Origin of the sequence: Deinococcus fonticola, assembly GCF_004634215.1 — a bacterium.
GTDB lineage: Bacteria > Deinococcota > Deinococci > Deinococcales > Deinococcaceae > Deinococcus > Deinococcus fonticola.
In genome coordinates this window covers 1-55,338 of sequence record NZ_SMMH01000017.1, presented here as the reverse complement: position 1 = coordinate 55,338, position 55,338 = coordinate 1, and the positions used below count along the sequence as shown (strand labels likewise).

Annotated in this window: 58 protein-coding genes and 1 tRNA gene (1 of these 59 only partly in view); 38 read left to right on the top strand and 21 right to left on the bottom strand. The window is 64.5% G+C overall.

Annotated features, from left to right (window positions below):
- The 4 genes from E5Z01_RS11450 to E5Z01_RS11435 all read right to left on the bottom strand — a co-directional run.
- Nucleotides 1-721, bottom strand: the 5' portion of a protein-coding gene (locus tag E5Z01_RS11450; protein WP_135229479.1) for a S9 family peptidase. Its footprint begins 1,340 nt before the window's first position; 721 of the gene's 2,061 nt are visible here — the first part of the coding sequence; the start codon lies at nt 719-721; its stop codon lies off the left edge, out of view.
- Nucleotides 722-820: 99 nt separating this feature from the next.
- Nucleotides 821-1,195, bottom strand: a complete 375-nt coding sequence (gene apaG, locus E5Z01_RS11445; protein ID WP_276321251.1) for a Co2+/Mg2+ efflux protein ApaG — start codon at nt 1,193-1,195, stop codon at nt 821-823.
- Nucleotides 1,192-1,722: an ArsR/SmtB family transcription factor gene (locus E5Z01_RS11440; protein WP_135229478.1), complete on the bottom strand. Its 531-nt coding sequence runs from the start codon at nt 1,720-1,722 to the stop codon at nt 1,192-1,194. The genes apaG and E5Z01_RS11440 overlap by 4 nt, the downstream gene beginning before the upstream one ends.
- A gap of 53 nt (nt 1,723-1,775) precedes the next feature.
- Nucleotides 1,776-2,894 carry a serine hydrolase gene (locus E5Z01_RS11435; RefSeq protein ID WP_135229477.1) on the bottom strand — a complete coding sequence of 373 codons (1,119 nt, stop codon included), beginning with the start codon at nt 2,892-2,894 and terminating at the stop codon, nt 1,776-1,778.
- Nucleotides 2,895-2,959: 65 nt separating this feature from the next.
- Between E5Z01_RS11435 and E5Z01_RS11430 the strand changes: the two genes are divergently transcribed.
- The 20 genes from E5Z01_RS11430 (at nt 2,960) to E5Z01_RS11335 (ending at nt 18,828) form a co-directional block, all read left to right on the top strand.
- Nucleotides 2,960-4,021 carry a M20/M25/M40 family metallo-hydrolase gene (locus E5Z01_RS11430; protein WP_135229476.1) on the top strand — a complete coding sequence of 354 codons (1,062 nt, stop codon included), beginning with the start codon at nt 2,960-2,962 and terminating at the stop codon, nt 4,019-4,021.
- Nucleotides 4,022-4,243: 222 nt separating this feature from the next.
- Complete coding sequence (gene ispF / locus E5Z01_RS11425; RefSeq protein ID WP_167757885.1) at nt 4,244-4,732, top strand: 2-C-methyl-D-erythritol 2,4-cyclodiphosphate synthase; 489 nt, start codon at nt 4,244-4,246, stop codon at nt 4,730-4,732.
- Complete coding sequence (locus tag E5Z01_RS11420) at nt 4,732-5,463, top strand: metallophosphoesterase (protein ID WP_135229475.1); 732 nt, start codon at nt 4,732-4,734, stop codon at nt 5,461-5,463. The genes ispF and E5Z01_RS11420 overlap by 1 nt, the downstream gene beginning before the upstream one ends.
- Nucleotides 5,460-5,936, top strand: coding sequence for a tRNA (cytidine(34)-2'-O)-methyltransferase (locus E5Z01_RS11415; RefSeq protein ID WP_135229474.1), 477 nt, complete (start codon nt 5,460-5,462; stop codon nt 5,934-5,936). The genes E5Z01_RS11420 and E5Z01_RS11415 overlap by 4 nt, the downstream gene beginning before the upstream one ends.
- Before the next feature lie 71 nt (nt 5,937-6,007).
- Nucleotides 6,008-7,249 carry an aminopeptidase gene (locus tag E5Z01_RS11410; RefSeq protein ID WP_135229473.1) on the top strand — a complete coding sequence of 414 codons (1,242 nt, stop codon included), beginning with the start codon at nt 6,008-6,010 and terminating at the stop codon, nt 7,247-7,249.
- 79 nt (nt 7,250-7,328) lie between these two features.
- The gene (locus tag E5Z01_RS11405; RefSeq protein ID WP_167757884.1) at nt 7,329-7,901 is read left to right on the top strand and encodes a peptidylprolyl isomerase; all 573 of its coding nucleotides are present in this window, start codon (nt 7,329-7,331) and stop codon (nt 7,899-7,901) included.
- Nucleotides 7,902-7,979: 78 nt separating this feature from the next.
- Complete coding sequence (locus E5Z01_RS11400) at nt 7,980-8,468, top strand: low molecular weight protein-tyrosine-phosphatase (protein ID WP_135229471.1); 489 nt, start codon at nt 7,980-7,982, stop codon at nt 8,466-8,468.
- A gap of 110 nt (nt 8,469-8,578) precedes the next feature.
- On the top strand, nt 8,579-9,163 hold the full coding sequence (locus E5Z01_RS11395; RefSeq protein WP_119765047.1) for a Jag family protein: 585 nt from the start codon (nt 8,579-8,581) through the stop codon (nt 9,161-9,163).
- A gap of 48 nt (nt 9,164-9,211) precedes the next feature.
- A complete protein-coding gene (gene prmC, locus E5Z01_RS11390; RefSeq protein ID WP_135229470.1) occupies nt 9,212-10,042 on the top strand; it encodes a peptide chain release factor N(5)-glutamine methyltransferase in 831 nt (276 codons plus the stop codon).
- 533 nt (nt 10,043-10,575) lie between these two features.
- Complete coding sequence (gene purC, locus E5Z01_RS11385; RefSeq protein WP_167757883.1) at nt 10,576-11,298, top strand: phosphoribosylaminoimidazolesuccinocarboxamide synthase; 723 nt, start codon at nt 10,576-10,578, stop codon at nt 11,296-11,298.
- Between the two features lie 68 nt (nt 11,299-11,366).
- Nucleotides 11,367-11,621, top strand: coding sequence for a phosphoribosylformylglycinamidine synthase subunit PurS (gene purS / locus E5Z01_RS11380; RefSeq protein ID WP_135229469.1), 255 nt, complete (start codon nt 11,367-11,369; stop codon nt 11,619-11,621).
- Complete coding sequence (locus E5Z01_RS11375) at nt 11,618-11,959, top strand: cupin domain-containing protein (protein ID WP_167757882.1); 342 nt, start codon at nt 11,618-11,620, stop codon at nt 11,957-11,959. The genes purS and E5Z01_RS11375 overlap by 4 nt, the downstream gene beginning before the upstream one ends.
- Nucleotides 11,956-12,615, top strand: a complete 660-nt coding sequence (purQ, locus tag E5Z01_RS11370) for a phosphoribosylformylglycinamidine synthase subunit PurQ (RefSeq protein WP_119765037.1) — start codon at nt 11,956-11,958, stop codon at nt 12,613-12,615. Before E5Z01_RS11375 ends, purQ begins: the two co-directional genes overlap by 4 nt.
- A complete protein-coding gene (locus E5Z01_RS11365) occupies nt 12,615-13,325 on the top strand; it encodes an MOSC domain-containing protein (protein WP_135229467.1) in 711 nt (236 codons plus the stop codon). Before purQ ends, E5Z01_RS11365 begins: the two co-directional genes overlap by 1 nt.
- Nucleotides 13,326-13,337: 12 nt before the next feature.
- Nucleotides 13,338-15,596 (top strand): phosphoribosylformylglycinamidine synthase subunit PurL, encoded by a 2,259-nt coding sequence (purL, locus tag E5Z01_RS11360; protein ID WP_135229466.1) that lies wholly within the window; start codon nt 13,338-13,340, stop codon nt 15,594-15,596.
- Complete coding sequence (gene purF / locus E5Z01_RS11355; protein WP_119765031.1) at nt 15,593-17,011, top strand: amidophosphoribosyltransferase; 1,419 nt, start codon at nt 15,593-15,595, stop codon at nt 17,009-17,011. Before purL ends, purF begins: the two co-directional genes overlap by 4 nt.
- A 1-nt stretch (nt 17,012) precedes the next feature.
- Nucleotides 17,013-17,498, top strand: coding sequence for a hypothetical protein (locus E5Z01_RS11350; protein ID WP_135229465.1), 486 nt, complete (start codon nt 17,013-17,015; stop codon nt 17,496-17,498).
- A 212-nt stretch (nt 17,499-17,710) separates the two neighbouring features.
- Entirely contained in the window at nt 17,711-18,004 is a 294-nt protein-coding gene (locus E5Z01_RS11345; RefSeq protein ID WP_135229464.1) for an addiction module toxin RelE, read from the top strand.
- On the top strand, nt 18,004-18,621 hold the full coding sequence (locus E5Z01_RS11340; protein WP_135229463.1) for a class I SAM-dependent methyltransferase: 618 nt from the start codon (nt 18,004-18,006) through the stop codon (nt 18,619-18,621). Before E5Z01_RS11345 ends, E5Z01_RS11340 begins: the two co-directional genes overlap by 1 nt.
- A gap of 9 nt (nt 18,622-18,630) precedes the next feature.
- Entirely contained in the window at nt 18,631-18,828 is a 198-nt protein-coding gene (locus E5Z01_RS11335; protein ID WP_135229462.1) for a YwbE family protein, read from the top strand.
- A 50-nt stretch (nt 18,829-18,878) separates the two neighbouring features.
- Here the strand turns inward: E5Z01_RS11335 and E5Z01_RS11330 are convergent, their stop codons facing one another.
- The 6 genes from E5Z01_RS11330 to E5Z01_RS11305 form a co-directional block, all read right to left on the bottom strand.
- Nucleotides 18,879-19,106 carry a hypothetical protein gene (locus E5Z01_RS11330; RefSeq protein WP_119765024.1) on the bottom strand — a complete coding sequence of 76 codons (228 nt, stop codon included), beginning with the start codon at nt 19,104-19,106 and terminating at the stop codon, nt 18,879-18,881.
- A gap of 71 nt (nt 19,107-19,177) precedes the next feature.
- On the bottom strand, nt 19,178-20,050 hold the full coding sequence (locus tag E5Z01_RS11325; protein ID WP_135229461.1) for an SMP-30/gluconolactonase/LRE family protein: 873 nt from the start codon (nt 20,048-20,050) through the stop codon (nt 19,178-19,180).
- Between the two features lie 100 nt (nt 20,051-20,150).
- Nucleotides 20,151-20,783 (bottom strand): histidine phosphatase family protein, encoded by a 633-nt coding sequence (locus E5Z01_RS11320; RefSeq protein ID WP_135229460.1) that lies wholly within the window; start codon nt 20,781-20,783, stop codon nt 20,151-20,153.
- On the bottom strand, nt 20,780-21,232 hold the full coding sequence (locus E5Z01_RS11315) for an acyl-CoA thioesterase (RefSeq protein WP_119765018.1): 453 nt from the start codon (nt 21,230-21,232) through the stop codon (nt 20,780-20,782). The genes E5Z01_RS11320 and E5Z01_RS11315 overlap by 4 nt, the downstream gene beginning before the upstream one ends.
- A 72-nt stretch (nt 21,233-21,304) precedes the next feature.
- Nucleotides 21,305-23,098: a M14 family zinc carboxypeptidase gene (locus tag E5Z01_RS11310; protein WP_135229459.1), complete on the bottom strand. Its 1,794-nt coding sequence runs from the start codon at nt 23,096-23,098 to the stop codon at nt 21,305-21,307.
- Nucleotides 23,099-23,101: 3 nt separating this feature from the next.
- Nucleotides 23,102-24,670: an ABC transporter substrate-binding protein gene (locus E5Z01_RS11305; RefSeq protein WP_135229458.1), complete on the bottom strand. Its 1,569-nt coding sequence runs from the start codon at nt 24,668-24,670 to the stop codon at nt 23,102-23,104.
- 237 nt (nt 24,671-24,907) lie between these two features.
- On the opposite strand from E5Z01_RS11305, the gene E5Z01_RS11300 reads away from it, so the two are divergent.
- The 4 genes from E5Z01_RS11300 (at nt 24,908) to E5Z01_RS11285 (ending at nt 27,630) form a co-directional block, all read left to right on the top strand.
- Nucleotides 24,908-25,453 carry a hypothetical protein gene (locus E5Z01_RS11300; RefSeq protein WP_135229457.1) on the top strand — a complete coding sequence of 182 codons (546 nt, stop codon included), beginning with the start codon at nt 24,908-24,910 and terminating at the stop codon, nt 25,451-25,453.
- Nucleotides 25,450-25,980, top strand: a complete 531-nt coding sequence (locus tag E5Z01_RS11295; protein WP_135229456.1) for a hypothetical protein — start codon at nt 25,450-25,452, stop codon at nt 25,978-25,980. Before E5Z01_RS11300 ends, E5Z01_RS11295 begins: the two co-directional genes overlap by 4 nt.
- A 69-nt stretch (nt 25,981-26,049) precedes the next feature.
- Complete coding sequence (locus E5Z01_RS11290) at nt 26,050-27,000, top strand: WD40 repeat domain-containing protein (protein ID WP_135229455.1); 951 nt, start codon at nt 26,050-26,052, stop codon at nt 26,998-27,000.
- Nucleotides 27,001-27,003: 3 nt separating this feature from the next.
- Nucleotides 27,004-27,630, top strand: coding sequence for a helix-turn-helix domain-containing protein (locus E5Z01_RS11285; RefSeq protein WP_135229454.1), 627 nt, complete (start codon nt 27,004-27,006; stop codon nt 27,628-27,630).
- Here the strand turns inward: E5Z01_RS11285 and E5Z01_RS11280 are convergent.
- Nucleotides 27,605-28,246, bottom strand: a complete 642-nt coding sequence (locus E5Z01_RS11280) for a CGNR zinc finger domain-containing protein (protein ID WP_135229453.1) — start codon at nt 28,244-28,246, stop codon at nt 27,605-27,607. The two genes, E5Z01_RS11285 and E5Z01_RS11280, sit on opposite strands and share 26 nt — an antisense overlap.
- Before the next feature lie 179 nt (nt 28,247-28,425).
- On the opposite strand from E5Z01_RS11280, the gene E5Z01_RS11275 reads away from it, so the two are divergent.
- Together E5Z01_RS11275 and E5Z01_RS11270 are read left to right on the top strand one after the other, a co-directional pair.
- Complete coding sequence (locus E5Z01_RS11275) at nt 28,426-29,283, top strand: alpha/beta hydrolase family protein (protein ID WP_135229452.1); 858 nt, start codon at nt 28,426-28,428, stop codon at nt 29,281-29,283.
- Nucleotides 29,284-29,408: 125 nt separating this feature from the next.
- Nucleotides 29,409-30,878, top strand: a complete 1,470-nt coding sequence (locus E5Z01_RS11270) for a serine hydrolase domain-containing protein (RefSeq protein WP_167757881.1) — start codon at nt 29,409-29,411, stop codon at nt 30,876-30,878.
- Here E5Z01_RS11270 and E5Z01_RS11265 read toward each other — a convergent pair.
- The 5 genes from E5Z01_RS11265 to E5Z01_RS11245 form a co-directional block, all read right to left on the bottom strand.
- On the bottom strand, nt 30,865-32,097 hold the full coding sequence (locus tag E5Z01_RS11265; protein WP_135229450.1) for a DUF790 family protein: 1,233 nt from the start codon (nt 32,095-32,097) through the stop codon (nt 30,865-30,867). The genes E5Z01_RS11270 and E5Z01_RS11265 overlap by 14 nt on opposite strands.
- Nucleotides 32,084-33,487, bottom strand: a complete 1,404-nt coding sequence (locus E5Z01_RS11260) for a DEAD/DEAH box helicase family protein (RefSeq protein ID WP_135229449.1) — start codon at nt 33,485-33,487, stop codon at nt 32,084-32,086. The genes E5Z01_RS11265 and E5Z01_RS11260 overlap by 14 nt, the downstream gene beginning before the upstream one ends.
- Before the next feature lie 126 nt (nt 33,488-33,613).
- Nucleotides 33,614-34,048 (bottom strand): SMI1/KNR4 family protein, encoded by a 435-nt coding sequence (locus E5Z01_RS11255; RefSeq protein ID WP_135229448.1) that lies wholly within the window; start codon nt 34,046-34,048, stop codon nt 33,614-33,616.
- Nucleotides 34,049-34,054: 6 nt separating this feature from the next.
- Nucleotides 34,055-36,583 (bottom strand): primosomal protein N' family DNA-binding protein, encoded by a 2,529-nt coding sequence (locus tag E5Z01_RS11250; RefSeq protein WP_135229447.1) that lies wholly within the window; start codon nt 36,581-36,583, stop codon nt 34,055-34,057.
- 144 nt (nt 36,584-36,727) lie between these two features.
- Nucleotides 36,728-37,315, bottom strand: a complete 588-nt coding sequence (locus E5Z01_RS11245) for a hypothetical protein (RefSeq protein WP_135229446.1) — start codon at nt 37,313-37,315, stop codon at nt 36,728-36,730.
- Nucleotides 37,316-37,691: 376 nt separating this feature from the next.
- Here E5Z01_RS11245 and E5Z01_RS11240 point away from each other — a divergent pair, with 376 nt between their 5' ends.
- The 6 genes from E5Z01_RS11240 (at nt 37,692) to E5Z01_RS11215 (ending at nt 43,257) form a co-directional block, all read left to right on the top strand.
- Nucleotides 37,692-39,449 carry a DUF294 nucleotidyltransferase-like domain-containing protein gene (locus E5Z01_RS11240; protein WP_135229445.1) on the top strand — a complete coding sequence of 586 codons (1,758 nt, stop codon included), beginning with the start codon at nt 37,692-37,694 and terminating at the stop codon, nt 39,447-39,449.
- 28 nt (nt 39,450-39,477) lie between these two features.
- Nucleotides 39,478-40,095 (top strand): 3'-5' exonuclease, encoded by a 618-nt coding sequence (locus tag E5Z01_RS11235; RefSeq protein WP_135229444.1) that lies wholly within the window; start codon nt 39,478-39,480, stop codon nt 40,093-40,095.
- Between the two features lie 81 nt (nt 40,096-40,176).
- Nucleotides 40,177-40,539 carry a c-type cytochrome gene (locus E5Z01_RS11230; RefSeq protein ID WP_135229443.1) on the top strand — a complete coding sequence of 121 codons (363 nt, stop codon included), beginning with the start codon at nt 40,177-40,179 and terminating at the stop codon, nt 40,537-40,539.
- Between the two features lie 145 nt (nt 40,540-40,684).
- Nucleotides 40,685-41,824, top strand: coding sequence for an HD domain-containing protein (locus E5Z01_RS20015; protein ID WP_240738325.1), 1,140 nt, complete (start codon nt 40,685-40,687; stop codon nt 41,822-41,824).
- A 145-nt stretch (nt 41,825-41,969) separates the two neighbouring features.
- Entirely contained in the window at nt 41,970-43,142 is a 1,173-nt protein-coding gene (locus E5Z01_RS11220) for an MFS transporter (RefSeq protein WP_240738324.1), read from the top strand.
- A 39-nt stretch (nt 43,143-43,181) separates the two neighbouring features.
- Nucleotides 43,182-43,257, top strand: a tRNA-Lys gene (locus E5Z01_RS11215).
- 675 nt (nt 43,258-43,932) lie between these two features.
- Here E5Z01_RS11215 and E5Z01_RS11210 read toward each other — a convergent pair.
- Nucleotides 43,933-44,562 carry a response regulator gene (locus E5Z01_RS11210; protein WP_135229442.1) on the bottom strand — a complete coding sequence of 210 codons (630 nt, stop codon included), beginning with the start codon at nt 44,560-44,562 and terminating at the stop codon, nt 43,933-43,935.
- A complete protein-coding gene (locus E5Z01_RS11205) occupies nt 44,559-46,109 on the bottom strand; it encodes a sensor histidine kinase (protein ID WP_240738323.1) in 1,551 nt (516 codons plus the stop codon). The genes E5Z01_RS11210 and E5Z01_RS11205 overlap by 4 nt, the downstream gene beginning before the upstream one ends.
- Nucleotides 46,110-46,248: 139 nt before the next feature.
- Here E5Z01_RS11205 and kdpB point away from each other — a divergent pair, with 139 nt between their 5' ends.
- The 6 genes from kdpB (at nt 46,249) to E5Z01_RS19525 (ending at nt 52,149) form a co-directional block, all read left to right on the top strand.
- A complete protein-coding gene (gene kdpB, locus E5Z01_RS11200; protein WP_135229441.1) occupies nt 46,249-48,279 on the top strand; it encodes a potassium-transporting ATPase subunit KdpB in 2,031 nt (676 codons plus the stop codon).
- Nucleotides 48,280-48,363: 84 nt separating this feature from the next.
- A complete protein-coding gene (gene kdpF, locus E5Z01_RS11195; protein ID WP_129117492.1) occupies nt 48,364-48,444 on the top strand; it encodes a K(+)-transporting ATPase subunit F in 81 nt (26 codons plus the stop codon).
- Nucleotides 48,445-50,151 carry a potassium-transporting ATPase subunit KdpA gene (gene kdpA, locus E5Z01_RS11190; RefSeq protein ID WP_135229440.1) on the top strand — a complete coding sequence of 569 codons (1,707 nt, stop codon included), beginning with the start codon at nt 48,445-48,447 and terminating at the stop codon, nt 50,149-50,151.
- Entirely contained in the window at nt 50,148-50,804 is a 657-nt protein-coding gene (gene kdpC, locus E5Z01_RS11185; RefSeq protein WP_135229439.1) for a potassium-transporting ATPase subunit KdpC, read from the top strand. Before kdpA ends, kdpC begins: the two co-directional genes overlap by 4 nt.
- A gap of 3 nt (nt 50,805-50,807) precedes the next feature.
- The gene (locus E5Z01_RS11180; RefSeq protein WP_135229438.1) at nt 50,808-51,899 is read left to right on the top strand and encodes a universal stress protein; all 1,092 of its coding nucleotides are present in this window, start codon (nt 50,808-50,810) and stop codon (nt 51,897-51,899) included.
- A 91-nt stretch (nt 51,900-51,990) separates the two neighbouring features.
- Nucleotides 51,991-52,149 carry a hypothetical protein gene (locus tag E5Z01_RS19525; RefSeq protein ID WP_167757879.1) on the top strand — a complete coding sequence of 53 codons (159 nt, stop codon included), beginning with the start codon at nt 51,991-51,993 and terminating at the stop codon, nt 52,147-52,149.
- A gap of 18 nt (nt 52,150-52,167) precedes the next feature.
- On the opposite strand, the gene E5Z01_RS11175 is transcribed toward E5Z01_RS19525, so the two are convergent.
- From E5Z01_RS11175 to E5Z01_RS11165, 3 genes are all read right to left on the bottom strand, one after another.
- Entirely contained in the window at nt 52,168-53,355 is a 1,188-nt protein-coding gene (locus E5Z01_RS11175) for a tyrosine-type recombinase/integrase (RefSeq protein WP_135229437.1), read from the bottom strand.
- 188 nt (nt 53,356-53,543) lie between these two features.
- On the bottom strand, nt 53,544-53,912 hold the full coding sequence (locus tag E5Z01_RS11170) for an Ig-like domain-containing protein (RefSeq protein ID WP_135229436.1): 369 nt from the start codon (nt 53,910-53,912) through the stop codon (nt 53,544-53,546).
- Nucleotides 53,913-53,941: 29 nt separating this feature from the next.
- Nucleotides 53,942-55,338, bottom strand: a 1,397-nt coding sequence (locus E5Z01_RS11165) for an NHL repeat-containing protein (protein ID WP_205750485.1), incomplete at its 5' end; no start/stop codon positions are given.

Sequence of the window (55,338 nt, the reverse complement as noted above, 5' to 3'; positions counted from 1 at the left end):
CCAGCAGTACGGTTTCCCCGTTCTCGGCCAGAAAGGCGACCGCCTGGAAGGTGGCGTCGTCCTCCTGGTACAGCAACTCGTCTTTGTCCTGCGGCTGGCCCAGGGTGTGGCGCCAGAGGCGGTTCGTGCGCTGTGTGGCGTCGTCGGTGGAGTAGAAGAGTTGCGTTCCAGTGGCATTCCACAACAGCGTCCAGGCCCCGGTTTCCTTCAGGGGCGTTTCAGCCAGCTTCCCGGTCTGGGTATCCAGCACGCGCAGCTCCATGATTTCCTGCCCGGTGGTGTCCAGCAGGTAGGCCCAGTAACGTCCGTCCGGGCTGGCACTGGTGGCGTAGACCCACACGTTGTCCAGCCCCTCGTCCACCTTCAGTGTGTTCAGGTCGAGCAGCACCTCTTCCTGCCCCGTTTCGCGCTGGCGGCGCAGGTAGATGGCGTGCGCCTGCCCCTCCTCGGTGCGCATGAAGTAGGCCCACTCGCCCTGCGGCACGGGCGGCTGGTCGTCCTGCTCCTGCACGTGTGAGAGCAGTTCCCGGTAAATCTCCTCCTGCAAAGCCCGGTGCGGCTCCATGACTGCCGCCAGGTGCGCGTTCTCGGCCGTGAGGTAGCCCAGCACCTCGGCGTCCTGCTTGCCCTGCGTCTTGAGCCAGTGGTAGTCGTCGGCGCGGTCATGCCCATGAATGGAGTGCGTGATGCCCCGGCGGGCCGCAGAAGGAATTTCAGTCATGGAGACAGGCTAGCGTCTCGGCTGGTGCCCGGCGCCCACACAACCGACTAGGCCAGAAAGCTTAAAGCGCAGAACATCCGTCCCGGCAACCACACACGCCTAATTCAGTACCCGTTCGCCCAGACTCAGGTGAAAGGGCGGAATGGGCACCTGCGCCCGCTCGCCCCAGGCGTCCTGCATGACGTAGTACCCGCGCATGTGGCCGGGCTGGATCTCGATGGTCACGAAGGAATCGTAGGTGTACTTCGCGCCGGGACGCAGCAGGGGCTGCTCACCGATGACCCCCTCGCCGTCCACGCTGAACAGCCGGCCGTTGCCGTCCTGAATATCCCAGTGCCGTGCCAGCAGTTGCCAGGTGTCGCCGCTGCGGTTTTCGATGGTGATCTGGTACTGAAAGACCTGTTGGCCGGCGCGGCTGTGTTCGGGCATGAAACCGACCGTGACGCCGACGTGAATGTCCGTGAGAACCTTCACGATTCGGTTCCCGTGACGCGCCCGGTGGCCCGCACCGCGATCAAAAGCGGAATGACGCGCTCGGCCGGCACGGTGTATTCCCCGCGTCCCTGCATCAGCAGCCAGCCGGCGGCCTGCAACTCGCGCAGGTGATGGTACAGTTTGCCGCCGGTGGCAAGTTCAGGTGCGGCCTGAAGCTGGGTGGTGGTGCGCTGCCCGTGCAGCACCGCGCGCAGGATCGCCAGCCGCAGCGGGTGGCCCAGCGCGGCCAGAACCGGCGCGGCTTCGTCCCAGCTGGCGGCCAGCATTTCGGGGCCGCCCTGCCTCTCTTTCCAGCCCCAGTGTTCCCCGGTGGGGAGGTGAACGTGTCCGGCATACAGCAGGGCGCCCTGCGGCGACTCGTCTTCCAGGCGGCTGAGCGCCCAGAACGGCTCTTCCCAGCGGCTGTCCGGGGCGCGCGCCGGGCCCGGGGCACAGCGCTCTTCCAGCGCGGCCAGACGGGCCTCCAGCGCGGTGACACGGGCAGCGAGGTCAGGCACTTCGGGCATCTGTTCAGTTTATAGCGGGCACCGCCCTGGCCCGCGCCTTCCGGCAAGGCGGCCTAGCGTCCGACACCCAGGGCCTGCAAGAGACGCTGCTGGGCGGCGGACTGAAACAGCGTATCCAGCATGAAGCCCTCCAGGGACTGCGTAATGGCCGCAGAGCTGTTTTCGGGGATATTCCGTAAAAAGATGCTGTACACCACCCTGGGGCCACCTTTGATGTCCAGGGCGAGGTTGTTGGTCAGGACGCCCGCCCCCAGGCTGCCGCCCTTGGCATACAGGGCGTTGTACACCTGCGCGTTTGCCAGATTCACGCGCATGGGCCAGCCCAGATGACGGCGCATGAGGGCCAGTTCCGCAGCATGAAAGCCCTCGCCGCTCAGGACACGGCCCATCAGCGCGGCGTAATCGGCCGTGCTGCCCCGGGGGGGCGTCTGGTTTTGCAACTGCACGGCCAGGGCGATGGCGGCGTCACTGGCGGGCGCCTCCGTGGCCGGCGGCTGACGCAGGGCCGGGTCACGGCGCACGGCCTCGCCGCGTTGCCAGTCCAGGGCGCGGCGCTGGGCAGGCGCGGCTTTCAGGTACGCTGCGCCGGCCTTGTCCCAGTTGCCGAACAGGCCGGACACCGGGCCGATGTCCTCCTGCTGCTTCAACCCGAGGGCCCGGATGGTGGCGGGAACGGCCTCCTTCCCCAGTCTGCTCAGGATCAGGTCGGTGGCGGCGTTGTCGCTGGTCTCGATCATGAAGCGCGCCAGCGTGTCGAGCGGCACGGTTTTCTCCGGCGTGGTGGCGCGGCCCTGTTGATCCGTCCCGATCCCCAGGGTTTTCAGGGATTCGGCGTGGGCGCCGCCGTCCGTGCCGGGCAGGTAATACGCTTCCCAGTCAGCCACTTTCACGGGTGTGTCGGGGTTCAGTTTCCCGGCGCTCACCGCGCGGGCGTAGGCGGCCAGCACCACCACCTTCATGGAACTGGCCAGCGGCATGGCCTGGGTGTCGTTCCAGCGCAGAGCGGGTTTCAGCGTGCCGTCCGGCAAGACCGTGGCCACCGAGATGGCCAGGTCACCAGGCTGGGTGCGGGCAAACGTCAGGATCGGCTCCAGCGGGTCGGGGGACTGGGCCAGCGTGCCGACCGTCAGCAGCGGGGTCAGGCTCAGCAGGAAGGTCAGCAGACGTTTCATGAATTTACAGTATTTCGTTTTTTTGTAAAAATCAAGCGAGTGTGAGTAAGCCCTAGACTGAGGCCATGACCACCCCAGCTGGCCCCATCAATCGCCCCTTTCTGTTCGATCTTCTGTCCGTGGCTGCCCCCAGCGGGGCCGAGCGCCGCGCCGCCGACGTGTGGCTAAAAGAAGCCGCCACTTTCGCCCGCACCCACGAAGACCACTACGGCAACGCCTACGCCGAGGTCGGCCCGGAGAATGCCCCCGTCATTGCCCTGATGGGTCACCTCGACGAGATCGGGCTCATCGTGTCACACGTCAACGACGACGGCCACATCAGCGTGCTGGGGGTCGGCGGCTGGGATCCGCAGGTGCTGGTGGGCCAGCGCATTCGCCTGCTCGCGCCCGGCGGGGACATGCTGGGCGTTATCGGCAAAAAAGCCATTCACGTCATGGAGCAGGAAGAGCGCAGCAAGGCCAGCAAACTGGAGGAACTGTGGATCGACGTGGGTCTGGAAGCAGGCGAGGTGAAAGACCAGATTCCGGTCGGAACTTACGGCGTGATTGAACAGGGCCCGCTGATGATCGGCACGAAGGTCGTGAGCCGCGCCCTGGACAACCGCGTGGGCGCTTTTATCGTGCTGGAAGCCCTGCGCGCCATTAAAGACCTGCCGCTCAAGCACCGCATCGTGGCCGTCGGCACTGCCCAGGAAGAAATCGGCGTGTTCGGGGCGCACACCAGCGGGTACGCCCTCGACCCGGTTGCGGGCATTGCCGTGGATGTCACGCACGAAACGGGACAACCCGGCGTGAAGAAGGAAAAGTACGGCGTGGCTCCCTTCGGCAGCGGCGCGAACCTCTCGGTCGGCCCCATGAACAACCCCACGCTGCTGCGCCAGCTCACCGAAGCCGCCCGGAAAAACGACATCCCCTACACGCTTTCCGCCAGTGGACGCTACACCGGCACCGACAGCGACGCCCTGACCCTGGTGCGGGGCGGCGTGCCCACCGCGGTGGTCAGCATTCCCAACCGCTACATGCACAGCCCCAGCGAAATGATCGACGAGCGCGACGCCAAAGCGTGCATCGACATTATCGCCGCGTGGATCAAAGACCTCGAAGAAACCCCGGAGTTCAAACGCTGAACAACTCAAGAAGACGCCTTCTTTCCTGGAGCTGGGAAAGGGGCGTCTTTCCGTTGGGGAGTCCTGTGGCCCTCAAAAGAATGCTTCTGCCTTCGAGTACCGGGGGGAGCAGAGGCTTCTGGAACACATGGACGCTCGGGAACAGCCGACAGGTTCTGGACAGCAGCCTGTTGTCAGTAAGCAGTTACACATTTGTGATTCCGCTCCTTTTACACTGAGTCCATGTTGGCTGCCGTGCCGTTTCGGGTTGGGTTTGGTGAGGATGCTCACCGTTTGGAGGCGGGCTTGCCGCTGGTGCTGGGGGGCGTGCCGGTGCCGGATGCAGAGCTGGGGGCCGTGGCCCACAGTGATGGAGACGCCGTGCTGCATGCGGTGGCGGACGCCCTGCTGTCGGGGCTGGCGCTGGGGGATATCGGGCAGTACTTCCCGGACACGGCGGCCGAGTGGAAGGATATGGATTCCAGGGTGATCCTGGCGAAGGCGCTGGAGCTGGTGCGCGGGCGGGGGTACGCGCCCGTGAACGTGGCGGTGGTGGTCACGCTGGACAGACCGAAACTGGGGCCGCTGCGGGCCGAGATCGCCGCTTCGGTGGCGCGGCTGCTGAACCTGCCCCCGTCGGAGGTGGGCCTCAGCTTCAAAACGTCCGAGGGGCTGGCCCCCAGGCACGTTCAGACGCGCGTGACGGTGCTGCTGGGCCGAACCGAGGAGTGATGCGGTACGACATCATCGGGGATGTTCACGGGTGTTTCGACGAACTGGTGGAGTTGCTGCGCCGCCTGGGGCACCGCGTGGACGGCAAGCGACTGGAGGTGCGGCCGGGTCGGCAGGTGGTATTCGTGGGCGACCTGGTCGACCGGGGGCCGAAGGTCGCGGAGGTGCTGGAACTGGTGATGGACGCCGCCGGGCGCGGGGCGGCGCTGGTGGTGCGTGGGAACCACGACGACCGCCTGGCGCTTTACCTGCGCGGCTGGCCGATTCGTTCGGCCGGGTCTATCGATTCGTCCCTGCGGCAACTGGCGCACCGCTCGGTGGAGTTTCAGCAGCAGGTGATGGACTTCCTGGGGTCGCTGCCGCCGCGCCTGCTGCTGGCAGACGGGGAACTGCTGGTCACGCACGCGGGGGACATCCTCACGGACGACGAGGCGGCGCGGGCGGAATTCAACGTGAACAGCGCCCGCACCGGGGTGGTGGATGAGTTCGGTGTGAAGGAGCTGGTGGACTGGGTGTCGGAGTACGCCGGGGAGCACTTCGTGGTCTACGGTCACGAGACGGTGCTGGAGCCGCTGCACCGCGCCCGCACGCTGAACCTGGACACCGGCTGCGTGTACGGCGGGCGGCTGACGGCCCTGCGCTTTCCGGAAATGCAGGTCGTGAGCGTGGCTGCGCACGCCCCCTACGCCACGGCGAAACGCTGGGTGGCCCTGCAGGCGGTGCGCTCGTGACCTCTTCCCTGCCGGCTTCCCCTTTGCTACACGTCGTGCTGTTCGAGCCGGAGAAAGCCGGGAACGTGGGAAACGTGGCGCGGACATGCGCGGTGCTGGGCGCGGAACTGCACCTGATTCGCCCGTTCGGGTTTCACCTGCAGGACCGCGAGTTCCGGCGGGCGGTCATGGATTACCTGCAGGGCGTGCAACTTCACGAGTACGCGAACTGGACGTCTTTTCAGGACAGCCTGCCTGCCCCGGCGCGGGTGTTTGCGTTCTCGACGCACGCCAGCGAGTTGCACACGCGGGCCGGGTTTCAGCGCGGCGACTACCTGCTGTTCGGCCCGGAATCGCGCGGCCTGCCGGTGTGGCTGCGGGACGCCCTGCCGAAACTGAAGTTGCCTCAGCCGGGTGGGGGCCGCAGCCTGAATCTGGCCGTGGCCGCGGGCGTCGCGGCCTTCGAGGCCGGGCGGCAGATCGAAGGCTGGTGACGCGCCGCCGGGAGAGCACACCCAGCCTCCCTGGGCACCCGCAGGCAGGCCGAACTCGTACAGTAAGAGGCGTGACTCAGACAACTACGGATTTTCAGTCGAAACTGGCGAACTACGCGGAACTCCTGGTGAAAACGGGCGTGAACCTCCCGGCGGGCGGGAAGTTGCAGGTGGGCGGCCCGCTGGACGCCGCGCCGCTGCTGCGCGAGATCGCGCGGGCGGCGTACCGGGCCGGCGCGCTGCACGTCAACGTGCGCATTGTCGACCCGCAGCAGGCGCTGGCGCTGTACGAGGACGGCAGTGACGAGGCGGTGGCGTACATTCCCGAGTGGGCCGCCGCAGAGGATCAGCGCCTGGTGGAGAAGGGATACGCTTTCCTGAACATCGCCGGGACTGACCCGAAACTGCTGGCGAACGTGAACCCGGAACGCGTGGCCCAGCGCAGCAAGTTGCAGGCGCAGGCCGGCAAGGCCGTGTCGGAGGCCATCGGGGGCTTTCAGGTGAACTGGTGCGTGGCGGCCATGAGCACGCCCGCCTGGGCCAGGGCCGTCTACCCCGATCTGCCCGAGGCGGAAGCCGTGGCGAAGCTCTGGGAGGACATCTTCACGGTCACGCGGGCCGACCAGCCCGACCCGGTGAGTGCATGGAAGGCCCACACCGACGAACTGGAACGCCTGACCGGACTGCTCACCGACAAGCAGTACGCCAGCCTGCACCTGAAATCCGACCTGGGCACCGACCTGACCGTGGGTCTCGCGGACGGCCACATCTGGCAGGGCGGCGCAGAAACTGCCAGGAACGGCATCCGGGGCGTGCCCAACCTGCCCACCGACGAGGTGTTCACCATGCCGCACCGCGAGCGGGTAGACGGCTGGGCGGTGGCCAGCAAACCCCTGAGCGTGCGCGGGCAACTCATCGAAGGCATTCGCGTGCGCTTCGAGAACGGCCGGGCTGTGGAAATCCACGCCGAGAAGGGGCAGGACGTGCTTCAGAAACTCATTGAGACTGATGAAGGCGCCGCGCACCTCGGTGAGGTGGCCCTGGTGAAAGCCAGTGCGCCCGTCGCGCAGACCGGCACGCTGTTCTACAACACCCTCTTCGACGAGAACGCCGCCTCGCACATCGCCTTCGGGCGCTGCTACCCCACCAACGTGCAGCACGGCGAGAACCCCGAGGCGCTGAAGGCCGCGGGCGGCAACGACAGTCTCATTCACGTGGACTGGATGATCGGCAACGCGCAGACCGACGTGGACGGCCTCACCGCCAGCGGCGAACGCGAAGCCCTGATGCGCGGCGGCGAGTGGGTGATTTGAGGGCCGTACGTCAGGGGTGGTGGGAAAAGCTTCAGGTTGTTCCCACCGACCACCCACCTCAACCCCTACAATGCAGCTCATGAGTGATCTCTACACCTCGGACGGCTTTCAGCAGACCTCTTTCCTGAGTGACGAGCGCAAGACGGCCTTCAGCGGCGCCCCGGAACTGGGCGCGGCTATTGAGCCCGGCAAGCAGTACCGCGCCGTGCTGGAAACCAGCAAGGGCCGCATCGTGGTCGAGCTGTACCCGGACGAAGCGCCCATGACGGTGAACAGCTTCGCTTACCTGCTGCGTCACCATTACTACGACGGCATCAAGTTTCACCGCGTGATCGACGGCTTCATGGCGCAGACGGGCGACCCCACCGGCACCGGCGCGGGCGGCCCCGGCTACGACTTCGAGGACGAGTTCGCCGGGAACCCCCACCGCCACAGCGGCAAGGGCGTGCTGAGCATGGCCAACCGTGGCCCGGCCACCAACGGCTCCCAGTTCTTCATCACCTTCGGCCCCACCCCGCACCTCGACGGACGCCACACCGTGTTCGGCAAGGTCGTGGAGGGCCTGGACGTGCTCGATCGCCTGACCCGCATTCAACCCGGCATGGGCGGCACCCCCGACGTGATCGAGAGCGCCTACCTGGTCGAGAAGTAAGCGCGAACGGGCAGAAAGCGCCGGGGGAAACCCCTCCGGCGCTTTTCGCTTTTTCTTTTTGCCCTCTACACTTTCTGCATGACCTCTGATCGTCCGCTGCGTGTGCTGGCCCTGTGCCTGGGGAATATCTGCCGTTCCCCGGTGGCCGAGGAGTTGCTCCGGCAGGAATTGCAGAAGGCTGGGGTGCGGGCCGTGGTGGACAGCGCGGGCACGGGCGACTGGCATGTGGGGCGTCCAGCCGACTCGCGTAGCCGGGAGGTGGCGCGGCGGCACGGCCTGCAGCTGGGGGGCCGGGCGCGGCAAATTTCGGCGGCAGATTTCTACGAGCAGGAAGTGATTCTGGCGATGGACGCGCAGAATTTGGCAGAGGCCAGGCGCCTGGCTCCCCCGAACGCCGAGGCGAAAGTGCAACTCATGCGCGACTATGATCCTGAAGCGCCGGGGGAGGATGTCCCGGATCCCTATTACGGCGGCCCGGACGGCTTCGAGAATATGTACGCCATGCTGGAGCGCAGCGCCAGGGAATTTGCCCGGCAGGCCCAGGGTGGGCAGTTGGCCGGCCATTGAGTGGGCCAGTAACCCGCGCTTCATTTCATGCGGGTCAGGCGGGATTGACTTTGGAACGGGCTGCGCGCTTATTGAGCGAACGGTGAGACCGAGGCGCTAGACTGCGGGGTATGGATAACCGCACGAACCTCGACGATTACCTCGCGGGACTGGGCATCAGTGACGCGGACGAGAACGCCCCGCCGCCCCCCACGCTGGAGATGTCGGCCGCGCCCCTGCCCACCCTGGAGGCCGCGCACGAGGAACCACGCGTGGTGCTTGACCGCTTCCTGAAAGGCCTGACCGCCCGTATCGACCCCAGCCTGACCTACGAGATTCACGAGGCGGAAGACGCGCTGGAAGCCGAGATCAACGGGGAGGCTGCCCAGAAGCTTGCCGGGCGCGACGGGCGCACCCTGCATGCTATTGAAGTTATCGCGTACACCGTGCTGGCCAAACAGGCGGGCCGCAGTGACCTGCGCGTGCGCGTGGACGTGGGGGGCTTTCGCCGGCGTCAGGCCGACACGCTGGCGAAACTGGCCGAGCGCCTGGCCGTGCAGGTCACCAAAAGTGGCGAGGCGCACGAGTTGCAACCCATGCCGGCCGCGGATCGCCGCATCATTCACATGACCCTCAAGGAACACCCCGATGTCATGAGCGAGTCGGTGGGCGAGGGCGCGGCGCGGCGACTGGTGATCAAACCCCGCCACGGGTAAGGGCCAGTGGCTCATAGTTTGAGGTTTCTGGAGCAGGTGGGCTAGGTTTTGCTCACCTTGCGTCAACTGGTGCTGGAAGCGGTGCGGGTGCTGGAGGCTGCGGAGGTTCCCTCGCCGGAGGTGGACGCCCGCGAACTCGTGCTGTTTGCCCTGGGGCTGGGACGCACCGCCCTGCTGACGCGCGCGCATGAGGAAATGACGCCCCCGGACACCGCGAAAGTCATGGCCCTGGTGCAGCGTCGGGCCGCGCGCATTCCCCTGCAGCACCTGCTGGGCGAGGTGGAGTGGGGCGGCGTGCGCCTGAAATCGGACGCCCGCGCCCTGGTGCCGCGTCCGGAAACGGAAGTCTTGCTGGAACTGGCCCTCACGGAGCTTGCGACCACACACAGCCCACCAGCCCGCGTGTTGGACATCGGCACCGGCACAGGGGCTATCGCTTTAGGGATCAAGCGCGCCCGACCGGACGCGGAAGTGTGGGCGACCGACCTCAGCGCAGCGGCGCTGGAGCTGGCGCGCGAGAACGCGGAATGGAACGGATTGACGGTGAATTTCGCGCAGGGCAGCCTGTTCGATGCGCTGGTGGGCCCGTTCGATCTGATCGTCAGCAACCCGCCCTACCTGCCGGAAAGCGACCGCCTCAGCGCGCAGCCCGAGGTACGGCACGACCCGGCGCTGGCGCTGTACAGCGGCCCAGACGGCCTTGACCTGCCACGCCAGCTGGTACGCCAGGCGGCGTCTTTTCTCTCTCCCGGCGGAACACTGCTGCTGGAACTCGACCCGCGCAACGTGACGATCCTGACCCGGGAAATGCCGGACTGGCACGCCGAGGTGCTGCCGGACCTGACGGGAAGACGCCGGTTTCTGCGGGCACGCCGCTGACCTTAGCCAATCGGGGAAGATCGCGCCCGCCGGGGGCTGGGGCGCAGCCTGGGGCACTGCCGCATCATCCGTTCGGAAAACAGATGGCTTCTCTCTTTCCAAACCAACCCACCAGCCTGTTTCTTTCGGTGTGGGAGTGCACGAGACCAGCGACGCATTTGTGCCGACAACGGTCAGCGGGCCGGTGCGTCTCCTGGTTGGAGTTCAGGAAAGACATGGTGTTCTCCGACTAAGGCCCAATGTGGCGACGGCCCGGACTTCCTGCTCCGGGCTGTCCCACCCTCATGAACAAGCGGCGAACCCGGAACTTCAGGAAATGTTAAGGTAAACAGCGCAGCCCTTCCCGGCTGACATTCCTGTTTTCTCTCTTCCATTCGCATCCCGCGAGATGCCCCGCGCCGACACCAGCCAGGCACAGCGCGGTAAGCCCGTCCGAGAGACGGCATTGGAGGTCACATGTCCACCAACGCGACAGTCCAGGCGTCGCCCCGTCAAGGCTCGGGGGACGCCTTTCCTACATTCAGGGAGACCACATGACCAAAGGCAGCATGTTGTACGAAGGCAAAGCAAAACGCGTGTACGCCACCGAGCACCCCCACGAATACATCGTGGAGTACAAGGACGACGCCACCGCCTTCAACGCCCAGAAACGCGGCAGCTGGCAGGGCAAGGGCGCCACCAACAACGCCATCAGCGCCCACCTTTATCCTCAGCTGGAAGCGGCCGGGATTCCCACGCACTTCATCGAGAAACTGGATGACCGCCAGCAGCGCGTGAAAGCCGTGACCATCGTGCCCGTGGAAGTCATCGTGCGCAACACGGCCGCCGGGTCGTTCAGCAAACGCCTGGGCGTCGAGGAAGGCACGAAACTGGCCCGGCCCGTCGTCGAGTACTGCTACAAGTCCGACGAGCTGGGCGACCCGCTGATCAACACCGACACGGCCATCTCGCTGGGCTGGGCCACCGAGGCCGACCTGACGCGCATCCGGGAACTCGCCCTGAACATCCGCGACTTCCTGGTGCCGTACTTCGAGAAACGCGGCGTGAATCTCATCGACTTCAAACTGGAGTTCGGCAAACTCGCGGACGGCACCATTGTCCTGGCCGACGAGATCAGCCCCGACACCTGCCGTTTCTGGGATATGGCCACCAACGAAAAAATGGACAAAGACCGCTTCCGCCGTGACCTGGGCGGCATCGAGGAAGCCTACGCGGAGATGCTCAGGCGCGTCACCTCACCTGCCGACGACCGCTAACCAGAAGTCCTGATCCCGCTTCCCGTCCGCCATAAGCGGCCCTGCCCCTGCACTCACGGAGTGAATCCATGCCCAAGTACAACGCGAAAATTTACGTCACCCTCAAGCCTTCCATCCTCGACCCGCAGGGCCGCACGGTGGAACGCGCCCTGTCGCACCTTGACCACAAGAATGTGGGCAGCGTTCGCATCGGCAAGTACATCGAACTCTCGCTCAGCGGCGAGAAAGCCGACGTGGAGGCGCAACTCAGGGACATCACCGAGAACGTCCTGAGCAACCCCATCATGGAAGACGCCCGCTGGGAGCTAGAGGAAGAAAAGTGACCCAGGCCGACTGGCACGACACGGTGCGCCGCGCTGCCGGTCAGGCTTACCTGAATGAGGAACTGGCCCAGACGAACAACCACGCGGTGAACGTCAGTGTCTTCCAGGGGCAGTACCCCTGGCACGTCCACCCGGACAGTGATGAAACGTTTGCTGTTCTGGAAGGGAAACTGGTGCTGGATGTCGACGGAAAAGGCGAAGTGACCCTGCGGCCCGGTCAGGTATACACCGTTCCCGCCGGAGTCAAGCACCGTTCGCGTGGTGAAGAGGACAGAACCGTCAACCTGAGTTTCGGCGTGAAGAACCGCGAAACGATCTTTCTAGAGGAACTGAAATGAAAACCGCAGTCATTCAATTTCCCGGCAGCAACTGCGACGCGGACGCCCTGCACGCCGCCCGTCTTCTGCTGGACAAAGACGCCACGTTCGTGTGGCACACCGAAACCGCTTTGCCCGAAGGCACCGAACTGGTGTTCCTCCCCGGCGGCTTCAGCTACGGCGACCACCTCCGCAGCGGCGCGATTGCGGCCCGCAGCCCGATCATGACTGCCGTGAAGGCCCACGCCGAGGCGGGTGGGTACGTACTGGGTGTGTGCAACGGCTTTCAGGTGCTGACCGAAAGTGGCCTGCTGCCCGGCGCCCTCTCGCGCAACAAAGACCTGCACTTCATGTGCAAACCCGTGCACCTGCGCGTCGAGAACAATAAAACCAACTTCAGCCGCGCCTACACCGAAGGGCAAACACTGGAAATTCCCATTGCCCACGGTGAGGGCAACTACTACGCCGACGCCGCCACCATTGCCGAACTCGAGGAACAGGGCCGCGTGGTGTTCCGCTACACCGACAACCCCAACGGCAGCCTCAACGACATCGCCGGAATCGTGAACGAGCGCGGCAACGTGCTGGGCATGATGCCTCACCCCGAACGCGCCGTGGAACTCCTGCTGGGCAGCGAAGACGGCCGTGGCGTGTTCCAGAGTTTAACTGGGAAATAATGCCTGAACCCGTTGGCCACCTCAAGGAACTGTTCCGCTACCCCATCAAGTCGCTTGGTGGGGAAATAATCACGCACTCTGAAGTGACAGGGCGTGGTCTGACGGGGGACCGTTTCTGGGCGGTGGAAGACGAGAATGGCAAATTTGGCTCGGGCAAAAGCACGCGCCGATTCAGGCAAATGAATGGCCTGCTGCATTTCCGCGCCTTCTCCCGTAGGGAGACGCCCGTACTGGTGCTTCCTGACAGAACGGAACTGGATGCCACTTCCGATGAGGCCGCCACCATCCTGAGCGAACATACGGGCAAAACCGTTTCGGTCACGCCTGAACGCGGCATCTCTCACTTCGACGAGGGGGCCATTCACTTCATCACGACTTCTGCGCTGTTGCTCCTGCGCGACAAGCACGGGTCAGACGTGGATGTGCGGCGCTTCCGTCCGAACATCGTGCTGGACACGGGAACGCAGCCCAGGCACCTGGAGGCCGACTGGCTGGGCCAACGCCTGAGCATCGGGGCTTCGCTGGTGCTGGAAGTCGCCTATCTGATGCCGCGCTGCGTCATGGTGAACATGGCCCAGCACGATCTGGGCGAGGATAACCACGTGCTGAAGACCATTTCAAAAATCAACCCGGAAGTCTGCTTTGGCGCCTTTGCCAGAGTGATTCGAACGGGCCAGATCAGGCTGGGCGACACCGCCCAACTTATTTAAGGAGCAACGCTTATGACCCAATCGACCCAATCCCTTCGTGACCGTGCCGGCACCTTCGGCCTGACCGTAGAAGAATTCGACCTGGCCGCGCAGCAGATGGGCCGCGAGCCCAACGCGCTGGAAGCCGCCATCATCGGCGCGATGTGGTCCGAGCACTGCGGCTACAAGAACAGCCGCCCGCTGTTCCGCCATTTCCCCACCACGGGCCCGCAGGTGCTGCAAGGCCCCGGCGAAAACGCTGGTGTGGTGGACATCGGCGACGGCTGGGGCGTGGCGTTCAAGATGGAAAGCCATAATCACCCGAGTGCCGTTGAACCGGTGCAGGGCGCGGCGACCGGCGTGGGCGGCATTCTGCGCGACATCTTCGCCATGGGGGCGCGGCCCTTCGCGGTGCTGGACAGCTTACGTTTCGGTAACCCGGACAGCCCACGCACGAAGTTTCTGGTGAACGGCGTGGTGGACGGTATCGCTCATTACGGCAACGCCATTGGCGTGCCCACGGTGGGCGGCGAGGTCACCTTCCACCCCAGCTATCAGGAAAACCCGCTGGTCAACGTGATGGCGCTGGGCATCATGCGCCACGAGGATCTGGCGAAAGGAACGATGGGCGCGGTGGGCAACCAGATCGTGTACGTGGGCAGCAAGACCGGGCGCGACGGTCTGGGCGGAGCGGTGTTCGCGTCCGCTGACCTGAGTGACGCCTCGCAGGCCGATCGTCCGGCGGTGCAGGTCGGTGACCCGTTCATGGAAAAGCTGCTGCTGGAAGCCACGCTGGAAGCCATTCAGGCGGGACTGGTGGCGGGCGTGCAGGACATGGGCGCCGCCGGGCTGGTCAGCAGCACCTGCGAGATGGCATACCGCGCCGAACTGGGCATCACCATGAACCTGGACAAGGTGCCGACCCGCGAGGAAGGCATGGTGCCCATGGAGCTCTGCCTGTCCGAGTCGCAGGAGCGCATGATTCTGGTGCCGGTGCCGGGCCTGGAGCAGGAACTGCACGACCTGCTGGCGAAGTGGGAACTGGACGTGGTCACGATTGGCCAGGTGGAGGAGCACAACAATTATCGCCTGACGTGGAAGGGCGAGGTGGTGTGTGACCTGCCGGTGGCCCTCTTGAACGAAGCACCCAAATACACCCGCGAGGGCGTGGAGTCCGAGGAAATCAGGGCCAAACGCGAGATGGACTTGAGTGGCGTGGCGGTTCCGGCTGACCTGGGGGCCGTGCTCGTTGATCTGCTGAGCCACCCGACCATTGCCAGCAAACGCCCGATTTTCGAGCGCTACGACCATCAGGTGATGACCAACACGGTGGTGGTGCCCGGCGCCGCCGACGCTGCCGTGATGCGCGTGAAAGGCTCCGAGATGGGCGTGGCCGCCACCAGCGACTGCAACCCGCGCTTCGTGTACCTCGACCCGTACACCGGGGCCGCCGCCGCCGTGGCCGAGGCGGCCCGCAACCTCGCCTGCGTGGGCGCGACCCCGCTGGCGATCACCGACAACCTGAACTTCGGCAACCCGCACCGCCTGGACGTGTACTACCAGCTGCAACAGGCCGTTCATGGCATCGCGGACGCCTGCAAGACGCTGAACACGCCCGTCACCGGGGGGAATGTCAGCCTTTACAACCAGTACGTCGAGGCTGCATCTGATGGGGGGCAGCGCACCGTCGCCATTCACCCCACCCCCACGATTGGCATGGTGGGCGTGTTGCCGAATGTGGAACGCCGCGCCAGCCTGGACCTGAAAGCCGGTAAGCACACCCTGATCCTGCTGGGAAACCACGCCGACAGCATCGGGGCCAGCCAGTACCTGGAAACCGTGCACCACCTCGAAGCCGGGCAGGTGCCTGCACTTGACCTGAACCTGGAGCAGCAGGTGCTGAGTGCCACGATTGCCCTGATCCAGGCGGGCGTGACCACCACCGCGCACGACTGCGCCGAAGGCGGGCTGGCTGTGGCCCTGGCCGAAATGGCCATCGCGGGCGGACGCGGCCTGAAAGTCACCCTTGAGGCCCCAGAGAGCACCCGCGCCGACGCCCTGCTGTTCGGTGAAGCGCACAGCCGAATTATCGTTGCCGTGCAGGACGCGCAAATCACGAAGGCCGCCGCCATTCTGAACGACCTGAACGTCCCCCACACCATCCTCGGCGAGAGCTTCGATGAGCCGCACAACGTCACTATTGCCCTGCCCGGTCAGCACGTACACTTGAGCGTGAACCTCGAAACGCTGAAAAAAGCCTGGGAAGAGCCGCTGAAAGGAATTCTGGAATGATTTTCGACCCGGCCACCGATAAGCCGCAGGACGAGTGCGGTGTCTTTGGCATGTACTCCGCGCCGCCCAACGATCTGGCGTGGCTCACATACATGGGGCTCTTTGCATTGCAGCACCGTGGGCAGGAAGCGGCGGGCATGTGCGTGTCGGACGGTGAGAAGTTCCACGTGGAGAAGGATCTGGGCCTGGTGACCCAGGTGTTCGACGAGCGCCGCCTGGACAGTGTGCGCCTGGCGAATGCGCGGGTCAGTATTGGGCACGTGCGCTACAGCACCACGGGTTCCAACCTGCGTTTCAACGCGCAGCCGCTGACGACGCGCACGAATAAGGGCATTCTGGGCCTGGCCCACAACGGCAATTTCGTGAACGCGCTGGAGGTTCGGGCAGAAATGCTGAACGAAGGTGCCCTGTTCGCCACCACGAACGACAGCGAAGTGATGCTGAACCTGATTGCGCGGGAAAGTCGCCTGGATCTGGTGGAGGCCACGGCCGCCGCCATGAAGCGGTTGAAAGGCGGGTACGCCTGCGTCCTCATGAGCCGCACGCAACTGATCGGGTTCCGTGACCCGCACGGTGTGCGTCCCCTGGTGATCGGTCAGCGCGGCGACGACGCGTGGGTACTGGCCTCCGAACCGTGTGCCCTGTATGCCGTGGGGGCGCGGCTGATTCGGGACGTGCAACCGGGGGAACTGGTGTGGTTCGACCGCACCGGCCTGCACAGCCTGATGGTGGACGCCCGCCAGCCCACCCCATGCAGTTTCGAATGGATTTACTTCGCCCGCAGCGACAGCCGCCTGGACGGCGTGGACACGCACGAGAGCCGCATTCGTATGGGCATGCAACTCGCCCGCGAGAAACCCGTGGACGCCGATGTCGTCGTTCCCGTGCCCGACAGTGGCATCGGCGCCGCCATCGGCTACGCCCGCGAAAGCGGCATTCCCTTCGATTACGGCCTGTACAAGAACCCCTACGCGGGCCGCACCTTCATTGCCCCCACGCAGGAAGCGCGCGAGCTGAAGGTCAAAATGAAGCTCTCCCCCACCAGCGCCGTGAAGGGAAAGCGGGTCGTGCTGATCGACGACAGCATCGTGCGCGGCACCACCAGCCGCCAGATCGTGAACCTGCTGCGCGAAGCCGGCGCCACCGAAGTTCACTTCCGCGTCAGCAGCCCGCCCATCACGCACCCGTGCTTCTACGGCATCGACACGGCCGCCCGCAAGGAACTGGTGGCCAGTACGCACAGCATCGAGGAAATCCGCGACCTCATCAATGCGGACACGCTGGCGTTCATCAGTGAGCAGGGCCTCCGGCAGGCCATCGGCGGCCCCGGCATCTGCTCCGCGTGTTTTACCGGGGATTACCCCGCCGGCACGCCACTCCTGAACGACGTGGATAAGCTGGCGTTAGAGGTCTGAAATGACGAAAGATTCGCCATTTACACTGGATGACTTGGCAAAAAAACCTGTTGAGCATTACCTGGGTTACCATACGAAAGACACGATGGAATATTCTTTCGATCAAGCTGAGTCTTTTACGCTCGTAACCTCTAATGCCAAAGAAGCGGATGATGTTTCTTGTTGGTCGGATTCTTCAAGAAATGGATTTATCTGGGTTATTGAAGGGCGGAAAGTGGGAAGTAGAAGAAAATATTATCTGCGTGAAGTTTTCCGCCCCACCAGTAAGGCCGAAAGACTCGAAGGGTATTTTGTTGGTAACAAGAAAAAATTTGACTACCTGCTTGAAGGTGAAGGTGTAGAATTTGGAGACGAATTCCTCCTTAACGACTTACCCTGGTTTGCCGACTTCAAAAAACAGAATGGGAGTTTCGGCTTTGGCCTCCGGCTTCTGAGAGATGAAAGGATCAAGACGGAATTTCTCCGTATGGCCAGTCAGTTTTTTTGACAACTAGCTCCGCTGCCTGTGACTTCGTAGTTGTAGCAGGTTCCTTGATCACACCAGAGCGTCAGCCCCAGTACCTTCACGGAGAAGTGTGTGGCGAGCGGGCGCGACCAGAGCTCCCTGAATTGACACGGTAGGGACAGGATTAACGTCGTGGGCGGTTCTCTCAGCGGCGTGGGCAGGCAGGCGCCTACGCTGGAGCGTGGAGGTACGTGATGCCCAGAACGTGGAGTAACAAGGATGAACGCCAGTACCAACATGTCAGGGAAAGTGAACTGGCCGCCGGGAAAAGCGCGGAGGAAGCCGGGGGAATTGCCTCCCGCACGGTGAACAAGCACCGCCGTGAGGAGGGCCGCACGCCGAACAAACGCAGCATGGGCACCGGCAACCCGGATAAACCCCTGGGCGAGTTGACGCGCGATGAACTGTACAACCGCGCCAGGGAGCGGGGAATGGCCGGGCGCAGCCACATGAGCAAGGCGGAACTGATGGCCGCCCTGAAGGACTGATGCCTGACCTGACGCCGGCACAACGCAGCAATTTTCTGCCGGTGACGGCCTGGGGGTACGCGTGGTGGCGTGCCCACTCCCTGTCGCTGCTGTCCGGTGAGCCGTTCAGTCTGACGCGCGAAGCCTGTCTTTTTCAGGCGATCTGCGCTCCACAGGCGGAGCAGCACTGGCTGGATGCCGGCACCAGTGCGGGCTTTTACGCGGGCGTGCTGGCACGGGCGGGGTGCCGGGTCACGGCGGCGGATCTGAGCACAACGATGTTGCGCGTGGCGGCGCAGCGCGAGAGGGCTCCCCTGATCGCGTGGGAGCGCGTGAATATAGAGCAAAACGGCTGGCCGGACGGCTCTTTCGATGGCGTGAAGGTGGGCGCGACCTTGAATGAAACGGCCCACCCGGACGTGTTTCTGCACCAGCTGGAACGGGTGCTGAAACCAGGCGGCCACCTGTGGTTGATGTTCGTGCCGGCAACGGGCGGGCTGGGCCAGCGGGGCCTTTCCCGGCTGGGTGGGCTGTTCTTCCCTGACCCCTCCTGGGTGGAGCGGCACCTGCCGCGCTGCACGCTTGTTCACGCCTTCCGGGTCGGCCGGGTACAGTTCATGGCGCTGGTCAGGTCGTAATCTGACGTCATGCCGCTCCTGCGTTCCGAGATTCGCCCTGGCCTAACCGTAGACATCGTGCAAAAGCAGGATCAGCCCAGCGGGAAACTGACGCGCGGCGTGGTGGCGCAGCTCCTCACGCGCTCGCCTTCGCACCCGCACGGCATCAAGGTGAAGTTGACCACTGGACAGGTAGGACGCGTGCAGGCGGTGCTTTCGCCGGCCTGAACGAAAAAACCCCTCACCAGGAGGGGCAGGCGGCAGCAGGAGGCCCTTTCTCAGCGTTTGGGCATGCTGAGGCCCAGGCCGGTCAGGAAAGCGCCGACCACCGACAGGGCGTAGGTGATCAGCACGTTGTTGAGGGGACTGGGAAAACTGCTGCTGCGGTTGGCGTTTGCCACGGCGTGGAGCTGGTTGATGTCGATGACATCCTTGCCCAGCAAAATGGCCGAGGCGATGACCACGATGATGCCCAGCAGCACGAGGATGCGGGAGAGAATCTTCATGCGTGCATCTTAACGGCCTAGTGTAACGAAAGGCGCATTTGCAGTAAGGAAAGTCTTGAGGTTCAGGCAACTCACAGGCCGCGCACGTTCGTCTGTATGCGCCAGAACCCCGTACTGACGGTCATGTACAGCATCTGGCCGGTGGGGCCGCCGAAGCACAGGTTGCTGCACGTCTGCGGCGTGGGAATACGCCCCAGTTCGGTTTTCCCGTCGGGCGTCAGGACGTGAACGCCGTCCCCGGCACTGCTCCAGATGCGGCCCGCCTCGTCGATCCGCAGGCCGTCCGTCTTGCCGGGCGTTACGCGGAAGTGAACGCCCTGGCACCCGGCGCGGCCGTCCGGTTCGACTGCGTAACGGTACACCTGGCCGTCGCCCGTATCGGCCAGCAGCAATGTCTGCGCGTCCTGAAAGGCCAGGCCGTTGGGCTTGCTGCGGTCACGGATGGGGGCGCTCAGGGTACCGTCCGGCGCAAGGCGAAACACCCAGCGGCCCGGCAGTTCCATGCGGCCGCCGTACCCTTCCTCGGGTTTGTCGATGCCGTAGGTGGGGTCCGAAAACCACAGGCTGCCGTCCGGGTGCCGGCAGACATCGTTGGGGCTGTTCAGTTTCTGGCCCTCGAAGCGGTCGGCCAGGGTCGTCCACGGGCCGCCGGGCTCGTCCTGGCGCACCAGGGCGCGTAACCCGTGCGAGCAGGCCACCAACCGGCCCGCCACGTCCAGGCAGTGGCCGTTCTGGTGGTCGCTGGGGTCGGCCTCCACCTCTAACTGCCCGGCGTCGGTGTAGCGCCAGGTCTTGTTGGTGCGCACGTCGCTGAAAATCACGGCCTGACGGTCTGGCAGGTACACCGGGCCTTCCGTCCAGGTGAACCCGTCCGCCAGTTGCTCGGGGGTGGCCCCCGGTGGGAACAGATCGAGGAATTCAGGCCGGGTGGCTTGCAGGGTCATGCGTTCATGCTGCCCTGGCGGGGCGGGGTGGGTGGTGAGCGGTGGGCGCAAACAGAGAGGCGAAAGCTTTAGGCGGGCGCTTCTGCAGCCTTTCCTGCGCCTACGAATCCCCCATGGCTTCTCGCGTCCACTCGCCCTTTTCGCGGTGCAGGGTCACCAGTTGCCCGTTCTTCAGGCGTTCCCGGTACGGTATGGGGTAATTTTCCTGCGTTTCCAGCGGCGTGGCGAACAGGTCGACCAGCAGGGTGCGAATGGCCACCGAGTGACTGAAGGCGATGACGCGCCCATCTGGGAGTTTGTCGGCCCAGGCGCGCATCCTGCGGGCTACGCCGCGCAGGCTTTCGCCTCCGGGAGCCGGGTGCAGCCAGGGGTCGGCCTGCCAGTGCACGAAGCCCGCGTGCCCCTGCATCTGCGGCACGGTGAAGCCCTCGAAGTCCCCGAAGTGGTACTCGCGTAGCCTCGGGTCGAGGCGCAGGGGCTGGCCGGGCAGGGCCAGCTCGGCGGTTTGCACGGCCCGTTGCAGGTCGCTGCTCCACACCGCGTCAAAGGTCTGCCCGGCCAGCCTTTCCCGCAGCGCCAGCGCCTGCGCTTCGCCCTGCGGCCCCAGCGGATTGTCGGTGAGGCCCTGCCAGCGTCCACCCTCGTTCCAGGCGGTGGTGCCGTGGCGCACCAGGGTCAGGTGCAGCGTCCCGTTAGCACTATCCCTGTGGTCAGCTACAGGGCCACCACTCATGGGCGGGCTTCCGGATCGGTGCTCACCTCACCGTCGCCTTCTTGCAGGGGTGGCACGGGGCGGGGCTGGCCCTGCTCGTCCACCGCCACGAACACGAACAGGCCGTTGGTGGCGAGTTGCTGCTCGCCGGACTTCATGTTCTCGCGGTACACGTCCACCTGCACGGTCATGCTGGTGCGCCCCACCTTGATTACGCGGGCGTCCAGCGCCACCGCTTCGCCCACGCGAATGGGCACGTGGAAGTCCACGGCGTCCATGCGGGCGGTCACGACATTGGCGCCGGAGTGCCGCACCGCCGCGACGCTGGCGGCCTTGTCCATCAGCGACAGCACCCAGCCGCCGAAGGCCGTGCCCAGGTAATTGGTGTCGCTGGGAAACACCAGTTCCAGCATGCGGGCGCGACTTCTGGGGGCAGGCGTGGTGGGGGCGGGGGCGCGTTTCTCGGTCATGTCGCCCCGCAGTATGCCGCGCCCCGGCCAGACAGGAGGGCCAGACGGGAGGGCCTGGCAGGAAGGGCCAGGCTAGCCGCTGGAGCGTTCAAGCCACGCCAGCGCCGCCTGAATCACCGCGAACTGCGCCCGCTGACCCAGCAGGAACGCCGGGCCAGTCACGGTTTCGTCCGGGTACTCGGTGAGCAGCACCAGTGGGCCATCGAGTGTGTCGTGCGCCGTGAACAGGCAGGGCGTGCTGTGAATCACGCGGTAGGGGCGCAGGCTGGTGTGCGCCTCGTACACGGCGAGTTGCCGGGCGTTCAGGGCCATCAGGTCGGGCTGCCGGGCCAGTTCCCCCGTGATGAAGCTCGCCAGCGCCCCGGCCCGCGCCTCCTCACCAGGTCGGTGACGGAAAATCAGGCAAAAGCCCTTGGGCAGCGTCCAGGCCTCGAAGCCGCGCGGCACGTACCCGGCCAGGGGTCGCGCCCACTCGTGTGCGGGGTAGCCGTGCAAATTGACGTGCAGACGCGGTTCCCCGGCCAGCGCTGCCGCCCGCCCCGCCCGTTCGTGGTGGGGATGTGGGCGGTACTCCAAGTCGTCACCCAGGGCGGTATACCGGGCGGCGTGGTGCATGTGCGCCGGGTGCTGCTCGCGGCAAAGCCAGTCGAAGAGGGCGTACCCGTCCGGGTTTTCCAGCGGAATGACCGTGAGCGGCACGGCATCTGGCGACACCGCCCGTTCCTGTACGGCCAGCTCCCGTACGGCCCGCAACGCCGCCACCACCCCCGTGCTCTCGTTGGCGTGCTGCCCGCCCGTGACCAGCAGCCCACCCCGCCCCGCGCCAAATGACCATACCGGACGCCCCTGGACACTGCGGGCGGCTACAGTTCCTCCTGGGAAGGTACCCAGCCAGTGCTGCGCTTCCGCCGGCGTCGGTGGGCGATCCAACCGCTGAAGGTCGGGCAGCCGCACTGTTGCCTGCTCCGGAGCAGGCACGGCTGCCGAACCTGAATGAACTTCCAACTCGACTTCCTGCGTGCTGAGCTGCACCAGCGGGATAATCTGGCCCATCTGCAACGTGCGCGACCCAGTCTCTACGCCTGCCCGCCGCTGAAAAAACTCCTGGGTGCCGAAGTACAGCTCCTCGGCCAGGACTTCAGTCAGGTCGAGGGCCTCGTGATCGTAGGCCAGTTCCTCGCGCTCGGCCGGCAGACGGGCAGTGACGCGCAGCACGTCGAAAAACGGGGCGGTGTCCGGCCACACCTGCGCCTCCAGCCAGGCGTGGTAAGCGTCCCACAGGGCCTCGAAAGCAGTGGGAAAGTCCAGGGTCAGCGTGCCGTCCACCCGGATTCTGCCGGTCATGCGCTGAATGGCTTCGCCCGTCACAGCCCGGGCCTGCCGCAGCGGCACCGACACCCGCAGCACCTCCCCGTCCACCTCTAGCAGGTACTCGGGCAGCACGTCCTCGGGCAGCGTATCCAGCCTGGGTTCGGCTGTGAAACGGCTGCCGAGTTGCGCGGCCCAGCCGGCCAGCGGGTAGGCTTCCAGCAGGAAGCGTTCCGGGTGCGCGTCGGTCAGCACCGGGTAATGCAGGTGCAGGTGCCGCGGCGGCTGAGCCTGCCACGCCTCCAGACGCGGCCGCAGGGCGCACACCAGCGGCTTGTGACAGCTCATGACGTGCACCACGCTGTCGGGAAAACGCTCCTGCAACGCGGTTTGCAGCGCCGCGCGGCCCCGGCGACCCAGCGACACCCATACCTCGAGCTGGCGCGGGTCTGTCACCCCCTGGGCGCTCAGCAGGGCCTGAACGCGGGCCTGGTCGGTCGGCCCGCGCCACGACCAGCCCTTCAGGTCTGCGGCCAGCCCACCTGCCTCAGGCTTCACACTTTACTTCTTGCCGATCACGTTGAACTGCTCGCTGTTCGACGGGTTGGGCGTCCAGCCGCTCAGGGAGGCGCGGGCGGCGCACAGCGGGCGCGAGTGGATGATGGGAATGCGCACGGCGGCGTTGGTGGTCAACTCGTGCACCTGCCCGTACAGCGCGGCCTGCTGGCCCTTGCTCTTGGCCGAGGCGGCCCTGCTCAGCAGGTCCTGAATCTGCGCGTTGTCGAAGCCCGTGTCCAGCACGCCGCCGGGGCCGTAGAACGAGTCGTAGAAGTTGCCGGGCACGCCGTACTGGCCGGTCCAGCCGATCATGTACATGTCGAAGCCGGGGGCCTTGTTGCGGTCGTCGAGGTACTTGGCCCAGTCCTCGGTTTTCAGGGTGGCCTTGATGCCCACGGCGGCCAGGTCGGCGGCCATCGCCTCGGCGATGGGTTTGGGCGTGGGGAAGTACGGGCGCGACACGGGCATGTACCACAGGTCTATCGAAAAGCCGTTGGGGTAGCCCGCTTCCGCCAGCAATTTCTTCGCGGCGGCCACGTTCATGTCGTTGAAGGCCACCTTCTTGCTGTTCGCCCAGGCCAGCGGCGGCGGCACCAGGCTGTCGTCGCTGATGCCCAGGTCACCCCAGAAGGCGTCGGCAATGGCCTTGCGGTTCATGGCCAGGCGAATGGCCTGTCTGACTTTGACGTTCTTCAGTTGCTCCGTGCGGGTGTTCAGGCTCAGGAAGCCCACGTTGAAACTGGGGCGCAGCACCGCCACCAGATTCTTGTCGGCCCGCACGGCCTTGAGGCTGTCGGGGTTGAGGTCGCAGGCAAAATCCACCGTTCCGGTCTTCAGTTCATTGAGGCGCGCCGTGGGGTCTTTGATGGAACGCAGGATCAGGCTGTCCACCTTCGGTTTGCTGCCCCAGTACGCCGTATTGGCGCTCAGGTTCACCTGCTGGCCCGTCACCCACGACCCGAACTTGAACGGCCCGGTGCCGACCGCGCCCCCGGCGGGCGTGCCGTAGTTGGCCCCGGCCTTTTTCACGGCGGCGGGGCTGGCGATGCCGAAGAAGTTGGAGCCGATCATCTCGGGGAAGTTCGCCAGCGCGCGCGACAGCGTGAAAATCACCTGGAACTCGCCGTTCTTGCGCACGCTTTTCAGGATGCTGCTGCCCCCTTTCGGGTCACCGAAGACCAGCTTCCAGCTTTCCCAGGCTTTCTGGTTGCGGAAGCCCTCGGGCGCGGCGGGATCCCACCAGCGGTTCACGTTGTACACCACGGCGTCGGCGTTGAACGGCGTGCCGTCATGGAATTTCACGCCCCGGCGCAGGTTGAACGTCCACACCGTGCGGTCCGAATTCCCCACCCAGCTGCTCGCCAGGCCGGGTACGACATTCAGCGTGCCGGGCTTCACCTTGGTGAGGGTGTCGTAAATCTGGTTTTGCACGATGGCGGAGTTCGTGTCGTTGATGTTGCCGCTTTCCAGCGAAACCGGGTCGCCGCCCGCGCCGTACACCAGCGTGACCGCCGCTGCCGCGCCGCTGGCGAGAAGGGTGGCCGTCAGAAACAGGGTTTTATAAAGGGTCATAGGGGAACCTCCGGAAAGCGCGGCGGGGCCACGCGCCTGAACAGTCAGGGACAAGGCAGGCGCAGCGGGGCCCTGCCGGGAAGAACGTTTAAGGTTGACCTATGCAGTCTGGCACACCGCGGCCCTGGGCGGTCAGCACCTGTCTGCGCGCCCCTGTCTGCCCTCCCCATCTGCCTGCCCTTATCTGCCACTTTGGAATGATGACCGTACTCTGTAGAGTCTTCTACTCTCTGGAGTATGCCCTCCCCGGCCCAGCTCAGCGAAGCCCAACTTAGCGAGGCCCAACTTAGCGAAGCACAGCGCCGGCGCATCGAGGCCGAGGAGCTGGCCCACGCGCAGGCGCAGCAGGAACAGCTGGCCCGGCAGCAGCGGGAACAGGCCGCCCTGGCCTACCGCCAGGAAGTCCGCGCGGCCCTGAAGCCCCGCCCGGCCTGGTGGCCCTGGCGCTGGCTGCTGCCCACGCTGCCGCTGCTGGCCGGCGTGCTTTACCTCCTGGTGGTGCCGCAACCGCCACCCGTCACCGACAACACCTGGGGCGGCATCAGCGACAGCCGCCTGATGGAACGCTGCCGGGGCGAAGTTTCCCAGCAGACCTACGCCCGCGAACCCGACCTGCGTTTTCCCACCCCGCGCGAAGCCCAGGGCCAATTCACGCCCAGCCCCGACGGCAAACGCTGGGACGGCTGGGCCGCGCGCCCCGACGGCACGCACCTCGACTTCTCGTGCACCTACACGGCGGCGACGGACACCGTGAACGCCGAACCTCTCCAGGAGGAACCATGAAGTACGCGCTTTTCCTCGCCACCCTGAGCCTCGCTCCAGCCCTTGCGCAGGCCCCCGCCACCATCCTGATCCCGCGTGAGAAGGTCAGCTTCACCTGCACCGACACGTATTTTAAGTCGCAGCGCGAGAACTTCCTGCTGCTCGACGAGACCTACCCCACCTGCACCCTGAAAATGCCGCTGGCCCTGCGCCAACGCTGGCCCGGAGTGCGCACCTTCTACGTCATTCCGCGCGTCAGCGCCAGCCTGCACAGCAAGAACAACAAGGGCGAAGGTAAATGGCAACCCCTGACGCCCCTGGTCAACCCCGGCCCCGACCCGATGCACCGCGCCCTCAGCTCACGCGGGTACGAGGCCATTGAACTGACCGGCAAACTGGGCAAACTCAGCGACACCGCCGGGCAGAACACGCCGGACACCGTCAGCACCGGGGGAAAAATTACGGTGTGCGTCGCCCCCGTGTACCAGGGCGAGGACGCCTGCAAGACGTTTGACGTGGCGGCGCGGTTCAAGGTGTACACGCGGTGACCACAGGGAGCCGCTCCTCAATCGGAAAAATGGGGTTCTGATCCCGATTGAGCGGTGGGAAGCTGAGACATGCGGAGAATGCTGTTGTTTCTGACCGTGGCCCAGGGTTTCGCCCTGGCGGCTGACGTTACACCGCTCTGGGAGGCAGCTCAGGTCACCTTGCCTTACAGCGTGCAGAGTGTGGCGCTCTCGCCGGATGGCAAAACGCTGGTGGTGGGCACCTTCCGGGACGTGGGTCTTTATGATCCGGTCACCCTGAAACGCCTGCGCGAACTTCCCGGTGGGGATGGGGGTGGCTGGGGCGCGACCTTCAGCCAGGCCGGAAAACTGGCGGTGGCGGGCGTCAGTGAAGGCGCATTTGTGTGGAACGACCTGAGCAAAGCGCCGCAGAAGTTCACGTCACCGGGCGGACGGGTGTTCGGGCTGGCGTGGAGTCCAGACGGGCAGAAACTGGCCCTTGGGGATGCGGGCGGTCACTGGCGCGTGGAACCCGGCGGCCCTTCCGGGCAGTTGAAGGGGGATGTCATGGCCGCCGTGTGGAGTCTGGACGGCCAGACCCTGTTTCTGAGTACCGGGCAGGAGGACAGCGCCGTGTACGCCCTGAACGCCCGTACAGGGCAACAACTGTGGCGGCAACAAAATGTCCCGAAAACGCATGTCAGGCGACCCGGCTACGGCCTGGATGAAGTCAATGGCCTCACCCTTTCGCCGGACGGCAAGCGGCTGGCCTGCGCCCACCAGGACGGGCGGGTGCTGCTGCGCGACCCGGCTTCCGGACGACTGCTGAAAGTGCTGGAGGGGGGGCAGGACACGCGCTGGACAGCTTTCACCCCTGACAGCTCGCAACTGGTCGCGGTGGGCGAGGACGGCGGCATTCACGTCTGGGATGTCAAGGCGGGTAAGCAGCTTGCCCAAGCACAGGTGAATCAGGAACTATGGTGGGTCACCGTGACCCCGGACGGACAGTTCTCCTTGACCGCTGGCGAGGACACGCACGTGCGCCAGTGGCGTTTACCCTGAAGCATGAGCGACTGGCAGAGCGTACAGAACCCCCTGGCCGCGAGGCTGCTGATTGATCCGGCCACCCGGCGTGTCCTGGCGGCTTTTCGTGGCGAGGGCAATACCGTCACAGGCGCAGCCCACAGCCTGGGGTTGGAACCGGATGCTGTGCTGTACCGCGTGCGGCGGGGGGTCAGGGCGGGCCTGCTGGAAGTTACGGGGGAACAACCCCGGCGAGGCCGTCGACAGAAGATTTACCGGTTACCGCTGCCGCTGTTTGTGCCGGGCGACCTGATTCCCGGCGGCCCTGACCTGCTTTTACACGCGGATGAAGACGCCTTCACCGCGAAGGTGCGGGCCAGCCGGGCCGCTATGCTGGCGCGGGGGCGCTGGGGTCTGCTGGTTTACCCGGACGAGACTCGTGTAGTCACGGAAATCTCTGCCCCACAGCAGAGCGCGGGTACCCACGAGCAATTACAGACTCGGCAGGCTCCGGCGATCATTGACCTTCATACGCCACTGAAATTGACCTTTGAGGAAGCGAAGACGTTACAGGCGCAACTGTGGGCCATTTATCAGGCGCAGGCTGAACGAACCGGGCAGGACAGCAATTACCTGCTGCGCCTCACGCTTTACCCGGCCCCGTATTAGCAGACGGGGTGGTTTGAGTCCGAATTTTTGCCAGGTGACGGCGGGCTTTGGCCCGGTTGCCGCAGAACTGCATGTCGCACCAGGTGCGTGAACGGTTGCGGCTGCTGTCGTAGAAGAGCCAGCCGCAACCGGGGCATTGCCGCACGCGGCTCAGGTCACCTTCCACCAGCAATTCGCTGGCCGAGGCAACGATGGGGTCAAGCACGTCTGACAGCGCTGTGCAGGGCAACCACGTCCAGGTGAAGGTACCGTCCGGCTGGCGGATCAACTGGCGACGGCTCATGGCATGCTGCTGGGCCGCGTTGAGTTCTTGCAGGAATTCGGGGGGAATGGCTTCTGCCTGCGCCAGGTGATGAAACAGGCTATACAGCGTGGCCCGCCGTTTTAAGGCGTCTCGAAAAGTCTGCTGCGCCTGCGCTGGATGATTCTGTGCCTGCCCTTTCAGTCGCGTAGATTCGGGTTCGCTGAGCGTTCCGGCGTAGATGCACCAGTCAAGCAGGTCGGCGTAACCCCCTTTCAGAAACTCCTGTTCCTGGGCGGTGGCGCGGTAGGCGGCGGTGTTGCAGAAGTCCAGGCAGAGTCGTCCGCCCAGCAAAGTCAGTCCTTCAAAACCCATTTCTTCGTAACTCCCTAATTCAGTTTGACAGGTTAAGCCTCCTCCTTCTACACTTAACCGGTGTACACAAATTAGATGGTTAGTCCAGCACGGGACTGACCAGAAGGAAGTTGACCATGACCTTCACCCGGCCCGTCTTCCTACGTTCTTTTTTGGCTGTTCTGATCGGAGTTTTTCTGATGACCGTCACCGCTTCCCAGGCCCAGACTGTCAGCCCAACCTTCGCCCAGCGTGCCGCCCTTTTTCACTACGACCCGAACATCAAACCCAGCATCAGCGATGACGGCCTGGAGCGCCGCGACAGGATCAGCATCCGCGATATCACCCTTCAACTGTCCCCGGATCGACCCGCCATGAAAGCCTATCTGGTCGTTCCCGACGGCTCCGGCCCCTTCGCGGGTGTCCTGTGGGTTCACTGGCTGGGCGACAAGAACTCGGATCGCAGCGAGTTTCTGGAGGAAGCGGTCACGCTGGCCCGGAAAGGCACGGTATCGCTGCTGGTCAACGCCATGTGGGCCGATCCTGACTGGTATCCCACCCGGAACGTCGATCAGGATTACCACCAGTCCATTCAGCAGGTGATCGACCTGCGCCGCGCCTTCGACCTGCTGGCCGCCCAGCCCGGTGTGGACAGCCAGCGCATCGGTTTTGTCGGCCACGATTACGGCGGCATGTACGGAGCCGTAGCCATGGCCCTGGATGGCCGTGTCCGCAGCGCCGTGCTGATCGCAATGACGCAGAGTTTCACCAACTGGGCTTTCTTCGTCAAGCAGCCCACTTCGAAAGTGGAGTACCTGCGTCAGAACGCCGTCCTTGACCTGACCGACTACCTGGCGCAACTGAAGAACGTGAATGTGCTGGGGCAATTCGCCAACGGTGACCCTTACGTGTCCAGGGCCGACTCACTGGTGATCATGAACGCCCTCCCGAAGAAAGGTGAACGCAAGTTCTACGACGCTGGACACGACATGGTCAGCGCCGCGGCGCAGGCCGACCGGCTGGCCTGGCTGACCCGCGACCTGAACCTGCAACCGTAAAGGCAGGCTTCCTGGTCGCCATGCTGGAAGCCCATGTTGAAGGCGCGGAAGCTCAACAGCCATCAAGACCTCGCTTCACTCGTGTCCGTCAAAAGAAACGCTGGTCAAGGAGAACTCAGGAACCCATGTCGCCCTTATTGCCAGGACTGTTCAAGGTCTGCCGTGCTCTGGCCCTGATGGTGGCTTCCTGCGCTTCTTTCCCGGTAGGCGCAGCCACCCTATCCCCGCCTGAGCTGGCGGCTATCGACACCTACGTGGTGCGGGAAATGAAGGCGCATCGCGTGCCGGGCGTCTCGCTGGCCATCATTCAGCCGGGTGGCGTGACGTTTCGCCAGTACGGTCAGGCGGGGCAGCCACTGACGCCCCGGACGACATTCGTCCTGGGTTCCATGAGCAAGTCCTTCACGGCGCTGGCGGTCATGCAACTGGTCGAGGAGGGCAAAGTGGATCTGACCGCCCCGGTGCAGCGTTATTTGCCTGAATTCCGGGTGGCAGATGAGGCCGCCTCCCAGCGGATCACGGTGGCGCAACTGCTGAATCACACCTCTGGCCTGCCCGCCCAGGTGGCCGCCACCCAGCATCTGGGCACGCTGGCCGAGCATCTGCCTGCCCTGAGCAACGTGAAGCTTCAGCACCCACCTGGCACCCAGCACACGTACTCCAGCGTGGGGTATCAGGTGCTGGGCGTACTGATTGAGCGCGTTACCAGGGAGCCTTACGGTGAGGTCATTCAGCACCGGATTTTCGACCCGCTGAAGATGACGCACAGTTTCACCGATGGCACGCACGCGCTGAATTTAGCCAGCGGTCACCGTTACTGGTTCGGCTTTCCGGTGGCCGCCAACCTGCCGTTTGAACGGGATCGTCTGCCCACGGCGGGCCTGATCAGCAGCGCGGCAGACCTGGCGACGTACCTTCAGGCGCTGATGCAGGAAGATGGCATTCCCGGCGTCATTTCCCGGCAGGGCCTGAAGCGATTGTTCACGCCGACTGCGCCAGGTGACGGTTTTTCTTACGCGATGGGCTGGCGCGTCAGCATCTGGCCTGACCGTCAGGGCCAGAACACGCGGGTCATTCACCACGGCGGCGTTCTGCCGCACTACCGGGGAAAACTGGTCATGCTGCCTGACCTGAAGGCGGGTGTGGTGGTGCTGACCAATGCGTCCACGGCGCTACCGTTTCCCCTGGCGGCCACCAGTCACCGCGTGGCGGATGGCTTGGCCCGCTCGCTGCTGGGCCAACCGCTGCCCTCGCAGACGCTGAATCTTTCAATGATGTACCTGGTGGTCACGCTGGCCGCTGCCCTGGTTCTGTGGGCAGAACTCCGGAAACTGCTGGGCCTGAAACGCTGGAGGGTCCCCGCACAGGAACGACCTCGGGCCGCGCTCTCGCGTGAGATCGCTTGGGAGCTTCTGGGCCTGATCGCCCTGCTGATCGGCGTGCCGCTGCTGATGCGGGTCACCTGGTCGGAAATGCTGCGAAGTTCACCCGACCTGGCTTGGTGGATGTTAACGCTGGCTGGTTTAAATGCGGCTGGAACGGCCTACAAATTGCGGATAACCACACGAAGAAGAGCACCAGTTACGCGGCCATGACCGCTACCCGTTCCGCTACCGCCAGCACTTCTTTGGGTGGCAGCACGCCCTTAAACCACACCGCCCGGTCGCCCAGTTCCGAGGGGTCGACCCCGGCTTTATCCAGTTGCAGCCGCTCGGAGATGCACACGATCACGTCCTGACGGCCTGATTTCTTCAGCAGGTCGAACTTCTTGCGCAGGTAGTCGGGCCGCCAGTAGCCCACGATCTCGACCAGGGCGCTGCGGCCTTCAGGGTGAACGAGGCGGAAGTCGGGCAGGATCACGCTGCCGGGCACCGGCACCAGGTCGACCTCGCGCTCCAGTTGCCAGGGCGTGTCGAGTTTCTGGAAACGCTCGGTGAAGCCGCTCTCCAGGGCGCTGTCGTGTTCCTCGGGGGGCTTGTAGTGGCTCACGTAGCCGTCCTCGGAGGTCAACTGGAACGACCATTCGCTGTCGTGTTCCTCCAGCCAGGCGAGTTTGAGGGGCTTGAGAGTGGCGCTCAAGTCCCATTTGGTGACGTGCAGCAGCGCGGGCAGAAATTTGGCCATCGCCAGGCCGTAGCGGGTGGTGTTCTGGAAGAGGCTCATGGGGCCGTCCAGCGTGAGGGTGAAGCCGTGGTTGGCGTCCCCCTCGACGGTGGCCATCAGGCCGAACAGCTTCAGGTAACGCAGAATCTGCTTGTAGTGCGCGGGTTCGTTGCGCCGCGCGGTGATGATCAGGTTCACGGCGCGGTACAGCATCCCCTGGGCGTAGGCGAGTTCCAGGCGCTGGCACAGCTCGGCGGGCGTGGGCGGGTCGAAGACGGTCAGGAGCTGCTGGTCTTCCAGGTCGCCGTACAGCGCCTCCTGCACGTCCTGGGCGGTCACGGGTTGCGGGCTGGGGAGTTCGCGGGAGAGTTGTTCCAGCAGTTCCCCGGCGCGGCGGCGGCTGGGGGGTTGCCCCTGCGCCAGCGCGAAGGCACGGGCACGCACGATGCCCGGTTCCAGGCTCACACCCGTCTCGAAGGTGCTCATGTTGCCCAGCAGGTGCGCCATGCCGCGCACGGCCTTCCAGTCCTGCCGCCCGGCCTCCAGTTCCGCGAGTTGCCCCTTCAGTTCCAGGCGGCGTTTGCCGATGTTCCCCTCGTAGGTGGCGATCACCAGTTCCGCCATTTTGAGGTTGGTCGGCGTGGGTTTCACGCGGTACGGCAGGGCCAGCCCGTCCTTGATGCGGAAGCGCAGCAGGTCAGTGGGGAGCATTCACGTTCTCCCAGTCGGGTTCGCTGAACGCCTGCCCGTCCAGGCCGCGCCGCCGCTGGCTGACGCGCTCCTCGGACGTACCCTCGGTGATGACCTCGTACAGCACGGCGTGTTTATTCTTCGAGCGCCTCAGGATGCGGCCCAGGCGTTGAATGTACTGCCGCTCGGTGGCGGTGCCGGACAGGACGATGGCCACGCTGGCTTCCGGCACGTCCACGCCCTCGTCCAGCACGTTGGCGGTGACCAGCCACTGGTACTCGCCGGCCTTGAATTTTTCCAGGGTGGCGTGGCGTTCCTTCATGGGCGTCTCGTGCGTGATGCACGGGATCAGGAACTCGCGGCTGATGCGGTACACCGTGGCGTTGTCGCGGTTGAAGATGATGGCCCGCTCGTCGGCGTGGTTGGCGAGAAGTTCCTCCATGACGCGCAGTTTCCCCTCGGTGCCGTACGCGAGGTTCTTGGCCTGGTTGTGCGCCAGCATGGCGGCGCGGCCCTGGGGGGTGCTGCCGGCGCGGATGAAATCCTTCCAGCCGTCGATGGAGGAGATATTGATGTTGCTCTGCCGCAGAAAATCGTTGCGCTGGCGGATCAGGTCGTCGTATTTCGCCTGCTCGTTCGGGCTGAGCCTGACCTTGATGATTTCCTCGTGGTACGGCGCGAGGGTGTTCCCGGCCAGTTCGTCTGGCGAGGCGGCGTACACGATGGGGCCGATCAGGGTGTCCAGGTCGGCCTCGCGCCCATCTGAGCGTTTGGGCGTGGCCGAGAGGCCCAGGCGGTACGGGGCCAGGCTCATCTCCGCAATGGTGCGGTAAAAGTCGCTGGGCAGGTGGTGAACCTCGTCGCAGATCAAGAGGGCGTAGCGTCCGGCGAGTTCCTCGGCGTAGCGCGTGGCCGAGTCGTAGGTGGCGATCAGAATGGGCGTCTCGTCGCGGCTGCCGCCGCCCAGCAGGCCGATGTTGGCGTCGGGGAAGGCCGCGAGAAGTCCTGAGTACCACTGGCCCATCAGGTCGAGGGTGGGCACGCAGATCAGCGTGCTGCGGGGCGTGTCGCGCATGGCGAGCTGCGCCAGGAAGGTCTTGCCTCCCCCGGTAGGCAGCACCACCACGCCCTGACGCCTGGCCTTCTTCCAGGCGTTCAGGCCACGAATCTGGTGCGGGTAAGGCGGCGTCTCGCGGGCCAGCGGCAGGGTCAGTTTCTCGAAGTCAGCCGCCTGATCGCGCACAGGGATGCCGGCGGCCATCAGCGTTTCCATGACGGTGCGGTACGCCTGCCCCTTGGCGCGGTAGCACTGGCTGCGGGCGTCCCAGGTGAACAGGGGCGCCACTGCGTCCGGCGCGTCGTACATGACGAGCGTACCGCGACTCAGCGTGAGGTTGACCGGGCGGGGCATACGTCAGATTAGAGATTGGCTGGAAGGGGCACAGTCAGATAAAACCGGATTACGTTCATAACAGAATAATACCATGCATTGGGTGGGAAATCAGCTTCGGATAACGGCGAAATCCCCAATTCGTTACTAACGCTCAAGTTCAATCAAGCGCTCTATACCTTCTCCCCGCATCAAAAGAGCTGGTAGAGAGGATGAAACAAATTCCATTTCTTCTCGCCCTAGATAACTGTCAAAACAGAAGTACACTCCATTTTTTCCCTTAAGTTCACCCGCGTAGAGGGTGGTCGCTCCCATTCCAGCGGCAAAGGGGAAAAGATCAGCGGGTATCCTACCATCGTCAAGGAACAGGTGGTAAAACTCCGCGGCTTCAATGGGATGTTTTATGTCATACGTGACGTGCCCAGATTCACCTCTGAACACGAGCGTTGCCGCGCCATACTGCCTGTAGAGCTCCAGGTAAGCCTCTGGCACACTTGAAAAGACGACCAGATGTTCAGCCTGTTCATCGCGTGTTTGTAATGACCCAAGGTCTCGAATTTCAACGTTGGAGTGAAAGTTCATGCTTCATTACAGCCCCCCGCGCGGGTTCACGTCCACCCGCACGCGGGCTTTCCAGGTGCGGGAGTCGATGACCTTCAGTAGTTCACCCATGCGCGTGTCGTTCCGGACGCGCAGGAACAGGTGGTACGGGTACACGCCGCGCAGGCGGGCCACCGGGCTGGGTGCGGGGCCGAGCACCTCCAGTTCCGTGGCGCCAGCGCCGTGCAGGGCGGCGGCCAGTTCGTGTGCGGCGGCGCTGGCGCGGGCGGCCTCGCGGGCGGTCACCTCGATCTGAGCCAGGCGGGCGTGCGGCGGGTAGCCCAGTTCTTTGCGGGCGCGTTCCTCAGCCAGGGGGTAAGCGAGGGCGTCGCGTCCCTCCACCACCACCTTCAGCGCCGGGTGATCGGCCTGGAAGGTCTGCACCAGCAGCATGGGGGCGCGGGTGGGGTGCCACTCCAGCAGGTGCCGCAGCAGGCGGTGGTAACGCTCACTGGCGCGGAAGTCCGACACGTTCAGCCAGGTGTCCGCCAGCGTCACGCCGATCAAAGCCAGGTTGGGCGGCACGTCCTGCGAGAGCAGCAGTTGGGTCGCCACCACCACGCCGCCCTCCCCCGCGTAGATGGGCGCCAGGTCGTCCTGATGATCCTTGTCCAGCCGGTACACCGGGAACCCTGGCAGCAGCCGGCGCACCTCCTGCGCGATCCACTCGGTGCCGGGGCCTTTGGCTTTCCACATGCGCTCGCCGCAGTGGTCGCAGCGGTCCGGGATGGGCTCGTGATAACCGCACTGGTGGCAGGTCATCTCGCGCGTCTGCTGGTGAAAACGCAGCGGCACGTCGCAGTTCTTGCAGTGCGGTGTGTGCTCGCAGTTCGGGCAGCGCAGCAGCGCCGAGTACCCGCGCCGGGGCGCCAGCAGGGCCGCCTGCCGACCGCGCTCCTGCACCTGCCGCAGCAAACGGGCCAGGTCGTGGCTCAGGGGATACCCCAGATCCCCGGGCGTCAGGTGAACGCTGGACAGCGGCCCCAGTTCGGGCTGCTCGGGCGGGTTGGCGTAATCCACCACATGCACGCGGGCGCGGGGCGGCGCCAGCACCTTGCCGGGCGCGGGGACACTCTCGGCCGCGGGGGCAGTGCCGACGAAGGCGCAAGAGGCGTCCTGCGCGGCGGAAATGCGCCTGGCCACGTCGGGAATGAAGGCGCGGGAGCCGCTCAGGAGCTTGTGGGCGTCGCTGCCCTCCTCCAGCACTACCACCAGCGCCAGGTCGGACACGGGCGCGACCAGCGCGTGAGAACTGCCGATGACCAGCCGCGCCGCGCCGCTGCGAATTAGCCTCCAGGTTTCGGCGCGTTGTACGTCTTTCAATTCTCCGGTGACCTGCACGGCCCGCGTACCGCTCACGTCCGCCAGCCCGGAAAGGCCATCCCAGGCGCGGCGCAGCGTGGCGTGATCGGGCGCGACCACCAGCACGCCCCGCCCCTGCCCCAGCAGGCGCGACACGCGGGGGGCCAGGGCGCGGAAGCGCTCGGCTGCTCGCCCACCGTGCAAACGCCAGACGGGAGCCTCGGGCAGCTCGTCCAGCAGCGGAATGTCCACCTGCGTGGCGGGCGCGGGCAAGTCCGGCGCGGGGGCCTCCACCCGCAGGCTGTCGGCCCAGCCGCGTGCCACCAGCGCCCCCGCCGCCGTGGGGCTGAGATCCGCGCCCTGCGCCCACGCCGCCACCGTATCCACCGGGCCGTTCTCGCGCAGCCACGCCCAGGCGGCGGGCGGCGGGGCCTGCACGAAGGCGTACTCTGCCGCGCCCGCGTTCAGCAGGTTGGTGACCACGCCGTTGCTGACCTCCGCGCCTTTGGCCCAGGCGCTCAGCGAGTCCGCCGGGCCGTGCGCCGCGAGCCAGCTCAGGGCGTGAGCCTGCTTGGGCGTCAGTTTCCGATTAGGCTCCATCGCCTGAATGACCGTGGCCGTCCGGGCCGCCGGGGGAACATCCTTCAGTTCACGCGCCTGCACCACCGTCTTCAGGCGGGGCCTCGGCGTGAACGCTTCCTCCAAAAGCCCCTGCTCACGCACGGCGTCCAGCAACGCGGGGGCAAAATGTTCGGCGTCCGTCCAGTCCGCGCCCGGCACCTTCTTGGCGAACATGCTCAGGTCAGCGCCCCCCACCGCCCGCACCCGGTGGAAGTCATCTGACTCCCAGCCGACGCCCAGCAGGTCAGACCAGATCAGCCCGGCGGGAATACGCGAGTCGTGCGCCCAGGCCATGACGCCCGCCACCGTGCCGGGATTCACCCACGGGCCGCCATTTTCCGGTCTGTCCAGCACGTGAACCACCTCGCGCAGGCGGTGGGCACCCTTCGGTTCGGCCTCGCCCACCACCAGACCCACCACCAGTTCCCCGCGCCACGGCACCAGCACGCGGCACCCCACCGGAACCGCCCCGCACCCATCCCGATTGCGCCCATCCCGATTGCGCCAGTCGTGCGGCGGCAGGAAATCCACCGCGCCCAGCGGCAAAGGCACCACCACCAGCCACGGTTTTGGGGAAGCGGCGGGCGGCGTCACAAGCTCAAGGCTAGCGTGTCAGGAAAAATCAGACAGCAAGGAAAATGGGTGCAAGAAAGCCAGGGATGTGGTACGAGAGGCAGACCCCGAACGGCTGCGTGCTTGAATGCCCGAAGAGGCGCTGGGGGCCGTTTGCTGCCGCGGCTACTGCTGCTCGCCGAGTTCCGCGGATATGGTTGCGCGGGCCGGGTCAATTTCAATGTGTTGCCACGCCAGGGGAAAAGCGCTGGCGGCATCGGTCACGGCCAGGTCGATGGTGAAGGGTTGATCGGCGGGCAGCGTCAGGGAGTGAGGCATGGCATTGTTCAGCAGCAGGTGGGGCTGCCCGTGGCGGGGGGTGACCGTGATCTTGAGGCGGAAAAGATCATCGAGAACCGCGTCTGTTACGCCTCGCACCGGATCGGCGGTAATTTTGCCCTGCCCGTCATAGTGGATGAACAAGTCCGCGTAGTACGACATGAACATGGACGCCTCACCGAACAGGGCCAGGGCCGTTTTGATGTCCGTGGCCTTGACCATGACGCGCTTGCCAGCCGTCCAGAGACGGAAGTCTGGGCAGGTCAGGTCGTAAGGCATGGACACCCCTTCAAATTCACCCCAGGCCAGCATGCCGTAAGCCTCCACGCGGGGATTCGCGGCGCAGATTTCAGCGGCGTTCAGGGTGGATTGCTGCGCACAGGCCAGGCCACCCAAACTTGATACGAGGAGAACGCTGCGTGCTGTTCTGAACATTCCTGCCCCCTTTTCGACGTGATTACATCAGTGTACTGGCGTGCGCTTGACAGTAAAAACCGGTCAAATTCACTCACAGTAACACGGCGAAAACCTTTTGCCTGGCGCGGGGGCGGCGCAGTGGAGTGGAAGCACATTCGGTAAACGGCGCCAGATTCCCGCTTTCCCCTACCTCCTGAGCAGGGCACTTTCTCCCTCCCGACGGCGTAGAGCAGTTCTCCGAATTCCGTCATCCGTGGAAGGGCACTCCGTATGACTCCATTCTCCTTCCTGCTCGTCTGAATTCACTCGCTCCACTCGGCCAGAAAGCACCTCGTTCTCCTGTCTCATGCTTTAAACTGCGGGCGACTTCAACAGCTTCAGAGGGGGCAGCAGCGTGACCACAGAGGCCAGCCGAGTCGGCCTGCACGACCACGAACGTTTTCTGCGGGCGTACCCGCCGTTCAGTGCGCTGGACGCGCGGACGCTGGAGGCGCTGGTGCGCGACCTGGAGGTGCTCTACCGCCCGAGCGGCGCGGCCTTCGACGTGTCGGGCGGGCTGTTTATCGTGCGGCGCGGCGAACTGAGCCTGAACGGCGAGGAGTACAGCGAGGGCGAGACGGTGGGCGGTGGTGTCCGCACCGGGCAGGCGCGGGCGCTGGTGGACACCTGGCTGTACGTGATGCCGCCCGAAAAAGCCGCGCAGTGGCTCTCGAACCCGACCATTCAGCATTTTCTGACGTCGGCGCTGTCGTCGCGCCTGAACCAGCCGGGGCAGAGCCTCGACCTCTCCAGCGTGCCGGTGGGGGACGTGATGCGCCCGGCAGAACTGGCGATGCCGGACATGACGGTGCAGCAGGCGGCGGCGAAAATGCGTGAGCACCGCATCAGTTCCCTGATGGTGAAGCTGGAGGGTGGGGTGTTCGGAATCATCACGGACAAGGACCTGCGCAACAGGGTGCTGGCCGAAGGGTTGCCCCCATCCACCCTGGTGTCGCAGGTGATGACGGTTCCCGCCAGAACGCTGCCGGACGAGCAACCGGCCCTCTCGGCGCTGAATTTCATGTTCCGGCACAACATTCGCCACCTGCCCATCGTGCGCGGCGGGGAGCTGGTGGGCATCCTGGGCACCGCCGACCTGCTGCGCCTGCAGACGCAGGGGGTGGGGTATGTCGTTCAAGACTTGCTGGACGCCGAGGGCGTGGACGAACTGATGGCGTATGCCCGCAAACTTCCCGAGTACACCGCCAACCTGTACCGCGCCGGGCAGCGGGCCGAGCACCTCTCGCGCCTGGCGAGTTACGCCTACGACGCCCTGTACCGCCGCACACTGCAACTGGTGGAGGCGGAACTGGGGCCAGCGCCGGGGCCGTATGCCTGGGTGCTGCTGGGCAGCATCGCCCGGCGCGAGGCGGGCCTGAACCCCGACCAGGATCACCACCTGGTCATTGCCGACGAGGTGCACCGCCCGTATTTTCAGACGTTCGCGCTCAGGGTCGAGGAGATTCTGGTGCAGGCGGGCCTGGACGCCTGCCAGGGCGGGGTGATGGCCTCGCGCCACACCTTCACGCTGGAAGGGTACGTGGCGCAGATGCAGGAGTGGCAAAGTATCCCCGACCCGCAGGCGCTGCTGAACGTGACCATCTTCTTCGACCCGCGCGTGGTGGCAGGTGAGTTGGATGTCCGGGCCGGCAGGGACGCCCGCCTAAGCGCCGGGCAGAACCCATCCTTCATGGCCCACCTGACGAGGCTGGCCGTGAGTCACCGCCCACCGCTGGGCTTCCGGCAACGCCTCCGTACAGACGCGGATCACGCCCTTGACCTCAAGACCCAGGGGCTGGCTTTCATTATCGACCTGGCGCGGCTGCACGCCCTGCGCGTGGGCGAGCAGAGTGCCAGCACCTTCGTGCGCCTCCAGGCTCCTGGCGAGAGCCTGCTGCACCCGGACACGCGGGCCGACCTGCTGGGCGCGTACCGTTACCTGCTCGACCTGCGCATGGAGCTGCAGATGGCGCAACTGTCCAGCGGGCAGGCACTCTCGACCCGTCTGCCCCTCGACAACCTGAGCGGCCCGCAGGAAGTTCACCTGCGCGAAATCTACAAGCTGATCGGGCGGGTGCAGGCGGTGCTGGCCCCGCAGGTGGGGGGACTGTGAGGCAGAGGGCCGAGGGCGAGGAGCCGCTGTGACCTGGCGCAGCGCCGAGTTCGTCGCGCTCGACTTCGAGTCTACCGGCATGAACCCGGCGCGTGACGAGGTGATTCAGGTGGGGCTGGTGCCGCTGCGCGGCGAGCGGGCAGTGCTGGGGGGTGCATGGGCATCGTGGGTGCGCCCGACCCGGCCGTTTCAGGGCGCTTCGGTGGCGATTCACGGGCTCAGTGCCGAGCGCCTGCAGGACGCCCCGGACGTGCTTGAGGTGCGCGGGTCGTTGGCGGCGCACCTGAATGGTCGGGTCATGATCGCGCACTACGCCGAACTGGAGCGCGGCTTCCTGAAACGCTGGGGCATGAAACCGCCGCCGACGGTGGACACGCTGATGCTGGCGCTGGCGCTGGACGGCCATCTCAAGGGGGGGCAGACCACCCAGACCGCCAGACGGGACGCCTACACCCTGACGGCCCTGGCCCGGCGTTTTGGCGTCAGCGTGTACGGCGAGCACGACGCCCTGGCCGACGCCCTGATCACCGCGCAGGTGTTCCTGGTGATCGCCACCGAACTGGAGAGAAAGGGCCGCGCCAGCACAGTCAAGGAATTCACGCGCCTGAGCGGGTACGGCGGGGGGTGGCTGGGGTTGTTCGGGTAAGCTGGCAGGCAGCCACTGGGGGTACCCCTATTTCGGCTTTTTTCACCGCGTACAGCGGGCCAACTTCGCTAGCATCCAGATATGCTCAGGCGTGCTCTACTCGTTCTGCTGTGGTCTGGCCTGGCCGCGGCCCTTCCCGCGAAGTCCCCGGCCCAGCCGGCCCTGTCACCCACCGCACAGGCCGGCCGAGCCATCTATTTCGCCAATTGCGTCGGCTGTCACGGCCTGAACGTGCAGGGTGGCCTGGCCCCCAACATTCGCAGGGCCGGGCAGGGTTCACTGGCCTCTTTTAAACGCGCTGTCCTTCAAGGCAAAGGGCTGGACGGCCGCCCCCTGGCCCTGACCATGCCGAGGTACACCAGAGGGTTCCGGCCCCACCTGGGACGTCAACCGACGGACACCGAACTCCGGAACCTGCAAAGTTTCCTGAAAACAGTCAAGTAATCCGGAGTGAATATGTTCGGCAACGGCGCCCCATTTCACAGCGCGCCGTTCAATTGTGTCTCCTCTTTTCTACCCGTTCTAAACACCAGAAGATGAATCGTCTTCCCTTATTCAAGGCCGCCTGACCCGGTGTACTCTCTGATCTATGGGTGGCATTCACGACACCGAAGACCGCCCGTACTGGTACGAGCACGGCGAACGCCAGGAGCAGGAATTTCTGAAACTGGCCGCGCAGCACCACCTGCCGGTGCGCCTGAATCCGGCGAAAGCCAGCGATAAGACGGCCATCGATCTGCTGCTGACCCTGCCCGGCGGCCAGGAGGTGCCGGCCGACCTGAAAACGCAGAACACCCCGTTTTTCACGGCGGCCCGCTACGGCAAGAATCCGGGCCGGGCGGTGACGCTGAACGACAAGGACATTCGCCGTTACGAGCGCCTGTACCCGGACGCGGTGATTCTGTTTCATGTGCACTGGACGACCCTGACGTGGCGTGACCAGTCGGTCGAACCGCTGCGCGGCGTGTGGAGCGCCACGCTGCCGGAGATCAAACGCCTGATCCAGCAGCCCGCGCACACGTATCAGCGCCGCAAAACCGACCCCCGGCCGAATGCGCCCAGCAGCCATGTGCTGTCGCTGGACGACCTGACCTGCCTGCTCAACCTGACGCCCCAGCGAACTTCGGGAGGCCTGCCGGACCCCGCGACAGCCGAAAAGCTGCTCCTGGAAGCCGAGCGAATGAATCCTGGCCCGTGGGTGGCGCATTCGCGGAACGTGGCGCTGGCCGCCCGCTTGATTGCCGAGCACCATCCCCACCTCGATCCGGTGCGGGCGCATACGCTGGGACTCCTGCATGACATCGGACGTAGAAGCGGGCCGAATAAAGACCGCCACATTCTCGACGGGTACGACTATTTGCAGCAACTGGGCTATCCGGAGGCGGCCCGCGTGGCCCTGACTCACTCGTTCGTGATTCCCGACCTCTCCACCCTGCAAGGCGAGTGGGACGGTACGCCCGCCGAGTGGGAACGCCTGCGTCAGGCCCTGGACAGTGCCCAGCAGACCGAGGAAGACCGCCTGCTGCAACTGTGCGACGCGCTGGCCCTGCCGGACGGTTTTTGCACTGTTCAGGAACGCCTGGTGGACGTGGCCCTGCGCTACAGCGTGAACGCGCATACGCCGGCCAAATGGCGGGCCGCCCTGAACCTCAAGCAGCAGGTTGATGAGGCGTGCGGCGTGAACATCTACCGCCTGCTGCCCGGCCTGACTGAACGCCTGCTGCGTTAAAGCATTTGCCAAAAGAACGAAGTGCTTTTTGTCCGAGCGGCGCGAGTGAATTTGGATGAGCAGGACGAAGGACGGAGTGGCGCAGAGTGGTGTACTCCGCGGAACGGAACTCGGAGAGCTGTTCCAGGCGCGGCATACTGGTGCGGTGACTGACCAGCCCGCCCCCGCTTCCACCGCGCTGCCGCTCGGGCGCCTCTTCCCGCTGTACGCCGCGCAGGCCATGGCGACCGGCGCAACGACCGTCAGCACGGTGCTGGCCAGCATCATCATGGGGAGCCTGGGCAGTGAGGCGCTGGCCGGGCTTCCCAGCACCGTGATCCAGACCTCGGCGGCCTTCTCGGCCAGTTTCTTCGGGGCGCTGATGCTGCGGCGCGGGCGGCGGCTGGGCCTCACGCTGGCTTTCATGCTCGGCACACTGGGCGCCGCGCTCGGTTTTCTCGGCGCGAAACTGCACCTGACGCCCCTTTTTCTCCTGGGGGCCGCCACCATGGGCGCGGCGCAGGGCGGCTACCAGCAGGCACGTTACGCCGCCGCCGAAAGCGTCCCGGACAATAAGCGTGGCGCGGCCCTGGGTGCCCTGATGCTCATGAGTGTGGCCGGCTCCTTCGTCATGACCGGGTTCTCGCGGCCCATAGAGCAGCTCGGCACGGTTCTCGGCACCACGCCGGAAGTGGCCGGCTGGCTGATCGGAGGGGCGCTGCTGGGCCTGGCGGCCGTGCTGATCACCACCTGGCAACCCCTGACGACGCTGCAACCCGGCAAGAAACTCAACCTGAGCGTCCGCGACGCCTTCCGCACTCCCGGCGTGCGCTCCACTGCCCTGGCCCTCGCCACCGGGCAGGGCATCATGGTCACCCTGATGAGCCTCACGCCCCTGCGGGCACACCACATGGGCATGGATCATGCCGGCGTGGCCGCCATCATCAGCGGCCACATCCTCGGCATGTTCGGCTTCGGGTGGTTCACCGGGCCACTGGTCGACCGCCTCGGCCTGAAACCTGGTTACGTGGCCGGCGCCTTCCTGCTGGCGGCTGCCGCGCTTACCGCCCCCATCGAAAGCCACACCTGGCTGGGCGTCAGCATGTTCCTGCTGGGCCTGGGCTGGAACCTGGTGTTCGTGAGTGGCAGCAAGGCCCTGTCTCGCACGCCCGCCGCGCAGGGCATCAGCGATAGCCTGGGGTACGTTGCCAGCGGCCTGGGCACCCTCCTGGGCGGCCTGATCATCGCCCGCGCCGGCTTCCCTGCCCTGGCGCACCTGTGCGCTGTCCTGGCCCTGCTGCCCCTCGTGAGCGCCGCCCGCACCCGCCCACGGACTTGACGAACCCGCTCTGCCCGCCTATACTCCCTTTCGCTTCTCGGGTCGTTAGCTCAATTGGCAGAGCAGCTGACTCTTAATCAGCGGGTTGTAGGTTCGATTCCTACACGACCCACCAGAACAAACCCCGCCCAGTGCGGGGATTTTCATTTGCCATCAGAGTACCCGAGCCGCTATTTTTGAGTTTTCGCCCACTTTTCGCCCAGTAGTGGAAGTAACCTCCCTAAATGCGGACTACTGGTTCCAAGGCGGTAGAAAACCGACATTTTTTGCCGCAAGCTGTTCCAGCGACCTCCGGTTGATGTGTGAAGCAAATTCATCTTTGAGGTCAAAAATACTGGGAAGATTGGGAAGAAGTCCGGAGAATGATGTCTGGGGCAGTGATTCCCTCATTCCACCAAGTGGGAAGCCGGAAGGACATTGCAGGGACGAACGTTCTCGCACACGCATTTTCCGGTCTTCCCTTTCTTCCCACTTGTCAGCCTTTCCATCCCGACCTGCATGCCAACGTCGTACCGCACCCTCACCATCCCCACGAGGTCAACAAGTAATTGAGGTCTGCCTGCTTTGCCTTGACGTCAGCAAAGATTCCTACGAGCACCTGCTACCAGCCTCCCTTGAAGTGAACCTTGGAGTTTCAGGTTTGATCTGCCATTCATGCAGAACACGACACGGTCGCTGATGATGCTGAACGTGAAATTGACTTCCAACCATACTCCATCCCACCAACGATGCACCTTGCATGCAGCTGACGGATACCCCCTACCTCCTGGTCACCTTGTATCCTCAATCCTTACAGCAGCCCCTGCCTAAGTGCCTTCACGGCCGCCTGCGTGCGGTCTGAGGCTTGCAGTTTGACCAGAATTTCCTGCACGTGCAGTTTCACCGTGCCGACACTCACGTCCAGGGCAGCGGCAATCTCCTTGTTGCCCTGCCCGTCAGCGATCAGGCGCAGCACGTCCAGTTCACGCGGCGTCAGGGGCGAACCAGCTTCCGGCGCACGCACACCGCCCAGTACGTGATGGGCCACCTGTGGGTCAAGGTAAGCGCTGCCCGCTGCCGCCGAGCGAATGCCCAGCAGCAGCAAAGCTGGCTTGTCGCTTTTCAAGCAGTAGGCGTCCGCCCCGGAAGCGAGCGAGGCGAACACCTCTTCGCGCAGGTTGTGTGCAGTGAGCATGACGATGCGGGTCTCGGGCCACTGCCGTTTGATCTGCGCGGCGGTCTCGATGCCGTCTATGCCCGGCAGGCCTATGTCCACCACTGCCACATCCACCGTGTGGTGCGCGAGCAGTTCCAGGGCTTCCTCACCGCTACGGGCTTCCAGGGTCACATGCAGGTCGGGTTGCAGGTTCAGCGTGGTTCGCAGGCCGTCACGGGTGAAGACGTGATCCTCGACCAGCAAGATGCGCGTCTGGTCGGTCATAGCGCACCGAGAGGCAGGCTCAGGGTGAACTCACTGCGGGCGTCGGCGCGGCGCTGGTAACGCACGCTGCCGCCGTGCGCCTCGGCAATGCGGCGCGTGAGGTACAGGCCCAGCCCGCTGCCGCTGCCCGCCCCACTGCCCCGGAACCGCTGGAACAGGCGGGCTTGCTGATCGGCAGGAATGCCCCGCCCCTGATCTCGTACAGTCACCACCGCCTCATCGTCATCATCGCTGAGAGAAACGCGCACCGTGCCACCCGGCGGGCTGAACTTCACGGCATTGTCCAGCAGGTTCTGTACGGCGCGGCGCAGGTCGTGCTTGCGGCCCTGCACCGTGACGCCGCTCAGGGCCGTATCGAAGGTGACATTCTTCGCCTGGGCGCGAGGTTTCAGGTCGCTCACCACGCTCACCACCAGGTCACGCAGGTTCACGCTCTGGGTTTCTTCCTGGGCGTTCTCCCCGCTCTCGTACTTGGCGACCAGCAGGAGCTGGTCAGCCAGCGCCAGCAATGTCTCGTTGGCTTCCAAGCCGTTTTGCAGGTTGGTGCGGTATTCCTGCGGCAACTCGCCGTAAGCGCCATCCAGTGCCGAGCGCATGTTCATGCCGTTCGCCAGCAGCGGCGTTCTGAGGTCATGCGAGAAAGCATAGACGAGGTCGCGTAGCACCTCCCCACGTTCGGCCAGTTGCTCGCGGTTCTCGCGCAGGTCATCGAGCAGAGCGGTGCGTTCCAGCAGCGGTTGCAGCGTGCGAATCGCCATGCCCGTTACGCTGGGCGGCGTCTGCGGGTTAGACAGAATCAGCAGCAGGTCGCCCTCGGTGGGGCGGCGAAGACGGGCCAGGTACACGTTTCCGCCCCCGGAGGCCCACACATCTCCCGCGCCGACCGGATGGGCCAGGAATTCCAGCGGGATGCGCTGATTCAGGCGGCTGGGGTGGTCGTGTAGCGTCAGGTCGGGCGCGAGCGCCAACGCGTAAGGGTGACCCAGAATCGCCCTGTCCACCGCGCCAATCTCCACGCTGGAGGCTCCGGTCAGCTTTTGCAGAGTGGTTGCGGCCCGTTCCACAAATTCCTTCTGTCCCAGCGGGCCGCCCATCTCCTCGGCGAGTTGCCTGCGGGCGCGTTCGCGGGTCAGTTCGCGTTCCTCCTGGCTCAAAGCTGCCGCCCGTTCGGACGCTTCGCGGGCGCGGATGGTCAGGACACACACCAGCACCACCGACAGGATGCTCACGGCCCGGTTGAGCAGATGGAAGGTTTCGACACCGTCGCGCCAGCCGTTCCAGAAGCCTGCGATCAGGTTCGCCAGCACCGCCAGCGCCGTGAGCTGCCACACGGTCTTCTTCGATTCTCCGAGCGCGGCCAGCGCGACTGAAGCGCTCAGCACCGTTCCTACCGCAAACGAAGCCGGGGTGAAGATGTCTGCCAGCACCACCACCACCAGCAGCGTGAGGGCCACAGCCCATACCGTCGCGTCCAGCAGGGGGAGTTTGGGGGGCGGGAACAGTTCACGCATGAACTGCCTGCCGCTGGAGGGAAACCGCATGCTCATGCCCCACAGCGTAGGCTTCCATAAGACAAAGCGGGATTAGCCAATTGGCTAACGCCCGTAGCCAGAAGACAGGTACAGCTTCCCACGCTGCTGGCCGAGCATCCAGGCGTATGAAGCACTTTTCCTTCCGGTGGACGCCATGACCGCCACCGCCAAACAACCCAAGCAGAGCATCTTCGCGCCGGAACTCGTCAGGAATGCCGCGAAGGCCAGTTTCGCCAAGCTCTCGCCCCGCGATCAGGCCCGCAATCCGGTGATGTTCGTGGTGTATGTCGGCACCATCCTGACCGCGTACCTGACCGTCGCCAACATGGTCACGGGCAAGGCGTGGGGGTACGAACTGGCCGTGACCCTGCTGCTGCTGTTGACCGTCCTGTTCGCCAATTTCGCGGAAGGGCTGGCGGAAGCGCGAGGTAAGGCGCAGGCCGCTTCGTTGCGTTCGGCCCGCGAGGACGTGAAAGCCAGAAAACTCGTCAACGGACGCGAGGAAGTCGTGACTGGAACACAACTCAAGCGCGATGACCTCGTGGTGGTGGAAGCAGGCGAAATGATTCCTGCCGACGGCGAGATCGTGGAGGGACTCGCCAGCGTGGACGAGAGCGCCATCACCGGCGAGAGTGCGCCCGTCATCCGCGAGGCCGGAACCGACCATAGCGGCGTCACGGGCGGAACGAAGGTGCTGTCTGACCGCATCGTCATCAAAATCACGTCCGGCGCGGGCGAGTCTTTTCTGGATCGGATGATCGCCCTCGTCGAGGGAGCCAGCCGCCAGAAGACGCCCAACGAGATCGCGCTCAGCATCCTGCTGTCGGGCCTGACGCTGATCTTCCTGCTGGCGGTGGTCACGCTGTACCCGTTTACGGTGTACGCGGGTGCCCCCGCCAGCGCGGTCACGCTGATTGCGCTGCTGGTGTGCCTGATTCCCACCACCATCGGTGGCCTCCTGCCCGCCATCGGCATCGCGGGGATGGACAGGGCGCTGCAAGCCAACGTGATCGCGAAGAGCGGCAAGGCGGTGGAAGTCGCCGGGGACGTGGACGTACTGCTGCTTGACAAGACGGGCACCATCACCATCGGCAACCGCATGGCGACCAAGTTTCACCCGCTGCCCGGAGTCACTGAACAGGAACTGGCGAAAGCCGCGCTGCTCTCCAGCCTGGCCGACCCCACGCCCGAAGGCAAAAGCATCGTGGCGCTGGCCCGTCAACTCGGGGTGGATGCGCCCGAACCACAAGGCGCGGAGTTCATCGAGTTCACCGCGCAGACCCGCATGAGTGGCGTGAATTTTCCCGGTACGTCCATCCGCAAGGGGGCAGGCAGCCGCATCTCCGCACTGGCGCAGGAACGCGGGGGGCGCATCCCGCCCGAACTGGCCCTCATCACTGATGAAGTCTCACGCGGAGGCGCAACACCTCTGACCGTCATCGAAAATGACCGCCTGCTGGGCGTCGTGGCGCTGTCCGACATCATCAAACCCGGCATTCGTGAGCGTTTTGCCGAACTGCACCGCATGGGCCTGAAAACCGTGATGATTACCGGCGACAACCCGCTGACCGCAGAGGCAATTGCTAAAGAGGCGGGCGTGGACGGCTTTCTGGCCGAGGCCACGCCCGAAGACAAGATGCAGATGATTAAAGTGGAGCAGCAGGCCGGGAAACTCGTCGCCATGATGGGTGACGGCACCAACGACGCCCCGGCGCTGGCGCAGGCGGACGTGGGTCTCGCCATGAACTCCGGCACGCAGGCCGCCAAGGAAGCCGGGAACATGGTTGACCTCGATAGTGACCCCACCAAACTGCTGGAAGTCGTGGAGATCGGCAAGGGGCTACTGATTACCCGTGGGGCGCTGACCACTTTTTCCATCGCCAACGATGTCGCCAAGTATTTCGCCATCCTGCCCGCGCTGTTCGTGACCGCCTACCCGCAACTGGGCGTGCTGAACGTCATGCGGCTGCACAGCCCCACCAGCGCCGTGCTGAGCGCCGTCATTTTCAACGCCCTGGTCATTCCCGCCCTGATTCCCCTCGCCCTGCGCGGCGTGCCGTACCGACCCATGAGCGGCGCACAGATGCTGTCGCGCAACCTGCTGGTGTACGGGCTGGGCGGAATCATCGTGCCGTTTATCGCCATCAAGGTCATTGACCTGCTGATTACGCCCTTCATGGGCTGAGGTACTTATGGACATTCTCCTGATCCTGCTCTCCCTGCTTTTCTTCGCCCTGCTTGCCCTTTACCTCAAGGGGATGGACAAACTATGATCCTCGCCCTCGCCTTAATTTCGCTAGCCCTGTTCGGCTACCTGCTGTATTCCCTCATTCGCCCGGAGGATTTCTAAATGTCGGCTGCCGTTTTGCAAATGCTTCTGCTGCTGGTCATCATGGCCGCGCTGGTGGTTCCGGTGGGGAACTGGCTGTACGGCGTCTTCGCGGGGGAGAAACACACCGCCCCTGAGCGCCTGACTTACCGCCTGCTGGGCGTCAACCCCGCCGAGGGCATGGACTGGAAACGCTACGGGCTGGTGCTGGTGGTGTCGAACCTCGTCATGTTGCTGCTCTCGTACCTGCTCATTCGCCTTCAGGGGCTGCTGCCGTGGAATCCGGCGGGCCTGAAGGCGCAGGCTCCTGACCTCGCCTGGAACACGGCGGTCAGCTTCATGACCAACACCAACTGGCAGGCGTACAGCGGCGAACAGAGCCTGTCGTACTTCTCGCAGATGGCGGTCATCACGACGTTCATGTTCACCTCGGCGGCCACCGGATTCGCGGCGGCGGTGGCCTTCATGCGCGGGCTGGCAGGCAAGAGCGGCGGGAATCTGGGCAACTTCTGGGTGGACATCACCCGCATCATCTACCGCGTGTTTTTGCCGCTCTGCTTCGTGCTGGCGCTGGTGTTCGTGTGGCAGGGGGTGCCGCAGACGCTGAACGCCTACGCCACCGCAACCACGCTGGAAGGCGCGACCCAGAAGATAGCCCTCGGCCCCGTCGCCAGCCTGGAGAGCATCAAGCACATCGGCACCAACGGCGGCGGGTTCTTCTCCATGAACGCCGCGCATCCCTTCGAGAACCCGACGCCCCTGACCAACGCGCTGCACATCCTGTCCATGCTGCTGCTGCCCTCGGCGCTGACCTACGCGTTTGGGCGGCTGCTGGGCAACGTCAAGCAGGGCTGGGTCATCTTCGGCGGCATGCTGGTGATGTTCGTGGGGTTCCTCGGCATGACTTACAGCTTCGAGCAGGCCGGAAACCCAATTCTGAGCAAGCTCGGCGCGGAACAGACGGTCACGGCCACGCAGGCAGGCGGCAACATGGAGGGCAAGGAAGTGCGCTTCGGCATCGCGCAGACCGCCCTCTTTGCCACCACCACCACCGCCGCCACGACGGGCAGTGTGAACTCCATGCACGACTCCTATACCGGCATGGGCGGCTTCGTCCCGATGATTCAAATGATGCTGAACAACGTGTTCGGCGGCAAGGGCGTGGGCTTCATCAACTTCGTGCAGTACCTGATCCTGAGCGTCTTCATTGCGGGTCTGATGGTGGGGCGCACACCGGAATTCCTGGGCAAGAAGATCGAGGCACGGGAAGTGAAACTGGTGATGCTGGCCGTCCTGGCGCACCCCCTGAGCATCCTCGGGTTCACCGCCCTGGCCTGCGTGCTGCCCGATGCCCTGAAGTCGCTCAACAATCCCGGCCCACACGGTTTCTCTGAAATCCTCTACGCCTACACCTCCGGCACCGCCAACAACGGCTCGGCCTTCGCGGGGCTGGGGGCGAACACGCCCTTCTACAACATCACCATCGGCCTCGCCATGCTGTTCGGGCGTTACCTGACCCTGCTGCCCATGCTGGCGGTGGCGGGGCTGCTCGCCAGCAAACGCCGCGTTCCCACGTCCAGCGGCACGCTGCCCACCGACACGCCGCTGTTCGGCGGCCTGACCGTCGGCATCATCCTGATCGTCGGGGCGCTGACCTTCCTGCCCGCCCTGACGCTGGGGCCGATCGCTGATCACCTGCAAATGCTGCAAGGAGTTGTACTGAAATGACCATCCCTGATCCCTTCTTCAATGAAAGCGCCGCGCCTGTCGCACCACGTCCCGCTCCCCTCCCTCGCCTGCTGCTCTCGTCGCTGCTCGCCGCCGTGCTGTTCACGCTGGTGTGCGGACTGGCGTACCCGCTGCTGACCACCGGCGTCGCGGGCGTGCTCTTCCCGAATCAGGCGGGCGGAAGCCTGATCTCGCAGAATGGCAAAGTCGTCGGTTCCGCCGTGCTGGGGCAGAACTTCACCGCGCCGCAATACCTGCATGGCCGCCCTAGCATGACGAATAAGACCGACGGCAGCGGCCCGGAGCCTTACAACGCCGAGAACAGCGGGGCGAGCAACTGGGGCGCGACCAATGCCAAACTGCGTGACACCGTGCAGGAACGCATCGCGGCTTTCCGCCAGGAGAACGGCCTGAGCGACTCCGCGCCTGTTCCGGTGGACGCCGTGACCGCCTCCGCCAGTGGCCTCGACCCGGATGTTTCGCTGGCGACGGCGCTCTTGCAGGTGAACCGCATCGCGCAGGCGCGGGGAAGGCAGCCTGCCGAGGTGGAGAAGGTCATCCGCACCCACCTCACGGGCCGTCAGTTCGGCGTGCTGGGCGAACAGCGGGTGAACGTGCTGGCCGTGAACCTCGCGCTGGACGGAATGAAATAGCCCATGCCTGATCCCATCCGCCTGACCCTGAACCGCGAGAGCGCCGCGCCGCAGCGGGGAACGCACCGCATTTTCATCGGCATGGCGGCGGGCGTGGGCAAGACCTACCGCGCTCTGGGCAGCCTGCGCGAGCATCTGGAAGTGGGCGAGAACGCCTTGATCGGCGTGCTGGAAACGCACGGGCGGCAGGAGACGATGCAGGCGGCGGACGGCCTGCCCATGTTCCCCAGACGCGAAATTCAGCACGGCAACGTCACCCTATCGGAACTGGACGTAGACGGCCTGATTCAGCGCCGTCCTTTCATCGTCCTGATCGACGAACTGGCCCACACCAACGCGCCCGGCAGCCCCAACGTGAAACGCTGGCAGGATGTGGAAGTGCTGCGGGACGCCGGAATCCATGTCCTGTCCACCATGAACGTGCAGCACCTCGAATCGCTGAACGACACGGTGGCCCGCCTGACGGGTGTGCGCGTGCGTGAGCGTGTGCCGGATCATGTGTTGCACGACGCGGACGAACTGGTGCTGATTGACCTACCGCCCGAAGACCTTCGCGCCCGCCTCAGGGCCGGGAAAATCTACAGCGCGGACAAGATCGAGCAGTCGCTCGGCAACTTCTTCACGGTGCCGAACCTGACCGCCCTGCGTGAAATCGCGCTGCGGCACGTGGCGCAGGTCGTCGAAATGGACGTGCCGGATGGTCAACCCGCCGCGCATGAAGTGGTGGTGGTGGCGATTGCTGCCGAGGATACGGCAGCCAGACTGATTCGCCGGGGTGGGCAACTCGCCGAGCGGCTGCGTGGGGAACTGCATGTGGTCACGGTGCGTTCAGACCGTCTGACACAGGAGCAATCGCGCCTGCTCGACACTTATCGTGAGATCACGGCGGCATTAGGCGGGCAATTCGCGGTGCTGGAGAAGGGTGAGGGCATCGGTGCGGCGCTGGTCAGTCACGCCCGTAGGGTTCACGCCACCCAGATCGTGATGGGCGAGACCAGTCGCAGCCGCTGGGCGGAACTCTGGCGCGGGGACATCATCAAGTACGTTCTGCGCCAGACGCGGGGCGTGGACGTGCATGTCATCAGCCGGGATTGAGGCAAAGGGATACTCGTCGGTTCATTGACTGATGAGCAGCAAATGAACCGAGACGTCTGGCTCTGAACCTTGTCCGGATTTGACAGCAGCGATGGGCAGCGTCCAGCGAGACCGCCTCAGCCACGAGGCGCTTGTTGCTTCCGGCATGGCTGCTTTGACAGAGGGTGACACCATCACCGCCGTGCAACTGGAAAAGATGCACGAAGAGCTAGTGGAGCGCCTGATCCCCCTGATTGTGCTTGAGGAGTGATGAGGCTCGCCCCCTCACTCAGCCAATGTCGTCAGGGTCAGTGGGGGCGGCGAGACCGTCCAGCTTGAGGTGGGCGTTCTCCACATCCTCGTTGAACGCTTTGAGGTAGAAGCTGGTGGTCGTTGTGATCTTGGCATGTCCCAAGCCCTTGGAGATGGTGGCGATGTTCTCACCCTGCCTGTACAGCAGGGACGTCCACGTGTGCCGCAGGACATGTGGTGGATGAACAGGAATGTTCGCCTGCTTGCAGATCCGCGTCATCACACCGCGCAGGGTGTCCTGCCGCAGGGGCTGAATCTTTTGACCGTACCTGCTTGAGCGACGCAGTGAAGAGAACACATAGCTGGACACAGGTTCACCAGCGATCTGGCCTTCGATGCGCCCGCGTTCCTGTCGCCACCGGAGAATCTTGGTGGCTTCGGGAGCAACCATCAGCACCCGTTCGCTGTCGGCGGACTTGGGAGAATTCTCAAAGATCTCGCCCCGATGTTCGGCACGGGTATTTGCCACCCTCACGCGGGTGCGGCCATCCGGCAGGAAATCTACTTCCGACCACTTCAACCCCACCACTTCCCCGATACGCATACCCGTAAACAGCATGAATGCGAGAGGCCACGCCCATTGGTCTTTGATGGCCTCGTTGTAGAACTTGGCGGCCTCCTGTGGCGTAAAGGATGACCGCATCGTGGCCTGTCCTTTTCGTTTGGGACGGATGTGTTGTGTCGGGTTCTGGTGAGCACTTAATCTGGTTTCGGCTACGGCCAGCTTGTAAGCACCCGACAGGAGTGAGGCGATCTGATTCTGTCCGCTGAAGCCCAGGCCACTGCGGCCAAGATCCTGGTAATACCGAGCCAAGTCCTTCGGACGAAACTGGGTCGCCCGGATGTGTCCGATTTTCTGCTGGATGTGACGGGTAAAGATGTCGCGGTTGTTGAAGTTGGTGCGCTTCTTCCATGTGCCTGCCTTGACGTCCATGTATTCCTGTACCAGTTCAGCAATGGTCGGGGCTGTTTGGGGATCAACGTTGGAACCCGCTTGGGCGACTGCTGCCGCCACTGCCTTCTCCGCAGCCCTGCGGTTTTTTTCAGTTCCGTGTTTTCGCCCAGTGGTGCCGTCCAGGTAGACCACCCTGACCCGCCACCTCACCCGACCGTCAGGAAGCTCCTCGTAATTGCCATGGCGAAAGCCGTTCGTGTTGTGTGTCATGGCATGACGCTAGAGGGTCTTGAAGCGCCGTTCCAGTCGTTTTTCTCCCTGTCAGACGCTACCGAAACCAGTAGGAACCAGCAGTAACCAGCAGTAACGTGTATGAAGAAACAATAAATTTGGGGGCAGGAGAAAAAGAACACAGGCCCCCCAGCGAAGTGGAGAGCCTTCCTCGTTTCTGACGGGCTTCAGATGCACCTGGTGGAGCCGTTTGCCTCCGTGCGGTTACCTGCCGTGTCGGTGGCGATCACCTTCGTCAACAGGCAGGCGTACCCCTTCTCGCCTACCTTCACGGAGTAGCTGCCGCCGGTTGCACTCTTGGCATCAACCTCACCGACCTTGTTGGCGCCGATGTAAAACTCCACTTTTGCCAGACCCACATCATCGGACACGTCGGCCACCATCAGCGTGTCAGCCATAGTTGCGTTGTTATCCGTAATCCACACTTTGGTGATCACAGGTGCGTCATCATCTGTCACTTTTGGCACGGCTGGCTGGGCACACGATGTGAGGGCGAGAGCGAGGGCCGCAATACTGATCCAACGTTTTCCTAACATGATTTCCTCCGGTGGTTGCTATGTGTAGGTTACTCGGCAAGCAGACGCGTGATGCGCAGAAAAGCGGAGGACGGCACCAGTGCCTCCGCCACCCCTGCACCGACCAAATACAACTTGCCGTCGGCAGCCATCTCCACGCCGTAGACGAGATCCTTGACTTGGACGATGCCTTTGTTGCCAAAAGCCTGGTCGACCTCGCCAGTCCGCAGGTAACGGATGATGCGTGAGTCACTGTCAGGCGTGCGGTAGGCGATCACCACTTTGCCGTCGGGTTGTACTGTGACGCCCGCCATCGACAGCGCATTGGATGCGGGCGGAGCTTTGAAGGCGGGGTCGCGTCCCCCAGACGGTGTGACCCGCACCAGTTGGGTCTGGTATTTATTTGAATCCGCCGTTAGCACGTACACACTGCCGTTGGCCTGAATCACGATGTTGGCCGCAGGGTCAAGGGAGGTGGCGGCGAAGGGTAAGCGGAGTGCAGGGGCAACCAGCTTGGGCTGTCCGTCGATGCTGAGATCAATCAGCGACAGCAGGCTGCCCTCAATTACTGCCAGACGTACTCGCCCATCAGACATGATGCGGGCCGTTTTTACATATCCGTTGTTATCCAAAGTGGGATCAACCGCTGCCAGTGACAGGCGTCCGCCCTCACCAAACTTCGCGTCCGCCGCCCCATTCGCGGAGAGCTTCCAGACCTCGGGTGAGGTCTGGCCGCCGTAGGCCAGCAGACCGCCATCAGGAAGGCGCAGCAAGCCTCTGACGTACGGCCCGAGGCTGGGCGTCGTTTTCCAGCTGCTGTCCTGTTTGCCGGTGCGGTCGTAGCGCACCACAGTACCAAAAACGTCACTGACGCCCGCGAGGTAGCCGTTGCCGTCTTTGATGAGCGGTGTGGGATTGCGCCACACTAGGCCGTCCCGCAGTTGAACAGGTGTAGCAGGGCCGAGGGCCGTCCCCGTCAGGCCAACGAGCTGCTGGCGGTTGTTACCGGATGTGCCCGCCGACGTGATGACAGGCAGGTCAGACCCGGACGACATGACATACCAGTGATCAAACACGGGCAGCCCTGTAATGGCGGTCTTGCGCTGCCCCCCGGCACCGAAGAGGGGATCAGGTGCGCCGGGCGGAAGTTTCTCATAGCTGACCTTGATGTTGGTGTTGCCCTTGACCGCAATAGTTAGAGGCTTAGCGACATACACTTTTGCGCCCACACCGATGGCTGTCCCTTGGACGGTATACGTCCCGTTCGGCAAGTTGACCGCACCACCAAGCTTGACGCTGGTTTTCCCAATGGTGGCTGTAGGTAGTGCTCCAGAAAATCCTTCAAGCGGCTTTGAGAGACTCAGCCACTTCCAGAAGCTTAACCCAGGGGTAGCTGTACCCCAAGACCGAATGCGGGCGGACGGTGTTGTACCAGGTGCGGAACTGA

What these genes read in the sequence shown, in the direction of transcription:
- E5Z01_RS11295 (WP_135229456.1), top strand. Translation starts at nt 25,450, where the DNA reads ATGAAGTACGCGCTTTTCCTCGCCACCCTGAGCCTCGCTCCAGCCCTT.
- E5Z01_RS11395 (WP_119765047.1), top strand. Translation starts at nt 8,579, where the DNA reads ATGGATAACCGCACGAACCTCGACGATTACCTCGCGGGACTGGGCATC.
- E5Z01_RS11440 (WP_135229478.1), bottom strand. Translation starts at nt 1,722, where the DNA reads ATGCCCGAAGTGCCTGACCTCGCTGCCCGTGTCACCGCGCTGGAGGCC.
- E5Z01_RS11330 (WP_119765024.1), bottom strand. Translation starts at nt 19,106, where the DNA reads ATGAAGATTCTCTCCCGCATCCTCGTGCTGCTGGGCATCATCGTGGTC.
- E5Z01_RS11400 (WP_135229471.1), top strand. Translation starts at nt 7,980, where the DNA reads ATGACCTCTGATCGTCCGCTGCGTGTGCTGGCCCTGTGCCTGGGGAAT.
- E5Z01_RS11350 (WP_135229465.1), top strand. Translation starts at nt 17,013, where the DNA reads ATGACGAAAGATTCGCCATTTACACTGGATGACTTGGCAAAAAAACCT.
- E5Z01_RS11435 (WP_135229477.1), bottom strand. Translation starts at nt 2,894, where the DNA reads ATGAAACGTCTGCTGACCTTCCTGCTGAGCCTGACCCCGCTGCTGACG.
- ispF (WP_167757885.1), top strand. Translation starts at nt 4,244, where the DNA reads ATGTTGGCTGCCGTGCCGTTTCGGGTTGGGTTTGGTGAGGATGCTCAC.
- purQ (WP_119765037.1), top strand. Translation starts at nt 11,956, where the DNA reads ATGAAAACCGCAGTCATTCAATTTCCCGGCAGCAACTGCGACGCGGAC.
- E5Z01_RS20015 (WP_240738325.1), top strand. Translation starts at nt 40,685, where the DNA reads ATGGGTGGCATTCACGACACCGAAGACCGCCCGTACTGGTACGAGCAC.
- E5Z01_RS11230 (WP_135229443.1), top strand. Translation starts at nt 40,177, where the DNA reads ATGCTCAGGCGTGCTCTACTCGTTCTGCTGTGGTCTGGCCTGGCCGCG.
- E5Z01_RS11305 (WP_135229458.1), bottom strand. Translation starts at nt 24,670, where the DNA reads ATGACCCTTTATAAAACCCTGTTTCTGACGGCCACCCTTCTCGCCAGC.
- E5Z01_RS11365 (WP_135229467.1), top strand. Translation starts at nt 12,615, where the DNA reads ATGCCTGAACCCGTTGGCCACCTCAAGGAACTGTTCCGCTACCCCATC.
- E5Z01_RS11205 (WP_240738323.1), bottom strand. Translation starts at nt 46,109, where the DNA reads ATGAGCATGCGGTTTCCCTCCAGCGGCAGGCAGTTCATGCGTGAACTG.
- E5Z01_RS11290 (WP_135229455.1), top strand. Translation starts at nt 26,050, where the DNA reads ATGCGGAGAATGCTGTTGTTTCTGACCGTGGCCCAGGGTTTCGCCCTG.
- E5Z01_RS11345 (WP_135229464.1), top strand. Translation starts at nt 17,711, where the DNA reads ATGCCCAGAACGTGGAGTAACAAGGATGAACGCCAGTACCAACATGTC.
- E5Z01_RS11245 (WP_135229446.1), bottom strand. Translation starts at nt 37,315, where the DNA reads ATGTTCAGAACAGCACGCAGCGTTCTCCTCGTATCAAGTTTGGGTGGC.
- E5Z01_RS11280 (WP_135229453.1), bottom strand. Translation starts at nt 28,246, where the DNA reads ATGGGTTTTGAAGGACTGACTTTGCTGGGCGGACGACTCTGCCTGGAC.
- E5Z01_RS11320 (WP_135229460.1), bottom strand. Translation starts at nt 20,783, where the DNA reads ATGAGTGGTGGCCCTGTAGCTGACCACAGGGATAGTGCTAACGGGACG.
- E5Z01_RS11300 (WP_135229457.1), top strand. Translation starts at nt 24,908, where the DNA reads ATGCCCTCCCCGGCCCAGCTCAGCGAAGCCCAACTTAGCGAGGCCCAA.
- kdpC (WP_135229439.1), top strand. Translation starts at nt 50,148, where the DNA reads ATGACCATCCCTGATCCCTTCTTCAATGAAAGCGCCGCGCCTGTCGCA.
- E5Z01_RS11255 (WP_135229448.1), bottom strand. Translation starts at nt 34,048, where the DNA reads ATGAACTTTCACTCCAACGTTGAAATTCGAGACCTTGGGTCATTACAA.
- kdpB (WP_135229441.1), top strand. Translation starts at nt 46,249, where the DNA reads ATGACCGCCACCGCCAAACAACCCAAGCAGAGCATCTTCGCGCCGGAA.
- E5Z01_RS11340 (WP_135229463.1), top strand. Translation starts at nt 18,004, where the DNA reads ATGCCTGACCTGACGCCGGCACAACGCAGCAATTTTCTGCCGGTGACG.
- E5Z01_RS11285 (WP_135229454.1), top strand. Translation starts at nt 27,004, where the DNA reads ATGAGCGACTGGCAGAGCGTACAGAACCCCCTGGCCGCGAGGCTGCTG.
- purS (WP_135229469.1), top strand. Translation starts at nt 11,367, where the DNA reads ATGCCCAAGTACAACGCGAAAATTTACGTCACCCTCAAGCCTTCCATC.
- E5Z01_RS11430 (WP_135229476.1), top strand. Translation starts at nt 2,960, where the DNA reads ATGACCACCCCAGCTGGCCCCATCAATCGCCCCTTTCTGTTCGATCTT.
- purF (WP_119765031.1), top strand. Translation starts at nt 15,593, where the DNA reads ATGATTTTCGACCCGGCCACCGATAAGCCGCAGGACGAGTGCGGTGTC.
- kdpA (WP_135229440.1), top strand. Translation starts at nt 48,445, where the DNA reads ATGTCGGCTGCCGTTTTGCAAATGCTTCTGCTGCTGGTCATCATGGCC.
- purC (WP_167757883.1), top strand. Translation starts at nt 10,576, where the DNA reads ATGACCAAAGGCAGCATGTTGTACGAAGGCAAAGCAAAACGCGTGTAC.
- E5Z01_RS19525 (WP_167757879.1), top strand. Translation starts at nt 51,991, where the DNA reads ATGGGCAGCGTCCAGCGAGACCGCCTCAGCCACGAGGCGCTTGTTGCT.
- purL (WP_135229466.1), top strand. Translation starts at nt 13,338, where the DNA reads ATGACCCAATCGACCCAATCCCTTCGTGACCGTGCCGGCACCTTCGGC.
- E5Z01_RS11325 (WP_135229461.1), bottom strand. Translation starts at nt 20,050, where the DNA reads ATGACCCTGCAAGCCACCCGGCCTGAATTCCTCGATCTGTTCCCACCG.
- E5Z01_RS11335 (WP_135229462.1), top strand. Translation starts at nt 18,631, where the DNA reads ATGCCGCTCCTGCGTTCCGAGATTCGCCCTGGCCTAACCGTAGACATC.
- E5Z01_RS11265 (WP_135229450.1), bottom strand. Translation starts at nt 32,097, where the DNA reads ATGCTCCCCACTGACCTGCTGCGCTTCCGCATCAAGGACGGGCTGGCC.
- E5Z01_RS11315 (WP_119765018.1), bottom strand. Translation starts at nt 21,232, where the DNA reads ATGACCGAGAAACGCGCCCCCGCCCCCACCACGCCTGCCCCCAGAAGT.
- kdpF (WP_129117492.1), top strand. Translation starts at nt 48,364, where the DNA reads ATGATCCTCGCCCTCGCCTTAATTTCGCTAGCCCTGTTCGGCTACCTG.
- E5Z01_RS11260 (WP_135229449.1), bottom strand. Translation starts at nt 33,487, where the DNA reads ATGCCCCGCCCGGTCAACCTCACGCTGAGTCGCGGTACGCTCGTCATG.
- E5Z01_RS11270 (WP_167757881.1), top strand. Translation starts at nt 29,409, where the DNA reads ATGTCGCCCTTATTGCCAGGACTGTTCAAGGTCTGCCGTGCTCTGGCC.
- E5Z01_RS11420 (WP_135229475.1), top strand. Translation starts at nt 4,732, where the DNA reads ATGCGGTACGACATCATCGGGGATGTTCACGGGTGTTTCGACGAACTG.
- E5Z01_RS11170 (WP_135229436.1), bottom strand. Translation starts at nt 53,912, where the DNA reads ATGTTAGGAAAACGTTGGATCAGTATTGCGGCCCTCGCTCTCGCCCTC.
- E5Z01_RS11175 (WP_135229437.1), bottom strand. Translation starts at nt 53,355, where the DNA reads ATGACACACAACACGAACGGCTTTCGCCATGGCAATTACGAGGAGCTT.
- E5Z01_RS11275 (WP_135229452.1), top strand. Translation starts at nt 28,426, where the DNA reads ATGACCGTCACCGCTTCCCAGGCCCAGACTGTCAGCCCAACCTTCGCC.
- E5Z01_RS11210 (WP_135229442.1), bottom strand. Translation starts at nt 44,562, where the DNA reads ATGACCGACCAGACGCGCATCTTGCTGGTCGAGGATCACGTCTTCACC.
- E5Z01_RS11405 (WP_167757884.1), top strand. Translation starts at nt 7,329, where the DNA reads ATGAGTGATCTCTACACCTCGGACGGCTTTCAGCAGACCTCTTTCCTG.
- E5Z01_RS11180 (WP_135229438.1), top strand. Translation starts at nt 50,808, where the DNA reads ATGCCTGATCCCATCCGCCTGACCCTGAACCGCGAGAGCGCCGCGCCG.